This is a genomic window from Thalassococcus lentus (assembly GCF_028023555.1).
GTDB classification, from domain to species: Bacteria; Pseudomonadota; Alphaproteobacteria; order Rhodobacterales; family Rhodobacteraceae; genus Thalassococcus_A; species Thalassococcus_A lentus.
Window position 1 is genome coordinate 113052 of sequence record NZ_JAQIOY010000006.1, and the last position, 56845, is coordinate 169896.

56 protein-coding genes and 1 tRNA gene (2 of these 57 only partly in view) are annotated in these 56845 nt (G+C 57.9%); 47 read left to right on the forward strand and 10 right to left on the reverse strand.

The genetic code is table 11. From position 1 onward, the window contains the following. The 3 genes from PFY00_RS14635 to PFY00_RS14645 all read left to right on the forward strand — a co-directional run. A protein-coding gene (locus tag PFY00_RS14635) for a pyridoxal phosphate-dependent decarboxylase family protein (protein WP_271433325.1) crosses the window boundary here: on the forward strand, window positions 1-1089 show its 3' portion. 246 nt of this gene lie to the left of the window's left edge; only the last 1089 of its 1335 coding nucleotides appear in the window; its start codon lies beyond the left edge, outside the window; it ends in the stop codon at window positions 1087-1089. Window positions 1090-1091: 2 nt separating this feature from the next. Beyond that, window positions 1092-2228, forward strand: a complete 1137-nt coding sequence (gene argE / locus PFY00_RS14640) for an acetylornithine deacetylase (protein WP_271433326.1) — start codon at window positions 1092-1094, stop codon at window positions 2226-2228. 95 nt (window positions 2229-2323) lie between these two features. Beyond that, the gene (locus PFY00_RS14645; protein ID WP_271433327.1) at window positions 2324-2974 is read left to right on the forward strand and encodes a GntR family transcriptional regulator; all 651 of its coding nucleotides are present in this window, start codon (window positions 2324-2326) and stop codon (window positions 2972-2974) included. Here PFY00_RS14645 and PFY00_RS14650 read toward each other — a convergent pair. Beyond that, on the reverse strand, window positions 2967-3668 hold the full coding sequence (locus PFY00_RS14650; protein ID WP_271433328.1) for a type 1 glutamine amidotransferase: 702 nt from the start codon (window positions 3666-3668) through the stop codon (window positions 2967-2969). The two genes, PFY00_RS14645 and PFY00_RS14650, sit on opposite strands and share 8 nt — an antisense overlap. A gap of 84 nt (window positions 3669-3752) precedes the next feature. On the opposite strand from PFY00_RS14650, the gene PFY00_RS14655 reads away from it, so the two are divergent. The 4 genes from PFY00_RS14655 to PFY00_RS14670 all read left to right on the forward strand — a co-directional run bounded on the left by PFY00_RS14655 (window position 3753) and on the right by PFY00_RS14670 (window position 9087). Then, window positions 3753-5006 carry a cytochrome P450 gene (locus PFY00_RS14655; protein WP_271433329.1) on the forward strand — a complete coding sequence of 418 codons (1254 nt, stop codon included), beginning with the start codon at window positions 3753-3755 and terminating at the stop codon, window positions 5004-5006. Window positions 5007-5015: 9 nt separating this feature from the next. Beyond that, a complete protein-coding gene (locus tag PFY00_RS14660; protein ID WP_271433330.1) occupies window positions 5016-6296 on the forward strand; it encodes a type I glutamate--ammonia ligase in 1281 nt (426 codons plus the stop codon). A gap of 228 nt (window positions 6297-6524) precedes the next feature. Beyond that, window positions 6525-7109: an HNH endonuclease gene (locus PFY00_RS14665; RefSeq protein ID WP_271433331.1), complete on the forward strand. Its 585-nt coding sequence runs from the start codon at window positions 6525-6527 to the stop codon at window positions 7107-7109. Between the two features lie 169 nt (window positions 7110-7278). Next, window positions 7279-9087, forward strand: coding sequence for a M10 family metallopeptidase C-terminal domain-containing protein (locus PFY00_RS14670; protein ID WP_271433332.1), 1809 nt, complete (start codon window positions 7279-7281; stop codon window positions 9085-9087). Between the two features lie 60 nt (window positions 9088-9147). On the opposite strand, the gene PFY00_RS14675 is transcribed toward PFY00_RS14670, so the two are convergent. From PFY00_RS14675 to PFY00_RS14690, 4 genes are all read right to left on the reverse strand, one after another. Beyond that, window positions 9148-9639 (reverse strand): bactofilin family protein, encoded by a 492-nt coding sequence (locus PFY00_RS14675; RefSeq protein WP_271433333.1) that lies wholly within the window; start codon window positions 9637-9639, stop codon window positions 9148-9150. Beyond that, window positions 9629-10939, reverse strand: coding sequence for a M23 family metallopeptidase (locus PFY00_RS14680; RefSeq protein ID WP_271433334.1), 1311 nt, complete (start codon window positions 10937-10939; stop codon window positions 9629-9631). Before PFY00_RS14680 ends, PFY00_RS14675 begins: the two co-directional genes overlap by 11 nt. Window positions 10940-11117: 178 nt before the next feature. Next, complete coding sequence (locus PFY00_RS14685; RefSeq protein WP_271433335.1) at window positions 11118-11933, reverse strand: ferritin-like domain-containing protein; 816 nt, start codon at window positions 11931-11933, stop codon at window positions 11118-11120. A 60-nt stretch (window positions 11934-11993) separates the two neighbouring features. After that, window positions 11994-12455 carry a peroxiredoxin gene (locus PFY00_RS14690; protein ID WP_271433336.1) on the reverse strand — a complete coding sequence of 154 codons (462 nt, stop codon included), beginning with the start codon at window positions 12453-12455 and terminating at the stop codon, window positions 11994-11996. An 85-nt stretch (window positions 12456-12540) separates the two neighbouring features. Between PFY00_RS14690 and PFY00_RS14695 the strand changes: the two genes are divergently transcribed. The 5 genes from PFY00_RS14695 to lpdA all read left to right on the forward strand — a co-directional run bounded on the left by PFY00_RS14695 (window position 12541) and on the right by lpdA (window position 20466). Further along, on the forward strand, window positions 12541-15822 hold the full coding sequence (locus PFY00_RS14695) for a YhdP family protein (protein ID WP_271433337.1): 3282 nt from the start codon (window positions 12541-12543) through the stop codon (window positions 15820-15822). 14 nt (window positions 15823-15836) lie between these two features. Beyond that, complete coding sequence (gene queA / locus PFY00_RS14700; protein WP_271433338.1) at window positions 15837-16883, forward strand: tRNA preQ1(34) S-adenosylmethionine ribosyltransferase-isomerase QueA; 1047 nt, start codon at window positions 15837-15839, stop codon at window positions 16881-16883. A gap of 159 nt (window positions 16884-17042) precedes the next feature. Next, the gene (locus PFY00_RS14705; protein WP_271433339.1) at window positions 17043-18296 is read left to right on the forward strand and encodes an MFS transporter; all 1254 of its coding nucleotides are present in this window, start codon (window positions 17043-17045) and stop codon (window positions 18294-18296) included. Window positions 18297-18414: 118 nt separating this feature from the next. Then, window positions 18415-18996, forward strand: coding sequence for a DUF924 family protein (locus PFY00_RS14710; RefSeq protein ID WP_271433340.1), 582 nt, complete (start codon window positions 18415-18417; stop codon window positions 18994-18996). 75 nt (window positions 18997-19071) lie between these two features. Next, window positions 19072-20466, forward strand: a complete 1395-nt coding sequence (lpdA, locus tag PFY00_RS14715) for a dihydrolipoyl dehydrogenase (protein WP_271433341.1) — start codon at window positions 19072-19074, stop codon at window positions 20464-20466. Between the two features lie 14 nt (window positions 20467-20480). Here lpdA and PFY00_RS14720 read toward each other — a convergent pair whose 3' ends face one another. Further along, a complete protein-coding gene (locus PFY00_RS14720) occupies window positions 20481-21092 on the reverse strand; it encodes an HD domain-containing protein (protein ID WP_271433342.1) in 612 nt (203 codons plus the stop codon). A gap of 72 nt (window positions 21093-21164) precedes the next feature. Here PFY00_RS14720 and PFY00_RS14725 point away from each other — a divergent pair, with 72 nt between their 5' ends. Then, on the forward strand, window positions 21165-21590 hold the full coding sequence (locus tag PFY00_RS14725; protein WP_271433343.1) for a DUF1801 domain-containing protein: 426 nt from the start codon (window positions 21165-21167) through the stop codon (window positions 21588-21590). Between the two features lie 70 nt (window positions 21591-21660). Here PFY00_RS14725 and PFY00_RS14730 read toward each other — a convergent pair whose 3' ends face one another. Next, complete coding sequence (locus PFY00_RS14730) at window positions 21661-21945, reverse strand: hypothetical protein (RefSeq protein ID WP_271433344.1); 285 nt, start codon at window positions 21943-21945, stop codon at window positions 21661-21663. A gap of 14 nt (window positions 21946-21959) precedes the next feature. Continuing rightward, entirely contained in the window at window positions 21960-22613 is a 654-nt protein-coding gene (locus PFY00_RS14735) for an alpha/beta hydrolase (protein ID WP_271433345.1), read from the reverse strand. Window positions 22614-22775: 162 nt separating this feature from the next. Here PFY00_RS14735 and iscR point away from each other — a divergent pair, with 162 nt between their 5' ends. The 13 genes from iscR (at window position 22776) to PFY00_RS14800 (ending at window position 32679) form a co-directional block, all read left to right on the forward strand. Then, entirely contained in the window at window positions 22776-23243 is a 468-nt protein-coding gene (gene iscR, locus PFY00_RS14740; protein WP_271433346.1) for a Fe-S cluster assembly transcriptional regulator IscR, read from the forward strand. 84 nt (window positions 23244-23327) lie between these two features. Further along, a complete protein-coding gene (locus PFY00_RS14745; protein WP_271433347.1) occupies window positions 23328-24371 on the forward strand; it encodes a cysteine desulfurase family protein in 1044 nt (347 codons plus the stop codon). Window positions 24372-24386: 15 nt separating this feature from the next. Beyond that, window positions 24387-25907: a Fe-S cluster assembly protein SufB gene (gene sufB / locus PFY00_RS14750; protein ID WP_271433348.1), complete on the forward strand. Its 1521-nt coding sequence runs from the start codon at window positions 24387-24389 to the stop codon at window positions 25905-25907. Window positions 25908-25998: 91 nt separating this feature from the next. Continuing rightward, the gene (locus PFY00_RS14755) at window positions 25999-26172 is read left to right on the forward strand and encodes a hypothetical protein (RefSeq protein WP_271433349.1); all 174 of its coding nucleotides are present in this window, start codon (window positions 25999-26001) and stop codon (window positions 26170-26172) included. Next, window positions 26172-26852 carry an FkbM family methyltransferase gene (locus tag PFY00_RS14760; protein WP_271433350.1) on the forward strand — a complete coding sequence of 227 codons (681 nt, stop codon included), beginning with the start codon at window positions 26172-26174 and terminating at the stop codon, window positions 26850-26852. Before PFY00_RS14755 ends, PFY00_RS14760 begins: the two co-directional genes overlap by 1 nt. Further along, a complete protein-coding gene (locus tag PFY00_RS14765; RefSeq protein WP_271433351.1) occupies window positions 26849-27163 on the forward strand; it encodes a heavy metal-binding domain-containing protein in 315 nt (104 codons plus the stop codon). Before PFY00_RS14760 ends, PFY00_RS14765 begins: the two co-directional genes overlap by 4 nt. A gap of 103 nt (window positions 27164-27266) precedes the next feature. Then, complete coding sequence (locus PFY00_RS14770; RefSeq protein WP_271433352.1) at window positions 27267-27683, forward strand: hypothetical protein; 417 nt, start codon at window positions 27267-27269, stop codon at window positions 27681-27683. 22 nt (window positions 27684-27705) lie between these two features. Continuing rightward, window positions 27706-28302, forward strand: a complete 597-nt coding sequence (locus tag PFY00_RS14775; protein WP_271433353.1) for a hypothetical protein — start codon at window positions 27706-27708, stop codon at window positions 28300-28302. A gap of 40 nt (window positions 28303-28342) precedes the next feature. Next, window positions 28343-29098, forward strand: a complete 756-nt coding sequence (sufC, locus tag PFY00_RS14780; protein WP_271433354.1) for a Fe-S cluster assembly ATPase SufC — start codon at window positions 28343-28345, stop codon at window positions 29096-29098. Further along, a complete protein-coding gene (locus tag PFY00_RS14785; RefSeq protein WP_271433355.1) occupies window positions 29098-30396 on the forward strand; it encodes a SufB/SufD family protein in 1299 nt (432 codons plus the stop codon). Before sufC ends, PFY00_RS14785 begins: the two co-directional genes overlap by 1 nt. Then, a complete protein-coding gene (locus tag PFY00_RS14790; RefSeq protein ID WP_271433356.1) occupies window positions 30397-30885 on the forward strand; it encodes a YIP1 family protein in 489 nt (162 codons plus the stop codon). Further along, window positions 30882-31466: a YIP1 family protein gene (locus PFY00_RS14795; RefSeq protein WP_271433357.1), complete on the forward strand. Its 585-nt coding sequence runs from the start codon at window positions 30882-30884 to the stop codon at window positions 31464-31466. Before PFY00_RS14790 ends, PFY00_RS14795 begins: the two co-directional genes overlap by 4 nt. Beyond that, the gene (locus PFY00_RS14800; RefSeq protein WP_271433358.1) at window positions 31459-32679 is read left to right on the forward strand and encodes a cysteine desulfurase; all 1221 of its coding nucleotides are present in this window, start codon (window positions 31459-31461) and stop codon (window positions 32677-32679) included. The genes PFY00_RS14795 and PFY00_RS14800 overlap by 8 nt, the downstream gene beginning before the upstream one ends. Window positions 32680-32735: 56 nt before the next feature. On the opposite strand, the gene PFY00_RS14805 is transcribed toward PFY00_RS14800, so the two are convergent. Continuing rightward, on the reverse strand, window positions 32736-34241 hold the full coding sequence (locus PFY00_RS14805) for a peroxidase family protein (protein ID WP_271433359.1): 1506 nt from the start codon (window positions 34239-34241) through the stop codon (window positions 32736-32738). A gap of 165 nt (window positions 34242-34406) precedes the next feature. Here PFY00_RS14805 and PFY00_RS14810 point away from each other — a divergent pair. The 10 genes from PFY00_RS14810 (at window position 34407) to PFY00_RS14855 (ending at window position 43728) form a co-directional block, all read left to right on the forward strand. After that, window positions 34407-34483, forward strand: a tRNA-Arg gene (locus tag PFY00_RS14810). 52 nt (window positions 34484-34535) lie between these two features. Further along, window positions 34536-35288, forward strand: coding sequence for a helix-turn-helix domain-containing protein (locus tag PFY00_RS14815; RefSeq protein ID WP_271433360.1), 753 nt, complete (start codon window positions 34536-34538; stop codon window positions 35286-35288). 72 nt (window positions 35289-35360) lie between these two features. After that, window positions 35361-35741: a VOC family protein gene (locus PFY00_RS14820; protein WP_271433361.1), complete on the forward strand. Its 381-nt coding sequence runs from the start codon at window positions 35361-35363 to the stop codon at window positions 35739-35741. Between the two features lie 141 nt (window positions 35742-35882). After that, window positions 35883-36668: a DUF2182 domain-containing protein gene (locus tag PFY00_RS14825; protein ID WP_271433362.1), complete on the forward strand. Its 786-nt coding sequence runs from the start codon at window positions 35883-35885 to the stop codon at window positions 36666-36668. 10 nt (window positions 36669-36678) lie between these two features. After that, a complete protein-coding gene (locus PFY00_RS14830) occupies window positions 36679-37386 on the forward strand; it encodes a DUF1326 domain-containing protein (protein ID WP_271433363.1) in 708 nt (235 codons plus the stop codon). Further along, complete coding sequence (locus PFY00_RS14835) at window positions 37383-37901, forward strand: DinB family protein (RefSeq protein ID WP_271433364.1); 519 nt, start codon at window positions 37383-37385, stop codon at window positions 37899-37901. Before PFY00_RS14830 ends, PFY00_RS14835 begins: the two co-directional genes overlap by 4 nt. A 223-nt stretch (window positions 37902-38124) precedes the next feature. Then, complete coding sequence (locus tag PFY00_RS14840) at window positions 38125-39228, forward strand: dimethylsulfoniopropionate demethylase (RefSeq protein ID WP_271433365.1); 1104 nt, start codon at window positions 38125-38127, stop codon at window positions 39226-39228. A 76-nt stretch (window positions 39229-39304) separates the two neighbouring features. Beyond that, on the forward strand, window positions 39305-40300 hold the full coding sequence (acuI, locus tag PFY00_RS14845) for an acryloyl-CoA reductase (protein WP_271433399.1): 996 nt from the start codon (window positions 39305-39307) through the stop codon (window positions 40298-40300). 196 nt (window positions 40301-40496) lie between these two features. Further along, on the forward strand, window positions 40497-42359 hold the full coding sequence (locus PFY00_RS14850; RefSeq protein WP_271433366.1) for a BCCT family transporter: 1863 nt from the start codon (window positions 40497-40499) through the stop codon (window positions 42357-42359). 169 nt (window positions 42360-42528) lie between these two features. Further along, a complete protein-coding gene (locus PFY00_RS14855; RefSeq protein WP_271433367.1) occupies window positions 42529-43728 on the forward strand; it encodes an aminotransferase class V-fold PLP-dependent enzyme in 1200 nt (399 codons plus the stop codon). Between the two features lie 12 nt (window positions 43729-43740). On the opposite strand, the gene PFY00_RS14860 is transcribed toward PFY00_RS14855, so the two are convergent. Further along, window positions 43741-44244, reverse strand: a complete 504-nt coding sequence (locus tag PFY00_RS14860) for an aggregation factor core (protein ID WP_271433368.1) — start codon at window positions 44242-44244, stop codon at window positions 43741-43743. A 143-nt stretch (window positions 44245-44387) separates the two neighbouring features. Here PFY00_RS14860 and PFY00_RS14865 point away from each other — a divergent pair, with 143 nt between their 5' ends. From PFY00_RS14865 to PFY00_RS14915, 11 genes are all read left to right on the forward strand, one after another. Beyond that, window positions 44388-45809: a cryptochrome/photolyase family protein gene (locus tag PFY00_RS14865; RefSeq protein WP_271433369.1), complete on the forward strand. Its 1422-nt coding sequence runs from the start codon at window positions 44388-44390 to the stop codon at window positions 45807-45809. A gap of 141 nt (window positions 45810-45950) precedes the next feature. Further along, window positions 45951-47159 carry an SAM-dependent methyltransferase gene (locus PFY00_RS14870; RefSeq protein WP_271433370.1) on the forward strand — a complete coding sequence of 403 codons (1209 nt, stop codon included), beginning with the start codon at window positions 45951-45953 and terminating at the stop codon, window positions 47157-47159. A gap of 3 nt (window positions 47160-47162) precedes the next feature. Continuing rightward, window positions 47163-47603: a TrgA family protein gene (locus tag PFY00_RS14875; RefSeq protein ID WP_271433371.1), complete on the forward strand. Its 441-nt coding sequence runs from the start codon at window positions 47163-47165 to the stop codon at window positions 47601-47603. A 12-nt stretch (window positions 47604-47615) separates the two neighbouring features. Then, entirely contained in the window at window positions 47616-48734 is a 1119-nt protein-coding gene (locus tag PFY00_RS14880) for an NUDIX domain-containing protein (protein ID WP_271433400.1), read from the forward strand. A gap of 102 nt (window positions 48735-48836) precedes the next feature. Continuing rightward, window positions 48837-49871 carry a cysteine synthase A gene (locus tag PFY00_RS14885; RefSeq protein WP_271433372.1) on the forward strand — a complete coding sequence of 345 codons (1035 nt, stop codon included), beginning with the start codon at window positions 48837-48839 and terminating at the stop codon, window positions 49869-49871. After that, the gene (locus PFY00_RS14890; protein WP_271433373.1) at window positions 49868-52219 is read left to right on the forward strand and encodes a DUF3772 domain-containing protein; all 2352 of its coding nucleotides are present in this window, start codon (window positions 49868-49870) and stop codon (window positions 52217-52219) included. The genes PFY00_RS14885 and PFY00_RS14890 overlap by 4 nt, the downstream gene beginning before the upstream one ends. Beyond that, on the forward strand, window positions 52216-52944 hold the full coding sequence (locus PFY00_RS14895; RefSeq protein WP_271433374.1) for an alanyl-tRNA editing protein: 729 nt from the start codon (window positions 52216-52218) through the stop codon (window positions 52942-52944). The genes PFY00_RS14890 and PFY00_RS14895 overlap by 4 nt, the downstream gene beginning before the upstream one ends. Before the next feature lie 140 nt (window positions 52945-53084). Next, window positions 53085-54575 carry a glycerol kinase GlpK gene (glpK, locus tag PFY00_RS14900; RefSeq protein WP_271433375.1) on the forward strand — a complete coding sequence of 497 codons (1491 nt, stop codon included), beginning with the start codon at window positions 53085-53087 and terminating at the stop codon, window positions 54573-54575. A 246-nt stretch (window positions 54576-54821) separates the two neighbouring features. Continuing rightward, a complete protein-coding gene (locus PFY00_RS14905; protein ID WP_271433376.1) occupies window positions 54822-55877 on the forward strand; it encodes a TRAP transporter substrate-binding protein in 1056 nt (351 codons plus the stop codon). A 69-nt stretch (window positions 55878-55946) separates the two neighbouring features. Next, window positions 55947-56540 (forward strand): TRAP transporter small permease, encoded by a 594-nt coding sequence (locus tag PFY00_RS14910; RefSeq protein ID WP_271433377.1) that lies wholly within the window; start codon window positions 55947-55949, stop codon window positions 56538-56540. After that, window positions 56537-56845: the start of a TRAP transporter large permease gene (locus PFY00_RS14915; protein WP_271433378.1), read on the forward strand. It continues 1002 nt past the right edge of the window; the window shows 309 of its 1311 coding nt (coding positions 1-309); the start codon lies at window positions 56537-56539; its stop codon lies off the right edge, out of view. Before PFY00_RS14910 ends, PFY00_RS14915 begins: the two co-directional genes overlap by 4 nt.

Genomic DNA, 56845 nt, shown 5'->3' on the forward strand with positions numbered 1-56845 from the left:
GCCCCCAATCCAGCCGCACTCAGTTTTGATGCGGCGCTGGGGGCCACCGGGATTTTCGCGGGCAACTGGGATGGTGGGGCTGGGGCCATCCATGCAGAAAATCAGGCGCTGCGATGGCTGGCCGATCTGGCAGGATGGGGCGATCAGGCTGGCGGCGTCTTTGTCGCCGGCGGAACGCTGGGCAACCTCAGTGCGCTGCATGCCGCGCGCAGCTGGAAGGATCAGCGCGCCCCACGTCAGGGGCGGCCCGCCATCCTATGCTCAAAAGAAGCCCATAGCTCTATTGCTGCGGTTGCTCGGGTGATGGACGTGGATCTGATCGAAGTTCCATCCGATGCCGCAGGCCGGATGAGCGCCGAGGCGGCACGGCAAGCCTATGAGCCGCGTGTCTTTGCCATTGTCGCGAACGCTGGCGCGACCAACTCTGGCGCGGTTGACGATATCGCGGGATTGGCCGATCTGGCTGAGGATCATGCGCTTTGGCTTCATCTGGACGGTGCCTATGGGTTGGCCGCACTGGCCGATCCCGGCACACGTCCTGTTTTCGATGGGATTGACCGGGCGCACAGCTTTATTGTCGATCCCCACAAATGGTTGTTTGCACCCTATGACAGTTGCGCGTTGGTTTACCGTAACGCTGCGGATGGCGCGAATGCGCATGGGCAAAGCGGGCCTTATCTCGACGTGGTGGACAAGACCCATTGGAACCCGTCCGACTATGCGCTGCATCTGACCAGACGGGCGCGGGGGTTGCCGCTTTGGTATGCGCTGGCGACCCATGGCACCCGCGCTTATGGCAAAGCGATTGCCCAGACAGTCGCCACCGCGCGCGCCATTGCGGACGGGCTGGATGCTATGCCCAGGGTCGAGCGAATTCTGGGCCCGCAGCTTTCGGTGATCCTGTTTCGCCCGACCGAACTAAGCGATGCCGAGATGGACGAATGGGCTGAAATCCATCGCCGCTCCGGTGCGTTGCTTTGTCTGCCGACAGTCTGGCGGGGTGAAAAGGTGTTTCGCTTGTGTATTGTGAACGCAGACACCAGCGCAGATGAAGTGTTGTCCGTTCTGCGCAGCCTGAGCAGGGAATAGACATGTCGCGCACTTTGGAACTGCTGGACCGGCTGATTGCCTTTCCAACGGTCAGTCACACCAGCAATCTGGATCTGATCGACTGGGCGCATGGCTTGTTGCGCGACGCCGGATTTGCGGTGACACCTATTCCGTCTGCGGATGGCAGCAAGGCCGGGCTGCATGCCCGCATTGGGCCAGAGGGACCGGGGGGGATTTGCCTGTCGGGACACACGGACGTGGTGCCCACGGACGGGCAACACTGGACCCGCGATCCGTTCACCCTGACAGGCACTGACACACATGTCTTTGGGCGTGGCACCACGGATATGAAAGGGTTTCTCGCCTCGACTCTGGCCTTGGCCGAACGAGCAGGCAACCAGCCCCTCAATGCGCCGCTGAGCCTCGTGCTGTCCTATGATGAAGAGGTGGGCTGCGTTGGCATTCAGCACATGCTGCCCGCATTGGCGCCGCTGCTCGGGCAGCCACGTCTGGTGGTCGTGGGTGAGCCGACTTCCATGCAGGTCGCAACAGGCCACAAGGGCAAGGCGGCCTTCGACGTCACCTGTCACGGACAGGCAGGGCACAGTGCACTTGCACCCGCGTTTGTGAATGCAATCCACGTCGCCGCAGATTTTGTTCAGCGCATCCGCGCACTGCAGGACCGCGTGGCGTGCGCTGCAAAAGATGATGCCTACAGCATTCCGTATTCCACGCTGCACGTCGGGCAGATCCGTGGCGGGCGGGCGTTGAATATCGTGCCGGATCAGGTGACGCTGGCCATGGAAGCCCGTCATCTTGCTGAAACACCGTTGCAGGACATCAAAACCGAAATTCAGGCCATCGCCGATCAGGTCAGTATCGGTTATCCCGATGTTCCGCCGCTGACGGTCGAACAGATCACGGCCTATCCCGGTCTTGAAACGGACGCTGCGGGAGATGCAGTTTGTTTGGCTCAGGCGCTGGCTGGCAGCGCAAAAACCACCAAGGTTCCATTTGGAACTGAGGCAGGTTTTTTCGCCGAACTTGGTCTGGACACCGTGGTTGTCGGGCCGGGGGATATGTCTACGGATGGGCACAAGCCGGACGAAGGTTTGCGCAAGACCGAGCTTTCTGCCTGTGACGCAATGATGGACCGGGTGCTGCAAGCGCTTTGCTAGTTGCAAATGCCGGTTCCATTCCGGCGCTATCCTGCGGTCACCCGGCGGTCTGATTATCGGATGACATGCCCGGACAGCTGTAGCAGACTGCGCGCATGGCCAATCAGACAACCTACGTTATTGAAACGATAATACAGCGGATTGATCAGGGTACCTATCTTCCGGGGCAGGTGCTCGATGAAACGGGTATCGCCGAAGAGCTGGGCGTTTCCCGAACACCGGTGCGCGAAGCGTTTATTCGGCTGGAGTCTGACGGTTTGATCCTGCGTGGCGGGCGCCGGGGCGCCAAGCTGTTCAAACCGGACACCAACGAGTTCCTGCAGATCCTTGAGCTTCACGCCACACTGGAAGCGCAGGCCGCAGAGCTGGCCGCGCGGCGCGCCACCGACGAAACGGCAGCCCGTCTGGATGAAAATATCAAGGCATCGGAACGCCATCTGGCGGCGCATGGGGATGCTGCGCATCGCGAATACTATCAGCTTAACCTGCAATTTCACGAAATCATCATTGATGCGGCGGCCAACCCCTATCTGAGCGAGATGATCAAACTGACGGCCAGAAAACTGATGGCCTATTACCGAAACCGCTATGCATTCAAAGGGGCCACAGCGGCATCGGTCAGCGAACACAAGACGATCAGCGCCTATATCAAATCAAAGGATGCGCTGGCCGCGCGCGGCGCGATGAAGCAGCATTTTGAATATGGCCTCGATACGGTAATGGATTTGTTGGCCGCTGCTAATTGACCGCCTGTTCAAAGAAAGCGGCGATGCTGTGGGAATAGGCCAGATTGTCATCTGTCTGCTTCATTGATGATTTGGCTTTGGCAGCAACCTCAGGCCCCAGCGCGTCCCTGAATTCATCTACCAGAGCTTTGAAGAAATCCGCCGTCATTTCCGGGTGGTTTTGCGAGGTGTAAATGCGGTTGTCTATGGCAAACCCGGCGCAGGGCACGCCATCGGCTTTTGCGATGATCCGGGCCTTTGGGGGCAGGGCGGTGACCTGTTCTTTGTGGGCGGCGAACTGGCGGTACTGTTCGCCCAATTTAGACATCCACGGTTGCGGATCGGTGATCCGGCAGTGTTCCAGCCCAAAGCTCCATCCGTGTGGATTGGCCTCCACTTTGCCGCCCAGAGCCAGCGCAATAGCCTGATGTCCATAGCACGCCCCGTAGATCGGCAGGTCGGTTGTTCTGATCACATCCAGCAGCCGCGCGACCCACGTTTCGGGATCATGGACTGAAGCTGGGCTGCCGGTGATGATGAGGCCGTCAAAACCTTCGAGGGTCGCTGGGAATTCGTTCTGATGCACCAGAAAGACCGAGCATTCCCAATCGGGCCGAACCGTCTGCACCATTTTGGTGAACTTCTCGCCATCCAGCGGATGGCTGCGGGCAAAGTCTGAGAGATCCGTGTTTGTGACCAGTATTGCCAGGTGCATGACAGGTTCCGTTTGACATGTGCATATTTATAGGTTTGCATAATATACATTAAATGCCAGCGGCAAGCAAAGGAATGGCATTCGATGTCGATGTGGGCGCCAGATGATGACGGATATGCTGATATTGTCAGCCACGACACCTATTCGAATGGCGTTCCGCACAATACATTCGCCCGTCTTCGACGCGAAGACCCGGTCCACTGGACCGAGTGGGATGGGGGCGAGCCGTTCTGGTCCATTACCCGCAACGCGGACATTTCCCAGATGAACGGAAACGCCAAGGTTTTTTCGTCTGCTCAAGGCATCCGCATCGAAGATCAAACGCGTGAGGAATACCTCGCCCGGCGCACCTTTCAGGAGACCGATGCACCGGAACACCTGATGACCCGCATGAAGGTCTTCAAGGCTTTTGCCAAAACCTCAGTCGCCAGTTTCTCAAAGGACATTGTCGATCTGTGTGGTCCGATCCTCGACAAGGCACTGGCGCAAGGCACTTTCAATGCAACGCGCGAAATCGCCCGCGAATTGCCCATGCGTATGTTGGGCCGGATCATGGGGCTGCCCGAAAGCGATCTCGATTGGTTGGTCGAAAAGGGCGATGCCCTGATGGCCAATTCGGACCCGGATTTCACCGATCATGTTGTTGATCAGCTAAAGACCGACGAATACCGCCTGATGCCGTTCAATTCGCCCGCCGGGGCCGAACTCTATGGCTATGCAAAAGAACTGATGGAGCAAAAGGCCAAGGCCGGCGATACCAATGGTATCCTGCACATGATCCTGAAGCCGGCCAAAGATGGATCGGTCATCTCCGAAGCCGAGTTTCGCAACTTCTTTTGTCTTCTCGTGGCCGCCGGAAACGACACGACGCGGTATTCGATCGCGGCGGGCATTCATGCGATCAGTCAAAAGCCCGAGCTTTTGCGGCAGATGCAAACCGAAGATGTCTGGGATACGGCTGCCGACGAAATCATCCGCTGGGCCACGCCCGCGACCTATTTCAGGCGCACCTGCACGCAAGATACGGTGGTCCACGACAAGACGATCCGGGCTGGCGACAAGGTTGTGTATTGGTGGTGCTCGGCCAACCGCGATCCTGACGCGATCGAGGATCCGTTTCGGATCAATCTGAAGCGGACAAAGAATAACCATTTGTCTTTCGGGCAGAACGGCCCGCACGTCTGTCTGGGCATGCATCTTGCCCGGCTCGAAATTCGCATCCTGATGCAAGAACTTGCCCGGCGGCTAAAATCCATAGAACCTGCCGGTGACGTGCAGTTCCTGCGCTCCAACTTCGTGGGCGGGATCAAACACCTTCCGGTCACGGTTCAGCTTTAAGGACACACCATGCCAAACAGACTCCGCGCCCTTTTCTGTGATGGCCTCAGCATGATGCGAGGCAAGTACCTGCCGCCCAGCAAATTCGGAGATGCCAGCACACGGTTTGCCGTTGCGACCTTTGCCGTTCACTACGACCGCGATTTGTTGCTGGACGCGCCCGGCGCCAAGGTGCGCGAAGGCTGCCCGGACATGGAGCTGCGTTGGCGCGGGGAAGATGTGCGGGACAGCTGGGAAGACGGCGGCAAGATCGTGCTGGGTGACCTCTATGGCGGCGATGGTGAGCCACTGAGCCTTTGCCCGCGCGGCGCTTTGAAAAGGGCGGTTGCGGATTGGACGAGCATGGGATTCACGCCCAAAGTCGGCATCGAGCTAGAGGCATTCGCCCTGCAGATCGGCGAGGATGGCACGCTTCGCCCCTATGACACCCCGGGCGCTATCGTTTATGGCACGGGCCTCTTTGCAGACCCGCTCGGGTTCAATGATCGCATTTGGGAAATGGCCGACCAGATGGGATTCAACCTCGACCTAATCACCAGTGAATACGACACGCCGCAATTCGAATACACGCTGACCTTTGACGATGCCGTCAAAGCGATTGATGACATCGTTCTGTTCCGCCTCATGGCGCGGGAAATCGCGTTTGAGCACGGCATCTTGCTTAGCTTCCTGCCCAAGCCAATTGCCGATGCAGGTGGGTCGGGTATGCATATCAATTTCTCATTTACCGATGCGGAAGGGCGCAATGCCATTACCAACGCCGCCCAAGATGGCCTGAGCGATTTGGCAAAAGGCTGCGTTGCGGGATTGTTGCGCCACCACAAGGGGTTGGCTGGGCTCATTGCACCAAGCGTCAATTCTTATGAACGTCTGCAACCTGCCTCGTTGGCCGGGTACTGGCAAAACTGGGGTGGCGACCACCGCAACGTGACAATCCGGACCAGCAGTGCGGGCGACAAAGCCCGCCTCGAGCACCGGATGGCGGACGCCAGTGCAAATCCATACACGGCCACCGCGGCGGTTCTGCAGGCAGCAAGGCTGGGCGTGCTGAACGGCCATGATTTGCCGCCGATGGAAACCGGTGACGGTTTTGAGCACACCGACGCAGAGACAGGCGTTGGTGCTGATCTGGCTGAAGCGATAGCAGACCTGAAGGCGGACACAGCATTGACGAGCGCTGTGGGCGACGATCTCGTGGCCAATCACATCTACATGAAAGAAAATGAGGTGGAAAAAACCCGCGGGCTGGAAGGCAGCGCGTTGCGGGATTTCTACATCAACTTCATCTGAGACCGGATCACCGGGAATGCGCCGCCTAGGCGAAAGCGTGGGCTTGGCATAATGCTCTGCCTGCCTGTCTTTTGAGCGCTCGAACACAGCCGGATGCGCACCTGTGAACACATCATCTAGCGGGGGTTGTCAGGTCTGATCCCCGAGATATAGTGGTCGCAAAGCTGGGGCGGGGTTCCCCGCCTTGGTGTCGGTAACTGGCAGACAGGGCGAAGGACGAGTCCCCGCATGGATGGCGATTTCAGAACGAATTTTACCAAGGCCCCCGGAGCGTTGAAGCAGCACCCCGCCTTGGTCTTGAACGCGGACTACAGACCGCTTTCCTACTACCCGCTAAGCCTTTGGCCGTGGCAGGATGCGGTCAAGGCGGCGTTTTTGGACAGGGTCGATATCATAGCCGAATACGACGAGGTGGTGCGCAGCCCATCCATGACGCTGCGAATACCCAGTGTTGTTGTCCTGAAAGACTATGTGAAACCTCAAAAGCGCGTGGCCTTCACGCGCTTTAATTTGTTTTTGAGGGACGAATTTTGTTGTCAGTACTGCGGTGCAAAGGGGGATTTGACCTTTGACCATGTTGTTCCGCGCGCTGCAGGGGGCATCACCAGTTGGGAAAATGTCGTCGCAGCCTGTGCGCCGTGCAACCTGCGCAAAGGATCCAAGAGCCTGCGCCAATCCGGTCTTGCCCTGCGCAAACCGCCCCGCCGCCCCGGGTCACAAGAGCTTCTGAACATCGGCAGAAAGTTCCCGCCGAACCATCTGCATGAAAGCTGGATGGATTTTCTGTATTGGGATGCGGAGTTGGAGGCGTAATACCGCAAGGGTTGCTAAGGGTTTTTTGAATCACCTATAAGAAATAGCTAGCATTAGCGATGTTATCGACTTCTGAAAAATAGGTGTTTTTTTAGTGTTACCCCTTGGTTCTCCGATACTGCTCACTCAACCAGGCGCCAACCCTTCTTTCCAACCTGAAATCGCCCCATTGGGCGATGGAATTGTCGTTGTATGGAACCAGAATTTAGCCCAGCCGGTTTTGGGAGAAGTGAATTTTGGATTTGGCAACGAAGAATCGAATACCTTTTCGGACCCACAGGTCGCCAATGAGACCAGCGAAAACTATCAGACTTTTTCCGATGTCGACTCTGATGATGACAGGTTTGCTATCGTTTGGAGCCAAGGCGGCGGTTTTTTAGACACCAACGATACCTTTGTAAGGGTCTTTGCCGCTGACGGTACGCCCTTAACCTCGGAAATACGTGTAAACCAGAACGACACAGGTGGGCCAAGTCATCCGGAAGTGGCCTTCTTGGCAGATGGAACCTTTGTTGTCGTTTGGGAGAATTCAGGAGTTGATGGATCTGGAGCAGGGGTATCAGGACGACACTTTTCTGCCGATGGCACGCCGTTGGGCGATGAATTTACTATTCCCTCAGATAGCTCGCGGAGTGAGTTTGCTGTTTCAATAACAGCATTGGCTGATGGCGGGTTTGTGGTTGCTTGGTCCGTTTATGACTCTATTGCTGAACAACCTTCGGCAAATTTTCGTATTTTTGATGCCGATGCCGTTCCAATTGGACCAAGCCAAAACATTGATTTTCCAGAGTATTCAGATGACGCATCGACATACAGTGCTTACCGCCCTCGTGTTACCACTCTCAGTTCCGGTGACTTTGTCATAACCGGATTCTTTGATGATCGAACGGATGACTTCGGTCCTGGTTTGTTCCTAAGGCGCTTTTTGCCGGACGGGACGCTGGTTGATTGGGAAGGATCTTTTGTAACAGTAGGCGATACGTCTGGTTTCGTTCGGTTTCCGACAGTGCAGGCAACACCCGATGGTGGTGTGATTGTTGCTTTCAGTTTGCAGTCCGAGACATCTGATATCGCGCAGGTGGTTTTTTTCCGAACAGATGCTGACGGGGAATTGGTCTTTGCTGCGCCTATTAGTACCGGTGAACTCACTGATGCGAATGAGTATTTGTATGTTCGGCCTACTGTTGGTGAAGACGGCAGAGTGGTTTTTGTTTATCAGGGATTTGACAGTGATACGTCGCAAACTGATGTTTTGCTCAGGATATTTGAATCCGTCCTTTATGGAACGGAGAATGGTGGAATACTGCCCAATCTGCCTGGCGCACAGCGTTTCGAGGGGGGTATAGGCGACGATACAGTCGACTATACAGAAGCCTCTGGTCGCGTGCTTGCAGACCTGCAAATTGATCAAAGCGCCGCCGCATTCGCACGTTTCTTTGTGGATGGGGCCGGGGCGGGTGATGAATTTGTCAGCATTGAGCACGTGATTGGTGGGCGATTTGCCGACAATCTGCGCGGCGATGGCGGTGCGAACCTGCTGGCTGGTGGCGGATTTAGCGACAGGCTCTATGGCCGTTCGGGCAATGACACGCTGGACGGAGGCGCCGGGGCTGACGCGCTTTATGGTAATCTAGGCGCGGATGTTCTGACCGGCGGCGATGACAGCGCACGTGACCGGTTCATCTTTTTCAGCCTGTCTGAATCCACCCCGGAAGGGCGCGATACCATCACCGATTTCACCCCCGGAGAGGACCGGATCGAGATCAGTCGGATTGACGCTGATATCACCCAAGGCTTCCGTCAGGATTTTGATTGGATTGGTGATGATGCCTTGAGCGGGACAGCGGGAGAATTGGGCTATCGCACTGAGGGTGGCAATACCATTGTGCAAGCGGACGTCGACGGCGATGCGATCGCAGATTTCGAGATCGAACTGACGGGAACTCTGACACTTAGCGAAAGCGACTTCCTGCTATGAGGCCAGAACAGAAAAAGGCGCCCCGGGGGCGCCTTTTCAATGCGTGCTGTGCAAAGCAGCTTATTCTGCAGCAGGTGCCGCTTGTGGCTTGGCTGCGCCCTTGCCGCCGGTGAGCGGATCATCCTGACGCTGAACCGACCCTTCGAAATGGGCGCCGGATTCAATCGCGATTGTCTTATGGATGATGTCGCCTTCGACGCGCGCTGTCGCTGTCAGGCGGACCTTCAGGCCACGCACCCGGCCAACCACGCGGCCGTTTACAACAACATCGTCAGCGATGACTTCGCCTTTGATGGTCGCGGACTCACCAATTGTCAGCAGGTGGGCACGAATGTCGCCTTCAACGGTGCCTTCGACCTGAATGTCGCCGGTTGTCTTGATGTTGCCCGTGATGTGCAGATCATTGGACAAAACAGACGCCGGCGGCTTGGCCTTGGGCGCGGAGGGTTTGAAATCTGTGTTCGGGCGCGGGGCCTCGGGCGCTGCGGGTTTAGCAGCGGTATCTTCGGGTTTGTTTGCACCCGGTTCATTTATTTTGCTTTTAGAAAACATCGTTCGCAGCCTTGATATAGATCATGGGGTTGACGGGTTTGCCGCCGACACGGACTTCGTAGTGCAGGTGGGTGCCAGTGGACCGTCCTGTGTTCCCCATATCACCTACGCGCTGTCCGCGCGATACCCTTTGTCCAACCTTAACGCGAATTTTGGACATGTGGGCGTAACGGGTCTCGATTCCGAACTCATGCTGGATTTTGACCAGACGGCCATAACCGGACGACCAACCGGCATGAATGACGACGCCATCGGCGGTGGAATAGATAGGTGTGCCGTGTGGCGCGGCGAAATCCGTACCAGCGTGCAAGCGGCCCCAGCGATAGCCGAAACCGGAAGTGAACCGGAAAGGATCGCGCAGTGGGCTCGCAAATGGCGCCTTCTGAGCCGCGATTCGATACAGGTTCAGCCGGTCCATCTGGCTCAGGATATTGTTCGCGCGGCGGGTATCTTCCGAAATTTCTTCGCCGCGGGTCGAGAAGGACAGGGGCGTCAGCGGTCCGCCTTGGCCCGAATAGCCTTTGCGGACCTGCCCAAGAATGCGGTCGGGATCCATTCCGGCCTTTTCGAACATTTTGTCGAGCGGCTTGACCGAAACGGTCATTGCTTCTTCGAGTTGGCGGAAGATCTTGTCGTTCTTGTCTTCCATCAGCTCGATTTCGGCCTGCATTTCTGCGGCCCGAACCAGCGCGGCCTGCGCGTCGGCCACGACCTTGTCGCGCTCTTCGGCGGTTCGCGCCAAAGCGGTCGACAGCATGTCGAGCGTGCCGTCCGCCTCGCCACCAGAGGCCAGTGCGGTACCACCGTCTTCGATCTGGGTTTCCAGAGCGGCCAGACGATCGGTGATCGCCTCGCGTTCTTTCATGGTGTCACGCAGGGTCACCTGGATCACGTCGATCCCTGTTTCCAGCTCGCGGCGGCGGGTCTCCGATTCCAGCAATTCGGACTGCATCAACGAGATCTGGCCCAGAGCGGCGTTAAAGCGTTCTTGCGCGGCCAGTGCTTCGGCTGTGCGGCGGTCGCGTTCGCCGGATAGCTCGTTCAGGCGTTGCTGATAGGTGATTTGTTCGCGTTTCGCCTGTTCGCGGTAGCTGCCCGCACCAATGCTGTCCATCAACAGGATCGCTGTCGCGATGATCGTCCAGCCCACAACCAGCGTACCGCCCGCAAAGGCAAGCGCTTGGGTTTCCGGCTTTAGACGAATGAAACGTGTGTCGTTGTCCGAACGCAGGAAAAGACGGCGCTCTGGAAAAAAGCGCTCGATGAGCGCATGTGTTTTTATTGCAAGACGTGTTCTCACGCGACCGTCCTTTTGACCCATCCCAAACGAGACCTCAGTTCCCCAACTGATGCCCGAACACCGGATTAGCCACCCATTCACGATTTCGCAAGTTTTTTGACCGCATGATTCGCCTTCCGCGGTGCAGCGTTGCCGAAATGGCAAAATTTCGCCTATTCAACAGGTTGGAATCTGCCGTTCATCCAGCAGCGGTCTCGGTCAATGGCCAATAGAAATCAGGCGGCAAACCCGCTTCGGCGCGCTTTTCTTCGTTGAACGGGGGCTTCAATGCACCGTGAAAATAGGTGCGCACGAGCGTGTGAAAGGCCTCTTTGGGGTCTTGCTCATGGCGCCCGCACAGAAAATGGAACCACTTGGATCCATAGGCCACATGACCGACTTCCTCTGCGTAGATGGTTTCAAGCGCTTCGACTGCGCTGGTGGCCTTGGCATTCTTGAAAATCTTTATCATTCCGGGGGTTACGTCGAGACCCCGGGCTTCCAGAACCATGGGCACCACAGCCAGGCGGCCCATGAAATCTTCGATCGTATCCTCGGCGGCACGCCACATTCCGGCATGGGCTGGCAGCGCACCATAATGGCTGCCCAGTTCTTCAAGACAATCGCACATCAGGTTGAAATGCTTGGATTCTTCATCGGCGGCCTTGACCCAGTCGTCGTAAAAACCCATCGGCATTTTGACATGCGCAAAGCGTGGAATGATGTCCCAGTGCAGATCAACCGCGTTGAGTTCGATATGCGCAACAGCGTGCAGCAGCGCGATCCGCCCCTGTTCACTGCCGGGTTTGCGTTTTGGCACGTCTCGCGGATCCAGAAGTTCCGGTCGCACGGGCCGGCTTGGCCTGAGCGGCGCGTCGGCAAGGCCGATCTGCAATGGTGTGTCAGCCTTGCGGGCTTCGAACCATTGTTTCGCATAGCGACGTGATTTCGCAGTTTTTTCCCGGCCATCAGCGGTGGTCAGGACATCGACAGCCATTTCGCACAAAGTCATCATGGCCGAACCTTTAGCGGTTGCACCGAAGTCTTTCAAAGCCTTCGGTGCGTTTGTTGGAACTTAAAGAGCGCGCACGGCGTCCAGTACAGCCTCGGCGTGGCCCGGTACTTTGACTTTGCGCCATTCCTGAACGATCCGTCCCTCTTCGTCGATCAAGAAGGTCGAGCGTTCAATGCCCATGAACTTCTTGCCGTACATGGATTTTTCTTTCCAAACACCGAAGTTTTCGCACAGATCGCTGCCTTCGTCGGAAATGAGCGGGACGCTCAAGGCTTTTTTGGCCATGAATTTTTCGTGAGAGGCAATGCTATCTTTCGAGACACCGAATAGCTTGCAGTTTGAGGCGGCAAATTCGGCTTGAAGCGCGGTGAAGGCTTCGTTTTCCTTGGTGCATCCGGACGTGTCGTCGCGCGGGTAGAAGAAAAGAACGAATTTTGATCCTTTCAAATCGGCAAGTGAGACATCACCTGACGTAGACGGCAGGGTGAAATCGGGGGCCATAACCAGTGCGGCATCAGACATGCGTGTTTCCTTGTGGCAGATCGTCTATGTTTGCGCTCAGGTGCGGCGCATGGACCAACAATAATCCGGAAAGGCTGAGCTTCCAGTGAGCGAGGGCGACAAGATCGAAAAATCGCAGCCCGAACGCCGAAAACGGCGTGGCGGTCTCGTCGTGCTTGCGGTTTTTGCCGCGCTTTGTCTGGCCATCGCCGGGGGCGCTTTTGCAATTATGGGCCGGACGCTCGATGCGCCGGTCTGGCTGCGTGAACGGATCGAGGCACGTCTGGCACAGGATTTGCCGGGCATGCGCGTCGCCTTCGGACGCATGAGTGTGCAGGTCGACAGTCTGGCGCTGTCGCGCATTATCCTTTGGGATGTGCGTCTTGATACCCAAGAGGGTCTGCCGGTGGCCGCGCTTTCGGATTTTGAGGCTGGCTTTAACACGCTGTCGCTGCTGCGCCGCTCTCCTGAATTGAAGACGGCTCAAATCTCCGGGGCTTTCGTTACGGTCACGCGCGACGCAGGTGGCAAACTGGGTTTGGCATTGGGCGATGCTTTTGCGGTCGGCTCCAATTCACCGGGCATTCCGGACATGATTTCCATCGTCGATCAGGCTTTTGCGGACCCGCGTCTTGCCGGGTTGAAAAGTGTTGATGCCGATGCTTTGACCATCCGTTTCGAAGATCAGCGCGCGCGGCGTGGCTGGACCGTTGATGGTGGGCGCCTGAAGATTACAAGAAGCGGCAACACGCTGGATTTGTTCGGAGACTTCGCTCTGTTGAGCGGGGGAGCTGGTGTCGCTTCGATCGAGTTGAACGCCAGCAGCCCGATTGGTGGCACCTCGGTGGATTTTGGCGTGTCGTTGCGGGATCTGGCCGCCAAAGACATTGCCAGCCAGTCACCGGCGCTTGCGTGGCTCGAGGCAATTGATGCGCCGATCTCGGGCGCTTTGCGGTCGCGGCTGGACGACGATGGCCGTTTGGGTCCTTTGAATGCGACCCTACAGATCGCTGGCGGGGTTTTGCAGCCCAACGCGCAGACAAAGCCTGTGCCGTTTGACAGCGCACGCGCGTATTTCACCTATGTTCCAGACCTCGGCCAACTGCGATTTGATGAAATTTCGGTTACATCGCCGCTGGGCCGAGTGTCAGCGGATGGCACGGCCAAGCTGGAAGGTCTGGATCAAGGATGGCCGACCGCGCTGCTGGGGCAGGTGCGGCTGTCGCAGATTGCCTTGTCCAAAGGCACGTTGCTTGATCGGGATTTCGCGCTCAAGGGCGCGGACATGGATTTCAAGCTGTTGTTGCGGCCGTTCGAAGTGAAGCTGGGGCAGCTTAGCCTGTCAGATCCTGATTTGCCTTTGCGTGCATCGGGCCGATTGGTGGCCCGGCCGGATGGATGGCAGTTGGCGCTGGATGCCACCGCGCGCGAAACCAACCCGGAACAGGTGATGTCGTTCTGGCCAGAAGACCTGAAGCCAAAGCCACGTAAATGGGTGTCGGAACATGTTCTGGGCGGAACGCTGAGCGATGTCATCTTTTCGCTGCGGGCAGAACCCGGTGAAAAGCCAGTAACCTATCTGGATTTTGCCTTTGATGACGGTCACGTTCTTTACAACAAGAAGTTGCCACCGGTCCGCAACGGCAAGGGACGCCTCAGCATCTTTGACAACCGTCTTGGGCTCAGGCTGGAAAAAGGCACGATAACCCCGGCCACTGGCGGAACGATCGACGTGGCTGGCAGCGAATTTGTCATGACCGAGATCAACAAACCGGGCGGACCGGGTGAAGTGAAGCTCAAGGCACGCGGGCCGGTCAAAGCTGCACTGTCATATATCGACAACGACGCCTGGCGCGTTTTGGCCAAGGTTAAACGCACGCCGGATATCGCTAACGGTGTGGCAGAGGTTACGGGGCGCATCGCGCTGCCATTGCGCCGCGGCGTGAAACTGTCGGAAATAGCGCTCGACCTGAAGGGCACTGCCCGTGATGTGACCAGCGCAGTTGTTCCGGGTCGCGATCTGACATCTCAAGAACTGGCCTTTGCCGTGACCAACAGCCAATTGGTCATAGACGGTCCGGTGACCTTGTCGGGCGTCCGGGCCAAAGGGCAATGGGTGCAGCCGTTCAATGGCAAGGCAGGTCAAATCACTGCCGATCTGCAAATCGACCAAAAGGGGCTGGCTGCCTTTGGTGTGGATTTGCCTGATGGGTTCCTAACCGGCTCAGGCAGCGGCCGGTTGACCGTGGATTTGGTGAAAAACAGCGCCCCGCAATTTGCCGTTCAAAGCGGGCTGGCCGGGATTGGCCTTGCCATCCCACAATTAGGCTGGCGGTTGTCCAAAGCAGCCAAAGGCAGTTTCCGCGTGGCTGGCAGCTTATCGGAGCCTGCTCAAATTGACGCGCTGTCTCTGTCGGCGGGCGGTCTGGATGCCAAAGGCAAGTTGTCACTGGCCGCGAACGGCGGCTTTGAAGAGTTGCGGCTCGATACGGTCAAGCTGGGCGGTTGGCTGGATGTCACAGGCCGCCTGCGGGGGCGCGGCAAAGGGCAGGCCCCTGCAGTAGAAGTGTCGGGCGGATCGGTGGATTTGCGGCGGGCAGCCTTTGGCGGCGGTTCCGGCTCAGGCGACGGCTCGGCATCCGGGGCGGGTGTGCCATTGAACATATCTCTCGACAGGTTGCGGGTCACTGACAGCATAGACCTGCAGCGCTTTGCCGGAGAATTCGTCGCGGGCGCAGGTATGGAAGGGCGTTTTTCTGCCCTGCTTGGCGATGCACCGATTACGGGCCGGGTCTTGCCACAAAACGGGCGCAGCGCGTTCCGGGTGCGCGGCGAGGACGCGGGCGACATCCTGAAGGCGGCGGGCCTGATCAAAACGGTCCAGAACGGGACATTCAAACTGGATCTGGCGCCTGTACGCGGCACCACTGGCAGCTATGACGGCGATCTGACGATCGAAGGCGCGCGCCTGCGCAACGCACCGGCGATCGGTGCGCTTTTGGATGCAATCAGCATTGTCGGCCTGATCGATCAGTTGAATGGGCCTGGCATCTTTTTTGCCGAGGTTGACGCGCGGTTTCGTCTGACCCCAAACCGGGTGGTTCTGACCCGATCCAGCGCGGTTGGGCCTTCAATGGGGATTTCAATGGATGGCTACTACGATATGGCTTCGGGCCAGATGGACATGCAGGGTGTCCTGTCCCCGATCTATATCCTCAACGGCATTGGCCGCCTGATTTCGCGCAAAGGCGAAGGGCTGATCGGGTTCAATTTCAACCTGCGCGGCCCGATTGCGCAGCCGCAGGTCACGGTCAATCCGCTTTCTGTCTTCACCCCGGGCATGTTCCGTGACATTTTCCGCAGACCTCCGCCGCAGGTCTCACAATAACCCCGGACAGACTTATGAAATTGAGCGATTTCGACTTTGACCTTCCCGAAGGTCTCATTGCGACGCGCCCGGCATCGCCACGATCCTCGGCACGGCTGCTGGTTGCCGAGGGCGACCGGATCACGGATGCGCGTGTGACCCAACTGACCGATTGGCTGCGCCCCGGTGATCGGTTGATCCTCAATGACACTAAGGTGATCCCGGCGCGGTTATCGGGTCTGCGCAAACGGCTGGGCGACAGCGGGCTGACCGAAGCCCGGATCGAGGCAACCTTGCTTGAGCCGCAGTCAGACGGCAGCTGGGCCGCACTGGTCAAACCTTTGAAAAAGGTAAGAGACGGTGAAGTCATCACGTTTTCGGCAGACCTGAGCGCGACTCTGGAAGGGCGCTCGGACGGGCAGGCGACATTGAAGTTCAACCTTGAAGGCGATGATTTCGATGCGGCCTTGTCAGCCGCAGGGGCCATGCCTTTGCCGCCCTACATCGCCGCCAAACGCCCGGCAGATCAGCGCGACCATGAGGATTATCAAACCGTATGGGCGCGCAACAAAGGGGCGGTAGCGGCGCCGACGGCGTCGCTGCACTTTGATGCGCCGTTGCTCAAGGCGCTCTCCGAGCATGGCGTGCAGTTCACGCATGTCACTCTGCACGTGGGCGCAGGCACCTTTTTGCCGGTCAAAGTGGATGATGTGACCACCCACAAGATGCACGGGGAATGGGGGCAGGTCAGCGAACAGGCGGCCGCTCAAATCGCTGAGACACGATCCAGCGGTGGTCGGATTATTCCGGTCGGGACAACCGCGCTGCGGCTTATTGAAACCGCGTCGCGTGACGGGGCCATTGCGCCCTATGAAGGCGTGACGGATATTTTCATCTACCCGGGATTCAAATTCAATGTGACCGACGCGTTGATGACGAATTTCCATCTGCCCAAAAGCACGTTGATGATGTTGGTCTCGGCTTTGATGGGCCCGGAACGCATCAAGTCCATCTATGCCCATGCGATTAAAGAACAATACCGGTTCTTTTCCTACGGTGACGCGTCTTTGCTGATGCCCTAGCAGCCGGTCTGCTCAATGCGCATTTCTTGTGCATAGGCGTGATCCAAGCGCTGTAATCCATGCCCCATATGCGACACGCCGCTGATTTGGGGGTCGCATCCAACCAAGTGCTTGCAGCGCGATTCCGATAGTGCGAGGGGCAGGGCAACGGAGGCCGCCATGTTTGATGTTTTGAAAAATTCCTGGGCATTGATGCTGGGCATGTTGTTGCTGATGGTTGGCAATGGCCTGCAAGGTACGTTGCTGGGTGTCCGGGGGCCCGCCGAAGGGTTTTCCTCGCTCGAAATGTCTGTGGTGATGTCGGCCTATTTCGCTGGCTTTTTGTTTGCGTCACGCATGACGCCCGACATGATCCGCCGTGTGGGTCACGTCCGCGTTTTTGCGGCCTTGGGATCGTTGGTTTCGGCCGTTTTGCTGTTGTTTCCGGCGCTCAAGGACCCCATTGCATGGAGCCTGGGGCGGGCTGTGATCGGCTTTTGCTTTTGCGGTGTGTACGTCACTGCTGAAAGCTGGCTGAACAATTCGGCGACCAATGAAACTCGGGGCAAGGCCCTGTCGCTCTACATGATCATGCAAATGTCCGGGATCATCATTGCGCAAGGCCTGCTGGTGGTGCCGGATTCAAGCGGCTTTTTGTTGTTTGTGATCCCCTCGATCCTCGTTTCGATCGCCTTTGCCCCGATTTTGCTTTCGGTCTCGCCAACCCCGGCCTTTGACACCACCAAACCTATGAACCTGCGTGAACTCTATCGGGTGTCGCCATTGGGCTGCGTCGGGCTGTTTCTACTGGGCGGAGTCTTTTCGGCCCAGTTCGGTATGGCGGCGGTTTATGCGACCGAAGTTGGTCTGAGCCTTGGCCAGATTTCGATCTTTGTTGCGGCCTTTTACGTAGGGGCTTTGGTGATGCAATACCCGCTGGGCTGGATGTCTGACCGCATGGATCGTCGTTGGTTGATTATGATGGCAGCTGTTTTAGGAGGCGCCGCGGCGGTGGTATCGTTGCTTTTTGGTGCCTATTTCCCCGTGTTGACGGCCGCCGCGTTTCTCATCGGTGGGACGTCAAATCCGCTTTATTCGCTGCTCATCGCCTATACCAACGACTTTTTGGAAGTCGATGATATGGCCAGCGCATCCGCAGGCTTGTTGTTCATCAACGGTATGGGCGCGATCTCGGGTCCGCTTCTGATCGGTTGGTTGATGCAAACCTTTGGTCCACCAGGATTTTTCGGCCTGATCGCGGCCTCGCTTCTGACGATGGCACTCTATGCGGCCTACCGGATGACACAGCGCTCTGCGCCTTCGATCGAGGACACAGGCGCCTACGCACCGATCCTGCCATCGTCCACTCCGGTGGTCATGGAAGTGGCGCAGGAATACGCCATCGAAACGGCAGAAGAGGAAGAAGCCGCATAATTCCCCTTACGGTTTGTCAGGAAATGACAAAATTCGTGATTGTGGAAAACTGCATTCGCGTGTCAGAACTTATCCACAGGCAATGACCGCGAGGTCTGACAAACGCAAGGAGAGGGGCATGTCAACGCCCGAAGATATCCTGGCCTTTTGGCTGGACGAGGTTGGCCCAGAGGGCTGGTACAAGCAGGACGATGCGCTGGACGCAAAAATCCGCGAACGGTTTTTACCTACGCTGGAAGGCGCGCTGGATGGCCGCTTTGCGCTATGGCTGACCTATCCCAGCGGCACGCTGGCCTACCTGATCCTGCTTGATCAGTTTTCGCGAAACATCTTCCGCGATCAGGCCCGCGCCTTTGCTGCGGATCGGATTGCCTTGGCTGCGGCCAAACAGGCGCTGCATCGCGGCTGGGATCTGAAGATTGACGGTGAGGCGCGGCAGTTCTTCTACATGCCGCTCATGCATTCAGAGAACCTGTGTGATCAGGATCGTTGCGTGCGTCTGATGAAAGAGCGCCTCTCGGACAGCCCGTCGAACCTGTTGCATGCGCGTGCGCACCGCGAAGTGATCCGCCGCTTTGGCCGTTTCCCCACCCGCAACGAAGCGCTGTCGCGTATTCACCGAGACGATGAACGTCAGTTTTTCGAGATGGGTGGTTACGGCGAAGTGCTGCGCGGATTGGAACAGACCGAAGCGGCCTGACACTGCGGCAAAGCCGCGTTGCCCCCCGCTTGGGGATAGGCTAGCGTTCTCCTGTTGAGGAAATGGGGGGACGTTATGGGCGCGAAAAGCTTTGATATGATCGTGATCGGCGCAGGGCCGGGTGGCTATGTTGCAGCCATTCGAGGCGCGCAACTGGGTCTCAAGGTTGCCATTGTCGAACGTGAGCACATGGGCGGTATCTGTCTGAACTGGGGCTGCATTCCGACCAAGGCCATGCTGCGTTCGTCTGAGATCTTCCATTTCATGCACCGTGCATCGGAGTATGGCCTCAAGGCCGAAGGCATCGGATTTGACCTGGACGCTGTCGTGAAAAGATCCCGCGGCGTAGCAAAACAATTGAATTCCGGGGTCACTCATCTGCTGAAAAAGAACAAGGTCACCGCCTTTATGGGGGAGGCCACAGTGACGGCAAAGGGCAAGGTTTCCGTCAAGACCGACAAGGGCACAGAAGCGCTGGAGTCCGCCAACATTGTGTTGGCAACTGGCGCGCGGGCCCGCGAGCTGCCGGGGCTCGAGGCAGACGGCGATCTGGTTTGGACCTACAAACATGCACTTGTGCCAAAGCGTATGCCTAACAAGCTTCTGGTGATCGGCTCAGGGGCTATCGGTATTGAGTTTGCCAGCTTTTACAACACGTTGGGCGCTGAGGTCACGGTTGTTGAAGTTATGGATCGTATTCTTCCGGTTGAAGACGCCGAGATCAGCAGCTTTGCAAAGAAGGCTTTCGAAAAGCAGGGTATGACCATTCGCGAAAAGGCGATGGTGAAACAGCTGGACCGCGGCAAAGGAAAAGTCACCGCACATATCGAACAGGGCGGGAAGGTCGAAACGTCGGAATACGACACGGTCATTTCTGCCGTGGGGATTGTGGGCAATACCGAAGGGCTCGGCCTTGAAGCATTGGGCGTCAAAGTGGACCGGACCCATGTGGTCACCGATCCCTTCTGCCGGACTGGCGTCGAGGGGGTCTACGCGATTGGTGATCTAGCCGGTGCGCCTTGGCTTGCACACAAGGCAAGCCACGAAGGTGTCATGGTGGCAGAATTGATTGCTGGGGGGCATCCGCATGCCGTCGATCCTGACAGCATCGCCGGGTGCACCTATTGTCATCCGCAAGTCGCCAGCGTGGGCCTGACTGAGGCGCAGGCCAAGGAACAGGGCTATGAAATCAAGGTTGGACGGTTCCCATTTATCGGCAACGGCAAAGCCATTGCCTTGGGCGAGCCTGAGGGCCTAGTAAAAACCGTTTTCGATGCCAAAACAGGTGCGCTTTTGGGCGCGCACATGATTGGGGCCGAAGTTACCGAGCTGATCCAAGGCTATGTGGTGGGCAGGCAGTTGGAAACCACCGAAGAGGACCTGATGCAGACTGTCTTCCCGCATCCAACGCTGTCAGAAATGATGCATGAATCCGTCTTGGATGCCTGGGGACGTGCGATCCATTTCTGAACGCATCCTCAGGATCAGATGGTTGGATTGTCGCCGGCCAATCGGGACAGCAATGCACGCGCCTTTGGTTTAAGCCATTCCCACAACGCGGGCGCGCCGCTTGCGATTTTTGGTGCAACACGGGTTTCGAAGGTCTCAATCGTCACGCCATAGTCTGTCCAGCTTCCGCCGCCAGCGGCCAGGTTCAGGTTGGGTGGCGCGAATCTGTCCAGCGACTTGGCGAAACGGGCCTCTGGCGTTTCATTGGCCTCGAATTCATCCCAAAGCTGCCTGAAAGCCTTGGCCTGATCTTCAGGCAAGAGACCGAATATGCGCGTTGCTGCGGCTTGTTCGGCCTGTTCAATGGCGGCGACATCATGGTCTCCGAAAACAGGCGCATCCCCTGCATCGATTTCGACCAGATCATGCAGCAGTAGCATCTTGATAACTGTCCCGATCTCAACCGGTTCTGGCGCGTGTTCGGCCAGTGTTAGCGCATACAGCGCAATGTGCCAGCTGTGCTCGGCTGAGTTTTCGAACCGATCGCCCGTGCTGATGCGCGTTGCGCGTGAAACGGATTTGAGTTTGCAGGCCTCATAGAGAAAAGCCATTTGCGCATCGAGGCGGGGGGTGATCGGACTGGTCATGCGGCGCTGATGGCACGGGCGCGGCTGCGCAATCAAGCGAGATATGCTACATTGGCCATAGTGGAGGCGCGTATGAGTGGTAACAAGACCGTACCAACAGACCAATCCGTCGATGATTTTCTGAATGCCGTAGAGCCGGCCGGACGCGCGGCCGATGCACTTGTGCTGGATACACTGTTTCGCTCGGTTACCGGCTGGGAGCCGAAAATGTGGGGCGGCTCGATCGTGGGGTACGGGCAATATGCCTATCGCTACGACAGTGGCCGCGAGGGCGAGTTTCTTGCCACTGGGTTTGCGCCGCGCAAGGCCAAAATGGTCGTCTATATCATGCCGGGCTATGCAGATTTCAGCGAGATTCTGTCCCGGCTCGGACCTCATAAGCTGGGAAAGTCCTGCCTATATCTTGGGGCACTGTCGAAGGTGGATCTGGATGTTCTGGCCGAACTGATCCGCGCGGGTCTGAAGGATCTGGGTGCGCGCTATTCGTTGCAGCCCTGAGGCTGAAACGAACCTGCTTGGGCATTTCAAGGCTTTGAAAAAAATCGGTATTTCTATTGTCTGTCTGCGCTTAGAGGTTCTCGTTGTCTGATGAAGGCGCAACCGCATCCGGAATATCGCGGCCTTCTTTCTTGGCCTGCAAAGCGGCTTTGACATGGTCATTAAGAAAGACCCGGGCACGCCTTTCGGCAAGCCGGATCCGGATCGAGGTCAGATAGGCCTCTTCGGATGTTTGCGAGGAGGCGCCCAACACCTTGGCCACCTGCTCGTAGAGACGATCATCGCCGAGAGCGTCCATCGCCTTGATCGTATCAGCGGCCAGTTTGTCAGCCAGATCTTCGAGAACCTTGGACATGATGGCGATCCTTTTTAGCGGGTGGTCTCCGTAAGGCGGCGTTTCACGTAGCCGGTTACATTGCCAATCATTTCGTCCATGTAGGGCTCTTCAAAGAAGTGTCCCGAGCCATCAATCTCGTCATGGGTGATTGTGATGCCCTTTTGATCGTGCAGCTTGTTCACCAGCGAACGGGTATCCGCCGGCGGCGCAACACGGTCATTTGTGCCGTTGATGATCAAACCCGAGCTGGGGCAGGGGGCCAGGAACGAAAAGTCATACATGTTCGCGGGTGGGCTGACTGATACGAAACCGGTGATTTCCGGGCGGCGCATCAGCAACTGCATCCCGATCCAAGCGCCAAAGCTGAAGCCGGCAACCCAGCAGTGCTTGGAGTTCTGGTTCATGGACTGAAGGTAGTCGAGGGCCGATGCGGCATCGGAAAGCTCACCCACGCCCTGATCGTATTCGCCCTGACTGCGGCCAACGCCGCGGAAATTGAAGCGCAGGACGGTAAAGCCCATGTTGTAGAAGGCGTAATGCAGGTTGTAGACGACCTTGTTGTTCATCGTTCCGCCAAATTGCGGATGGGGATGAAGCACGATTGCGATCGGTGCATCACGGTCTTTTTGCGGATGATAGCGGCCTTCCAGGCGGCCTTCGGGTCCGGGAAATATTACCTCGGGCATGGGGCGTTCAGGGCTCCTCTGGGGTGCGTGGCTATTCTTGACGAATTTGCTCTGACACCTTAGAATGGTTCTAATCGCGGGGAGTCCCGCTGAATTCGGCTTTGATGCAGATAGGCAATTGGTCGGGCGAGGTCAATTGCCTAGCTTTTGGGGGGTGTCGCGGTGAAACTGAGTACAAAGGGTCGTTACGCCATGGTTGCGTTGACCGATATCGCGCTGCAACCCCAAGACGGACTGGTCACTCTGGGCGATATTTCCAGACGTCAGGACGTCTCGCTGCCCTATCTTGAACAGCTATTCGTAAAGCTGCGGAGGGCCGGTCTGGTGGAATCGGTGCGCGGCCCGGGCGGGGGATACCGTTTGGCCAAAAGCGCCGCCGACATTCGCGTCGTCGATGTTCTGGCCGCGGTCGACGAAACGGTTGATGCGATGCACAAGGGCGCTGGCGCATCCGGTGCCGCCTCGGGCAGCCGTGCACAGTCCTTGACCAACCGCTTGTGGCAAAGCCTGTCCGCGCAGGTCTATGTTTTCCTGCATCAGGCGCGGCTGTCGGATGTCGTGGCCAACACGCTCGCGCCATGCCCGGCAGTGCCTGAGTTATTTGCGGTGGTCGATGATGCCGACGAGTAACCTTGGCGCTGTTCCCAACACCTTGGGGGACGCTGTCCCCCAAACCCCCTGGGATATTTGCGGCACAAAGAAACAGGGCCTTTCATGAGCAGGGTTTACCTTGACTGGAATGCCACTGCGCCTTTGCGCCCTGAGGCGCGCAGCGCGATGATTGCGGCGATGGACGTGGTCGGGAACCCGTCTTCGGTGCATGCCGAGGGGCGGGCCGCGAAGGCATTGGTTGAAACAGCCCGGGCGCAGGTGGCTGCCGCCTTTGGCGCCGATGGGGCAGATGTGGTGTTTGTTTCGGGTGCAACCGAAGCGGCCGCGCTGGCCTGTGCTGGTCGCGATTTGGTGGGCGCTGACATCGAGCATGATGCTGTCGCGTCTTGGATCGAGCCGAGCCTGTCTTTGACGGAGAGTGGCCAGGTCGAAGTGACGGAGCCCGGCAGGTCTGTTGTGCAACTGGCCAATTCCGAAACCGGCGTCATTCAGGACTTACCCAAGGGGATAGCCGTTGTGGACGCCACGCAGGCGTTTGGAAAGCTGCCCGTCGCCTTTAACTGGATGGATGCTGAGATGGCGCTGATTTCAGCGCACAAGCTGGGCGGGCCCAAGGGAATTGGCGCGTTGGTTCTGAAGCGCGGCACTGACATTGCCGCGCAAATCAAGGGCGGCGGGCAGGAGATGGGGCGGCGTTCAGGCACTGAGAACGTGATTGGCATCGCTGGATTCGGTGCAGCCGCCGAGGCCGCTGCCCGTGATCTCGAGGCCGGTGTTTGGTCCGAAGTGGAAAAACTTAGAAATATTCTAGAAAAAACCATTGAGGCTGCCGCCGATACGACTATTTTTGTCGGGAAAGGTGCGGCGCGTCTTCCGAATACCAGTTGTTTTGCCACTCCGGGGTGGAAGGGTGAGACGCAGGTGATGCAGATGGATCTGTCCGGTTATGCCGTGAGCGCCGGTTCAGCCTGCAGCTCGGGCAAGGTGCGCGCCAGCCGCGTGTTGCGCGCCATGGGTTATGACGATGCGGTGGCCAGCAGCGCCATCAGGGTGAGCCTGGGACCGCAGACAACAGAAGATGATGTGTTGGGTTTCGCGAAAACCTGGCTTGGGAAATACGAACGGCACCGCGCGCGGGCCGCTTAACGGAAGGATAGGCAGATGGCAGCTTTGGACGAAGTCACGGTCAAGGAAGGCGTCGATGCGGAAACCGTAGAAGCGGTCAAATCCGTTGGCACCTACAAGCACGGCTGGGAAACCGAGATTGAAATGGAATACGCCCCAAAGGGGCTGACCCCGGATATCGTGCGCCTGATCTCAGAAAAGAACGGTGAGCCACAGTGGATGCTGGACTGGCGTCTGGCGGCCTACGAGCGCTGGCTTCAAAAAGAAGAGCCGCAGTGGGCCATGGTCGACTATCCTGAAATCGATTTTCAGGACCAGTATTACTATGCGCGCCCCAAGAGCATGATGGAAAAGCCGAAGTCCTTGGATGAGGTCGATCCCAAGCTGCTGGAAACCTATGAAAAGCTGGGTATCCCGCTAAAGGAACAGATGATTCTTGCCGGTGTTGAAGGTGCCGAAGACATGCCCGCCGAGGGGCGCAAGGTTGCCGTGGATGCTGTCTTTGATTCCGTATCTGTCGGCACCACGTTTCAGGCGGAACTGAAAAAGGCGGGTGTGATCTTCTGCTCGATCTCTGAAGCCATCAAGGAGCACCCCGAACTTGTCCGGAAGTATCTGGGATCGGTCGTGCCGGTTTCGGACAACTACTATGCCACGCTGAACAGCGCTGTGTTTTCGGACGGCTCATTTGTCTATGTGCCGCCGGGCGTGCGGTGCCCGATGGAGCTTTCGACGTACTTCCGTATCAACGCGGAAAACACCGGCCAGTTCGAGCGCACGCTGATCATCGCGGACAAGGGTTCGTACGTCAGCTATCTGGAAGGCTGCACCGCCCCGCAGCGCGACACGTCGCAGCTGCATGCGGCGGTCGTCGAGATCATCATCGAGGAAGATGCAGAGGTGAAGTATTCTACCGTGCAGAACTGGTTCCCGGGCGATGAAGACGGCAAGGGCGGCATCTACAACTTTGTCACCAAGCGCGCGGATTGCCGTGGCGATCGGGCCAAGGTGATGTGGACGCAGGTTGAAACCGGATCGGCGGTGACCTGGAAATACCCATCCTGCATTCTGCGCGGCAACGAAAGCCAGGGCGAATTCTATTCCATCGCCATCGCCAACAACTACCAGCAGGCGGATACCGGCACCAAAATGGTTCACCTTGGCAAGAACACCAAGTCGCGGATCGTGTCCAAGGGCATCAGCGCGGGCAAGGCGCAGAATACCTACCGTGGCCTTGTTTCCATGCACCCCAAGGCAAAGGACAGCCGCAACTACACCCAATGCGACAGCCTGTTGATCGGTGACAAATGCGGGGCCCACACGGTTCCCTACATCGAAGTCAAAAACAACAGCAGCCGCGTGGAGCACGAGGCGACTACGTCCAAGGTGGATGATGATCAGCTGTTCTATTGCCGTCAGCGCGGCATGGACGAGGAAGAAGCCGTGGCCCTTGTGGTCAATGGATTCTGCCGTGACGTTCTGCAGGCGCTGCCGATGGAGTTTGCCATGGAAGCGCAGCAGCTGGTGGCAATTTCACTGGAAGGCTCTGTGGGCTAACGGCCTGATCGGGGCTGTTCTGCAGCCTTTGAACGGGGCCGTTGCGCAGGCGAATGTGCGACAGGCGGTATTGAGGGGGCTCGAAACTTAAATGGGTTTGCGGCTTGCAACATCGGTTTTGACGGGCGTCTTCTGCGCCGGTTTTGCCTTGGTCATCGATCTGGTGACCGATGCCTTGCCGATGTTGCTGGTTATCGTCATGGCCTTTGCGTCAGGCTTTCTCGGCAGTCTTTTTGCACAGCTTGTGCTGGGGCGCGACAAGTGATGGAGCAGGTTCGCGCACATATCGACGGGCATGATCTGGTGTTCCATCTCAATGCCGACCGTTGTCCGATCCAGGGGCGTCATCGAGTGGGCAAGTTCTATGAACGGGCTGATCTGGATCGCCTGTCCGAGACTGTGAAACCCGGTGCGCATGTTTTGGATGTGGGTGCGAATGTTGGAAATCACGCGATCTATTTCGCGACCTTGATGGGGGCAGCGCGCGTGACCTGCATTGAGCCGAACCCAGTCGCAATCGAAGCTTTGCGCGCCAATGTGCAGGCCAATGGTCTGGATGACATCATCGTGCTGGATGCGCTGGGCATTGGGCTGTCCGATGCCTCGGATGACGGTTACAAAATCAAACGTCATGCAACCAATCTGGGCGCTGCCCGGCTGAAGAAAGGTGGCGACATCGAGGTTCATCCCGGTGATGCTCTCTTTGCGGATGAGACGGTTGATCTGATCAAGGTCGACGTGGAAGGCATGGAAATGCAGGTTCTGCACGGTTTCCAACAAGTGGTCAGCCAACAGAAACCTGCCTTGTTTGTCGAAGTCGATGAAGCCAACGATGCAGTCTTTCATGACTGGTTGGAGGCGCAGGGCTATCGCGTGCTCTGGCATTCCAAGCATCAGCAGGCCAATTGCAATTATTTCGCGCAACCCATTGAGGTGAATTCATGATTTTGACAACGACACCCAGTATCGAAGGCCGCAAGATTATTGACTATCGCGGTATTGTGGTTGGTGAAGCCATCATGGGCGCCAACGTCGTACGCGATTTCTTTGCTGGGATTACCGACATTGTGGGGGGGCGCTCTCAGGCCTACGAAAGCAAACTGCAGGACGCTCGTGACACCGCAATGCGTGAGCTGGAACAGCGGGCCGCGGCTTTGGGCGGCGATGCCGTCGTTGGTGTTGATCTTGATTACGAAGTGGTTGGCGACTCGATGCTGATGGTTTCAGCCTCAGGCACGGCGGTGGTTCTGGAATAGATGACGCATCGCCCCGAAATAAATCGGCTTTGGCCAAATTTCTGGCGCTCTTTGGCGTCAGAATCTGCTTTGGACATTAGACGTTCAAAAGCAGGAGCGATTCATGAGTGCTGCGCAACGCAATACATTTCAGGAACGGGCCGCGCGGCTGAGGTTGGCAGACCAGCAGGCGCGCGCAACGTCGACACCCATCGAAGAGCCGGACCCGCGCGCCAACGCCAAAGAACTCGCGATGGATATCGCGCAGGCGCTGGGCGTGGTGCTGTTGTTCATGCTGGGGCACGCCGTGCTCTGGCTGTTTCTGGACGGAATATTCCCGCCGGGATTCATGAGCTCGGGTTTTGCGGCCATGGCATCCCTGCTGCTCTTTACGCTGAAGGCCGACAGTTCAAAGGCCATGTGGGGCGGCGGGCTGGCCGGGATATGGATTGCCGTTTTGGCCGGGCCCTATCTGTCTGGGTTTGCGCCGACATGGGCGGTCTGGCTGATTTCTCCCGGGGCGAACGCACCGTTGCCCTGACGCAGGGCACAGGGGGGCGTGGATGACACAGACCCTTTCGCGCCCCGAACTGACATTGCCAGACGCCGAGGCTGCGCTTTTGCAGCGCGCTTATGAGAGCGCTGATGTGATCCTTGAATATGGGTCTGGCGGCAGCACTGTTCTGGCGTCTGAAATGCCCGGAAAAACTGTCTTTAGCGTTGAGTCTGATCAGGCTTGGGCGCAAATGATGCGCGATTGGTTTGCGTCGCATCCCGCTGCGGCGGGCACGACTGTCGATATGATTTGGTCCGACATTGGCGCGACCAAGGAATGGGGTCATCCAGTAGACGCCAGCGAATGGCGGCGGTTTGCGCGCTATCCACTCGAGGTTTGGGGCTTGAAAGAGTTTCGCCAGCCAGACGTCGTTCTGGTGGATGGACGCTTTCGCCAAGGCTGCGCATTGGCCACGGCCTTCATGACCAAAAAACCTGTCGAAGTGCTGTTCGACGACTATGTCCAGCGCAAACATTACCACAAGGTCGAGGACTTTCTCGGCTCCCCGGAAATCACCGGGCGTATGGCGCGATTTCGTGTCGTGCCCCAGCCCATCCCGCCTGAAAAGCTTCTTCAGGTGATCCGATTCATGCAGAACCCCTGATCGGGCTGCACACAAAGAGATAAGAACGAGGAAGAAAACCATGTTGGAAATCAAGAACCTGCACGTCAAGCTGGAAGAAGAGGACAAGGTCATCCTCAAGGGTGTCGATCTGACGGTCGAGAGTGGCAAGGTCCACGCGATCATGGGCCCCAACGGTTCGGGCAAGTCCACTTTGTCCTATGTTCTGTCCGGCAAGGACGGATACGAAGTCACCGATGGTGAGGCCTCGCTGCTGGGCGAAGACATTCTGGAAATGGAGCCGGAAGAGCGCGCTGCTGCGGGTCTCTTTTTGGCATTCCAGTACCCGGTGGAAATCCCCGGTGTGGGCAACATGACCTTCCTGCGCACCGCCGTAAACGCGCAGCGCAAGGCTCGCGGTCAGGAAGAAATGAACGCGACCGAGTTTCTCAAGGAAGTGCGCGCAAGAGCCAAGGATCTGAAGATCGACGCCGATATGCTGAAGCGCCCGGTGAATGTCGGTTTTTCTGGCGGTGAGAAAAAGCGCAACGAAATCCTGCAGATGGCCATGCTTGAGCCCAAGATGTGCATCCTCGATGAAACAGATTCCGGTCTGGATGTGGATGCGATGAAGCTGGTTGCAGAAGGCGTGAATGCCCTGCGGGATGAAGGCCGTGGCTTTTTGGTGATCACGCATTACCAGCGCCTTCTGGATCACATCAAACCGGACGTGGTTCACATCATGGCAAATGGCCGCATTGTGAAAACCGGCGGTCCTGAGCTGGCTCTGGAAGTTGAAAACAACGGCTACGCCGACATCCTCGCGGAGGTGGCATAATGGCTCTGGCCCCTGTCACAGCAATTTTGACACCGCGCAAGCAAGAGGCCACCGAGGCCCGACTTGCCGCGATGACAATGCCCGCGGGTGGATGGTCGGACGCGGCCAGACAAGATGCGGTCGCACGCGTTCGTGCAATGGGTTTGCCCGGTGCGCGCGACGAATACTGGAAATACACCAAGCCCGAAGGCTTTGTGGATGTGCAGGCACAGGCGGCCGCCGTTTTCCAAAGCGACGAAGCCCCGATGTTCGACGAATTGGATCGGTTGAAAATCGTCTTTGTGGACGGTGTGTTCGATGCGGATGCGTCGGATGATCTTGCGCTTGAGGGGGTCTCGATTGACCGTCTCGCCGAAGCAGCAGACATCCACTGGGCCAAGGATCTCTACGGCGTTCTGGAAGAACGTGGGCAGGATCCCGTTCAGCGGCCATTGGCCTCTTTGAACACGGCATACGCAACCGATGGCATTTTGATCCATGTCACCGGCAAACCGTCTAAGCCGATCAACCTGATCTACCGGCATGCATCCGAGCAATCGGATGCGATTCTGCACCATGTGATCAAGGTGGACGCCGGAGCCGAGGCAACGATCCTTGAAAACGGCCCAGCGGCGTCGCGTTTCAACAAATGCATGGAAGTCGACGTCGCCGACACGGGGCGTTTGCATCATGTCCGTGCGCAGGGCCGCGACCATGAACGCCGGGCCATCACGCACATCTTTGCGCGTCTTGGAACGGAATCCACCTTCAAGAGCTTTACGCTCACGGTGAATGGCGTGATGACCCGCAACGAATGTGTGCTGGAGCTGACGGGCGACGATGCCGAAGCCCATGTCGCGGGTGCCTGCATGGGCGATGGCAATTTCCACCACGATGACACCGTGTTTGTCACTCATGACGCAGTAAATTGCGAAAGCCGTCAGGTTTTCAAAAAGGTGCTGCGCAATGGGGCAACGGGCGTGTTCCAAGGCAAGATTCTGGTGAAGGAAGGTGCTCAGAAAACGGACGGCTATCAGATCAGCCAGTCGCTTCTTTTGGATGACGATAGCCAGTTCCTCGCCAAGCCGGAGCTTGAAATCTATGCTGACGATGTGGCCTGTTCGCATGGTTCCACGTCGGGTGCGATTGACGAAGATGGCCTGTTCTACCTGCGTGCCCGGGGTGTTCCGCGCGGCATGGCCGAAGACCTCATGACGATCGCCTTTATCGCAGAAGCGGTTCAGGAAATCGAAAACGAGGATATTCAGGAGCAGATCAACAATCGCGTCGCTGGATGGCTGGAAAGGCGCCGTGGCTAAGTGCCTGTAACCACGGACATTGTGGCCACCTACAAGGGGCCCGGTGCTGTTGTTCAGCGCCATCTTGCACGCGGCGAGTCTGAGCCGCGTGCTCTGGTCTTCTTGATGTCGGCCTGTGCGGTGACGTTTATCGCGCAGTGGCCCAAACTGGCGCGGCAGGCGCATCTGGAACAGGTTGAGCTTAACCCGCTTTTGGGTGCGTCCTTGATGGCATGGCTCTTTCTTGCGCCGCTGTTCCTTTACGCGATTGCCTTTGTGGCCCATCTGATCGCCCGGGCCTTAGGCGGACAGGGAACCAGCTTTGGATCACGTCTGGCGCTGTTCTGGGCCTTTTTGGCTGCATCGCCACTGATGCTGCTCGAAGGCTTGGTCGGCGGGTTCATCGGTCCCGGCCCGTCCATGCAACTGGTTGGATTGCTGTGGTTGATTGCCTTTGGTCTGTTTTGGTTGCTGGGTATGCGCGCGGCCCACAGGAAATCTGCCACATGACCTTTGCCGGGTTTCTGGGTCTCGCGTTGCAGACCATCAAAGCGCCGCGAGACGTGGCGCGATTGTTGCTCTCGGCGCGTCTCAGCAGCGAGGCATTGTGGACCGCTTTTGCGCTGGTCGTGGTTCTGAACACGCTGGTGTTCTCAGCGACGATTGCTTTGATGCCGCAAGATGGGTTCGGGCTCTTGGGGAATCCGGTTGCGTTTATGGTAGTGCAGGCCGCCGCGCTTGCCGGTGCCGTCATCGCCATCGCGAGCATCGGGCGCGCCATGGGCGGCAAGGCCGATCTGGCGCAGGTGGCTGTGCTGTTGATCTGGCTGCAATCGCTTCGGGTTCTTGCGCAGGCCGCCTTGATGATCATCGGGATCGCCTCGCAGCCACTGGCGGCGGGTCTGGCGCTGGGAGTCAGCGTCCTTGGCATCTGGCTGTCCATGAACTTTATCGACGAAGCCCATGAATTGGGTAGTCTTTTCAAATCAGCCGGGGTGCTGATACTGGCTTTGATGGCATTGGCTGTGGGGCTTTCCCTACTGTTGTCTTTGCTCGGGGTCGTGCCGCAGGGGATGAACGGATATGTATGACGTAGAAACGATCCGAAAGGACTTTCCGATCCTTTCGCGCGAAGTGAACGGCAAGCCGCTTGTGTATTTGGACAATGGTGCTTCGGCCCAGAAACCGCAGATTGTGATCGACGCTGTTACGCGGGGCTATGCCGAAGAATATGCGAACGTACATCGCGGTCTGCATTATTTGTCCAATCTCGCCACGGACAAATACGAAGGTGTGCGTGATGTGATTGCACGGTTTCTGGGGGCCAAGGATTCCGAAGAGATCGTCTACACGACCGGCACGACAATGGGCATCAACCTTGTCGCCTATGGCTGGGCTATGGAGCAGCTGAGCGCTGGGGATGAGATCATCCTGTCGGTCATGGAGCACCATGCCAACATCGTGCCTTGGCACTTCTTGCGGGAACGCATGGGCGTAAAACTGGTTTGGGTCGATGTGGACAGCACGGGGCATCTGGATCCGCAAAAGGTGCTGGACGCAATCACGCCGCGGACCAAACTGATCGCTGTCACGCAGGTGTCGAATGTCTTGGGCACGGTTGTTGATGTGAAAACCATTTGTGCCGGCGCGCAGGCGCAGGGCGTCCCGGTGTTGGTCGATGGCAGCCAGGCCGCTGTACACATGCCGGTCAATGTCGAAGAGATCGGCTGCGATTTCTATGCCATCACTGGACACAAGCTGTATGGCCCCTCGGCATCCGGAGCGATCTGGATTCGGCGGGCCCGTATGGATGAGATGCGGCCGTTCATGGGCGGCGGTGACATGATCCGCGAAGTCCACAAGGATGAAATCACGTGGAACGACCCGCCAATGAAGTTCGAGGCGGGCACGCCCGGCATCGTGCAACAGATCGGTTTGGGTGTTGCGCTGGAATACATGATGGGCGTCGGCATGGAGAATATTGCCGCGCATGAAGCTAAACTGCGCAACTACACCCGTTCAAAACTCGACGGGCTGAACTGGTTGCAAGTGCAGGGCACGACAGCGAACAAGGCCGCGATCTTCTCGTTCACGCTCGATGGGGCAGGGCACGCGCACGACATCTCGACCATTCTGGACAAAAAGGGCGTGGCAGTCCGCGCGGGCCAGCACTGCGTCGGGCCGTTGATGGATCATTTGGGTCTGAACGCCACCTGCCGCGCATCCTTTGGGATGTACAATACCGAAGCCGAGGTGGACACGCTGGTCGAAGCGCTGGAACTGGCGCATGAATTGCTGGGCTAAAGGCGCGGCAGATTTGTGAGGTTGGGCGGCAAACATGGCTGCCGCCCACTCTTGTTTTATCCTGCCTGAAGACGATCGGCGTATTTGATTTTGTCGCGGTGCTTTTCCACGAACGCCATCAATGATCCAAAGGTCATATCCTTGCCACCAAACCCGTGCCACGGCTCGAAACCGGGCTGGTGCAAGACGCTGGTTTTGTCCAGCCGCAACAGTCTGAGCAGGACCCAAGCCACGATGGTGCCCCCGACGCCATCCAGCTTTTGCTGGCCGCTCGCATCAGCCTCTTCCAGTGTGTAGAACCACAGTGGTGTTTTCTCGATGTTGTGCTTGGCCAAGACTTCAGGCACCGGCAGAGGATTCAAGCCCAGGTGTTGGGCAACCTGCTGGCCCGAAGCGAGTTCCAGTGCGAGTCGATCGCGCAGCACATTGCGAAGCGGCAGACGGCGCGCCAGTTGGTTTTCCAATGTCACGCCCGGGAATTCAATCGGACCGCTGATGAACGGCAGCTCGAACAACGGTGACGCAACTTTTGTGCCGACTGGGCGCGCTCTGGGCGCGGTCTCGCCTCCAATGTCAAACATCATGTTCATGTCGAGGTTCGCCTCAACCGGACGGCGCTTGAAACCGTGATGTGTGAAGAAACCGATGGGTTCCGCTCCGTGCTTCAGGGCGTATTTGATCTGCGCTGTGGCATGACCGAACCGGTATGCAGCGCCTGCAAATTCGACCGGCATGATGGCTGCGTCTGACGGAAAGGCATCAGGATGCTGGGCCTTGATGATGGCGGATTCCGTCACAAAGGCGGGCAGGAACCGCTTCATGATCAGCCACTGATAGTGCCAGCGAATAAACTGACGAACTGCATTAAAGTCTTTCAGTTTTGGGACGACTTTGTCCGTCCAGTTCGAGGATCCCATGCCGGCATCGACAAAGTCATCCATCTCTTCGTCCAGGTGCGGGTCATCCTGTTTGTAGGACATCAGGATGTTGTGCAGACAGACAAAGGCCCCCTGAATTTGGCTGACAAAGATGTTTTCGTCATTCCGTGGATCGCCGATCAGCGCTGTGCCTTGGTCATTGCGCGCCAAATCCAGCGGATTGTCTTTGCGTCCGAACAGCATAAAACCTTCGGCCTCTTCCAGATCCGGGTTCTGGTTCACGTTGACATAGAGATGCGGGCTCGCTTCCGGGCCGTCCCCATAGACACAGTCCAGATCAAGCGCAGGCGTGCGGACGTTCCGAATAAAACTCGGGTCGATTTGGGTTCCGATGGTTGAGGTCGCATCCAGCGTCACGTCATGATCGATGAACTGGCCGATGAAGGTCATCCCGGCCTCGGCCGGACCATCGTCATTGTCGACTGCGCGCATGGGATCGATCATGTGATTAAAGATTTCCGCAAGATCCTGAAGCTCGCCGCTCCATTGCAGGGGGTTTGAAACTTTGGGCAAAAGCCGGCCAAAGGTTTGCGGCAGTTTGCGCGGGTCCATCCTCATCGTACCTTTGGCACAATGCTCCATCAATTTGTCGAACCGTGAAAGTCCGTGTTGAACGTTGGTCATGAATCTCTCCTTTAAAATTGACCGAAGTGGCCGAACCGATGACCACATGGACGCAGTTTTCCGGATGTGCGTGAGGGTTACGTGATCGGTTCGTAAAAAGGTCAGACCATCGCGCGTGTTTTGGGGATTGCGAGGCAGTGGCACTGTGATAATACAGGGCGGAATGCACCCGTAGCTCAGCTGGATAGAGCGCTGCCCTCCGAAGGCAGAGGCCAGAGGTTCGAATCCTCTCGGGTGCGCCATCTTCCCTAATGGTCTAAGCTGCAATCAGGTTGGCTGTCGGAGTGTGTGGTGGTGCCAGATGCGATTTATGATCCCAAAGGCAACGGCAAGGACAAGTCGGTAGACACTGTTACCTTTGTCGAGGCTGAACCGCCCGAAGCGCTTCGTGGGATCGTGCACAGGTATCTTTGGCTGAAAACAGATGCCCCATTGGCTCAGGACTATCGGTTTCATGCGCTGCCGGATGCCTGCACCTATGTGGTCTTTGATCAGAGGGTTCGAACGGTTGCCGGGGTGACCAAGCTGCGCGCGCAGTCCGAAGAGTTCAACCTTGGCCGCGTGTTCCATTTTGTGAACATTCGTTTTCTGCCCGGGGTCTGGCAGGAGGCGCGTCACCCGGCCGTGCACGGGCTGGTGGAAACGCCCTATGCCGGACTCTTGCCGCTGCAAGAGGTCAACGCGCAGCTTGACCAACCCGGGCTGGATGCCTGCGTTCCCGTCTTGTCGGATTTCGTCACCGGTTTGGTCCGGGACGGGATCGTTGCGCGCAATCCGATAACCGAGGCGATCTTTGCGCATCTGGATGATGTGAAATCCGTGGCCGACATGGCGCGGGCGACAGGGTTGTCTGCCCGGCAACTGCAAAGAAGGCTCAAGCAAAGCACCGGGTTTTCACCGCATGACTTTCTCAAAGTGCTCAGACTGCAGCAATCATTGAATGGCGAGGACACGTGGTCTTATGCGGATCAGTCTCATTTCATCCATTCGTTCCGAAATGCCACGGGCTACACGCCCGGCCGCTACGCAAAAAAGTTTGATGTCTGAAATCTACAATACGGCATTGGGGTGTGCCGTTTAGATACCTGTCAGGACAACACTTGATGACAGGAGACGACAATGACCAAGATGAACGCAGTGGGATGGTTTGACATCTTTGTGGACGATATGGACCGCGCCGCCGGTTTTTACGCCGAGGTGTTCGGCGCACCTCTGGAACCGATGGGTGATCCGACCGGCGAGTCGCAGATGATGGCCTTTAGCGCCGATATGGATTGCTATGGCGCAGGTGGGGCCCTGTCCAAAACAGAACACGGGCGTCCGGGACCGGGTGGCACCGTGGTCTATTTCATGGTGCAAGACTGCGCCGTACAGCAAGACAGGGTTGCGCAGGCCGGGGGTACGGTGATCCGGCCCAAGTTCTCGATTGGTGAATTTGGCTTTGTCACTCTGTGTCAGGATACCGAAGGCAATATCTTTGGTTTGAATTCAATGAAGTAAAACGACATTGATATAAGAAAAACGACAGGCGATCGCTGTTTCAGCGGTCGCTTTACGCAACGTCAATATAAATTGAGTTGCCGTGCAAAAAGCACTTTGCGACGGTCGCGAAAATCGAATCAGACGGCGGGGAGGGCCACGATGATACGACCGTTGCGTGACCTTCTCTGGCTGGGGTTCTTTGCGCTCATTCTTGCCGCCTGGGTTTGGCTCTACATGATGGCCATGGGCATGGGGCTGGACTGGCTGGGTCGTCCCGTCACCGCCATGGCAGAAAAGATGCGCATGATGGACCCGCGCATGGACATGTACATGCCCATGGCGGAATTCGGCCCGGTCTTTGCCATGTGGGCGATCATGATGGCTGCAATGATGCTGCCGACAATGGTGCCCACCCTGCGTGCCTATGAAGACCTGATCCGCAGCGCAGATGGATCGCGCCGCGGCTGGCTGGGCCTGCTGGGCGGATACATGATTGCGTGGATCGGCTTTGCGGCACTGATCGCAGCGGTGCAGCTGGCACTGTTGTTCGGCGGCGTTGTGGACATGCTGGGCATTTTCACGTCGACCCTGTTGCAAGGTGGCCTGTTGATCGTCGTTGGCGCATTCCAGTTCACCCGCGCCAAAGAAGTCTGCCACGGTGTCTGCCATGCACCCATGCATTATTTCCTTGGAAACTGGCGCAGCGGAACCCTCGGCGGATTGCGTATGGGGCTGGGGCTTGGCGCGTTCTGTGTTGGCTGCTGCTGGGGCTTTATGGCGCTGGGCTTTGTCGGCGGCGTCATGAGCCTTTTGTGGATGGGATTGGCGACATTTTTCATGGTGCTGGAAAAACTTCCGCAAATCGGTCACCGTATCATCAAACCTCTGGGCGTCGCCCTGATCCTCGGAGGTGTGGTGGTCATCGCCACGCCGCTGTTCATGTAAGGAGAAAGACATGGCACTTACGCGCAAACCGGAGGCAGATCGCCTTCCTATTTCGCAGCGCATCGATCAGCGCATGGCCAACCCCAAGCGGCGCCAGATGCGCCCGACCGAGTGGGCCATCAAGGGCGAGCTTTTTCTGAATTGTTCCTGCACGGTTTTCTGTCCATGCGTGGTCAGCCTCGGCGCCCACCCTCCCACCGAGGGGGATTGCCGCGCCTGGATGGCGATTGCCATCGATGAGGGACACTACGAAGGCGAAGACCTCTCCGGTTTGAACGTCGGGCTGATGGTCGAAATTCCCGGCCGTATGGCCGAGGGCAACTGGAAGGTCGCGGCCTACGTGGATGAACGCGCCTCGGGCAAGGCTTACAATGGCATCTTGCAGATCTTTTCCGGCGCAGCTGGTGGAACCACCGGTCTGTTCACAATGCTGGTGTCGGAAATCATCAGTGCGGAACGCGAGAAGGTCGAGATCATGCGCGAGGGCAAGAAGCGCGGGCTCTACATTGGCCGCAAGATTCAGGGCGAGATCGAAATGATCGATGGCGCCAGCCCGGATCACCCAGTCATGATCTCGAATTCAAAGTATTGGATGGGCCCCGACATCATCGCGGCCCGCGGTCTGAAATCCAAGGTGCGCGACTTTGGCCGCGTCTGGGATTTTGGTGGCAAATCTGCAGAGATCTGCCCAATCGACTGGAAAGGCCCCAAGCCGTGATCCTGACGCCCGAATATGTTTTGGGCATGGCACGATACAATGGCTGGCAAAACAGCCAGCTAAAGGCATGCATGGCCGAATTGGACGACAAGGCGCTGCGCAAAAACCGCAAAGCCTTTTTCGGCTCGATTCTGGGAACGGCTAATCATTTGCTGCTGGGCGATCAATTGTGGCTTAGCCGTCTGGCCGATTTCGCGGCGCCCCAAGTGGGGGCAGATGCGGGCGTTTCGCTTTGCGAGGATGCCGCCGCGTGGGAAATCGAACGGTTTCGCACAGACAGCGCCCTGCTGGCTTGGGCAGAAAAGATTGGTGCCATTGATCTGGCGGGCCAAACGTCATGGCATTCGGCGATTGTGGGGCAGGATTTCACCCGGCCGACAGCGCAATGCGTGATGCATATGTTCAATCACCAGACCCATCATCGCGGCCAGATTCACGCAATGCTGACAGCAGCAGGGGTCAAGGCGCCGGTCTCGGATTACATTTTCATGCCGCAAGAAGGGCCATGGCTGTGATGCGGGCCTGTCTTTATGCACGGCGCGGCAGCGGTGTTTATGGACCGGCACTGGTGCCGTTCAGACCTTTTGTGTTGCCGCGCGACTGGCGGGGCCTTGGAGCCTTTGCGCAAAGGTCAGGGACGGGATAACGGCCGGCGCTCGGCCCGGGCTGTGCCCGGTCCGTCGCCCCGCCCACCATCCCATCTAGAATAGCTCCTGAATCCTGTGAGGAGATCTGACCATGACTCTTATTTCGCCGTCCCGTCGCCTGCGCCGCACACCATTTTCCGAAGGTGTCGAAGCCGCCGGTGTCAAAGCCTATACGGTTTACAATCACATGCTGTTGCCAACGGTGTTCCGTTCGGTTGAAGAAGACTACCACCACCTGAAAAACGCGGTTCAGGTCTGGGATGTGTCTGTTGAACGGCAGGTGGAATTGCGCGGACCCGATGCCGCGCGCTTGATGCAGATGCTGACCCCGCGCGATTTGCGGGGCATGCTGCCGGGGCAGTGTTTTTATGTGCCGATCGTTGATGAGACGGGCGGAATGCTAAATGACCCCGTGGCTGTGAAGCTGGCAGAAGATCGCTGGTGGATCTCGATTGCGGACAGTGATTTGCTGTTCTGGGTCAAGGGGATTGCCTATGGCTACCGGCTAGATGTGCTGGTGGATGAGCCGGATGTGTCCCCGCTGGCGGTTCAGGGGCCTTTGGCGGACGAACTGATGGCGCGGGTTTTTGGCGACTCGGTGCGCGACATCCGCTTTTTCCGGTTTGGCTGGTTTGATTTCGAAGGGCGTAGCCATGTGATTGCACGTTCGGGCTATTCAAAGCAGGGCGGGTTCGAGATCTATGTGGCCGGCTCGGATGCGGGCATGCCGATCTGGAATGCGCTTATGGAAGCTGGTCGCGATCTCGATGTTCACGCAGGTTGTCCGAATTTGATCGAGCGGATCGAGGGCGGGCTGCTGAGCTACGGCAATGACATGGACCGCACGAACACGCCGCATGAGTGCGGTCTGGGCAAGTTCTGCAACACCGCCACAGCCATTGGCTGTGTTGGCCGTGATGCCTTGTTGCGCGTTGCGCAGGAAGGTCCTGTGCGGCAGGTGCGGGCGATCTCGATCAAGGGTGATCCTGTGCCGGGCTGTGATCAGCACTGGCCTGTCGTGGCAAAGGGCAAACAGATCGGACGGGTATCCAGCGCCGCATGGAGCCCGGACTACAACACCAATGTGGCCGTTGGCATGGTGCGGATGACGCATTGGGATGATGGCACCGACGTTCAGGTGCAGGCACCGGATGGGCTTCGCGATGCCGTGGTGCACGAAAGCTTTTGGCACTAGGGTCATGAACAAGACGTCCGGTGAGACCGGGCGTGGCACGATTGCGTATTTGGAAAAAGAAGAAGGGAGCAAGGCAATGGCCTTCAATGCACTGGTGGTCCGCAAGGACGAGGAAAGTGGAAAGACATCGGCCTCGGTCGAAGCGTTGACAGAAGATCAGTTGCCGGCAGGCGACGTGACGGTTGCGGTCGAATATTCGACGGTCAACTACAAGGACGGTCTTTGCATCGGCCCCGGCGGCGGTCTTGTGCGGAATTACCCGCATGTTCCCGGGATCGATTTTGCCGGTACAGTAGAAGCCTCTGGCGATGACCGTTACAAACCGGGCGACAAGGTCGTTCTGACCGGTTGGCGTGTGGGTGAGGCGCATTGGGGTGGTTATGGCCAGAAGGCGCGGGTGAAGGCCGACTGGCTGGTTCCACTGCCTGACGGACTGGACACACGGGCGGCTATGGCCGTGGGCACTGCAGGCTTCACTGCGATGCTGGCTGTCATGGCGCTGGAAGATCACGGTTTGAAGCCGGATCAGGGCGAGGTTCTGGTGACCGGTGCAGCTGGTGGCGTGGGATCCGTCGCGACGGCGATCCTTGGAAATCTGGGGTATGAAGTGGCCGGTGTCACGGGCCGTCCCGAGCAGGAAGACTATCTGAAGGGTTTGGGCGCGTCGCGCATTGTTGCGCGTGACGAGATCAACGAGACGGTCAAGCGTCCGCTGGAATCCGAGACATGGGCAGGCTGTGTTGATGCCGTGGGCGGCGCGATGCTGGCGCGCGTGCTGGGACAGATGAAATACGGCGGGTCTGTATCGGCTGTCGGTCTTGCCGGCGGTGCCGGTTTGCCTGCAACCGTGATCCCGTTTCTGCTGCGCGGTGTGAACCTGCTGGGCATCGACAGCGTTATGCAGCCCTTCGACAACCGCGTGCGTGCATGGAAGCGGATCGCGTCGGATCTGCCCATGGATAAACTTGATGCGATGGTTCACCCGGCAACGCTGGCCGATCTGCCGCAGCTGGGAGCAGACATCCTGAAAGGGCAGGTGCGTGGACGCGTGGTCGTTGACGTGAACGCCTGATAGATCCGGACGTTTCGGACTGAATTAACGGCAGGGCCGGCGCCAGAAATGGGGCCGGCCTTTTCGTATCCGCGACGGCTTGATCTATTTTGTGCCTATTTTTGTCGCAAAAAATCGATCGAACGACGCGAATTTCCCGAAAACCATAAGCTTTGTGTTACCTTGGGCGCACAACAATAACGGGAGGGAACCAGTTATGTCTATTAAACCGCCGCTCATGGATCTGCCGATTGCCGTGGCAGACAGCGGCTTTTACAAGGGATTCACGAAGAACGTTACGGTTACGGGAAAGCTATTGGTTGGGGGATTGATCCTTTGGGCCGTTGCCTTTCCTGAGCAAGCCGGCGGCGTTCTGTCGAGCATCAACAGCCTTATTCTGGCGACCTTCAACTATTGGTACGTCTACGTCATGGCGTTTTTCGTGGCGGTTTGCCTGATCCTTGCTGTCATGCCGGCGTCTGGCCGGCTCAAGCTGGGACATGAGGACGACAAGCCCGAGTTTTCCAATTTCAGCTGGTTCTCGATGATGTTCGGGGCCGGGATTGGCATCGGGATGTTGACCTTTGCAACAGCCGAGCCGCTTTATCACTTTGGTTCGAACCCCGATACGATCCGCGGGATCACCGAAGGCAGTACCGCCGGCAATGTCAGGGCGGCCTATGTCTGGTCCTTTACACACTGGGGACTGGCAGCCTGGGCGGCTTACGCGATTGTTGGCCTTTCACTCGCCTATTTTTCCTATCGCCGCGATCTGCCGCTGACCATCCGGTCCGCGCTGGCACCGCTGTTTGGCCATAAACTGTCCGGCTTTACGGGCCACCTTGTCGACGTTGTTGCGGTTGTCGCGACTGTTTTGGGTGTTTCGCAAACGTTGGGCTTTGGCGTTGAGCAGTTTGTCTCGGGTCTGTCCCGGATCGGATTTGGCGATTGGCTCTATACTGGCACGGGTGACGACAAGACCATGTCAACCGCTGCCATCGTGACTGCCTTGCTGGTGATCATGGGGGCCTCGACGCTTTCGGCGCTGTCGGGTGTTGGCAAAGGCATCAAGTGGCTGTCCAACATCAACATGGGGCTGAGCTTCTTCATCCTCGCCTTCTTCTTGATTTTCGGCTCGACCTTCTTTGGTCTACAGGCGTTGTTTGTCGGTATCTGGGATTACCTGATCTCGATCCCGGGCAATATCCTGACCGTTTGGACGGCGACCCCGATGGACAGCTTTGCTGCTTCGGTGCCTGCAGCGGTACAAGCACTTCCGGCGGAAGACCTTGAGGCGATTTTCAAATCGGCCTCCAGTCCTTGGGGCTCTTTGAGCGCGTTCACTGAGGGCCTGCCTGCTTCCGCAGCCGGACTGTCCTCCGAAGATGTGGCAGCCACCTATTCTGCCGCCACAGACGGACGCCTGTCCGGATGGCAGGGTGCGTGGTCCATCTTCTACTGGGCTTGGTGGATCGCCTTTGCGCCGTTCGTGGGCGTGTTCCTCGCACGGATTTCCAAGGGACGTACCGTGCGTGAATACGTTTTGGGTGCGATCGTTATCCCGGCAATCATGTGCTTTGTCTGGTTTGCCATCGTCGGCGGCACAGCGATTGATCTGGAACTGCAGGGCGTGGCCGAAGGCCAGATCGTCGGCGCAGGCCAGTCTGACCAGTTGTTCGCGATGCTGGCGGTGATGCTGTCGGATACTATGGCCTGGGCGATGTCCGTGGTCGTCGTGATCTTGCTGCTGACCTACCTTGTCACCTCGGCTGACTCGGCGGTTTTGATCATCAACACGATCAACGCAGCCGGCGACGAAGGTCCCAAGGCGCGTCCACACATCCTGTTCTGGGGTGCTGCCCTGGCGCTGGTGGTTGGTGGCCTGATCATCGCGGGCGGTCTGAGCGCAATTCAGACAGCCATGGTGATCGGTGCGCTGCCGTTCAGCGCGGTTATGGCGCTGATGGGCATCTCGGTGCTCAAGGCGATCTGGCGTGACAGCAAGCGTCAAAAAGCAGGTGTTCCTGCGACCAAGGCAGAAGCTGTCGAAGCCGGTGTGGTTGACTCGCCCGCTGAGTAAACACGGCTCATTTGGAAAATCTGGCCCCCGGCGCGTAGCTGTGCCGGGGGCTTTTCTTTATGCCCCATGCGCCGGATCAATCGGATGCAGCGCGGCGGGCAGCCTTTTGTGTGGCTTGACCTTGAACGATCCGCACGATTTGTTTCTTTGTAAAACGGGAGGCGATCTAATGCTGGATATCGATTTCGTACGGGCGCAGTTCCCGGCCTTTTCCGAACCGTCCCTTGAGGGGCAGGCCTTTTTCGAGAATGCGGGCGGATCCTATACCTGCGGTGCGGTTATTGATCGGCTGACGCGGTTCTACACCCAGCGCAAGGTTCAGCCCTACGCGCCCTATGAGGCCTCTTGCCTTGGCGGCGCAGAAATGGACGAGGCCCGACGCCGTTTGGCCGCAGTGCTGGGCGTTGACGATGACGAACTGAGTTTTGGCCCTTCCACAACGCAGAATACCTATGTGCTGGCGCAGGCATTTCGGCAATTTCTTCAAGCGGGCGAGGCGATCATCGTGACCAATCAGGATCACGAAGCGAATACCGGGCCGTGGCGCAGGCTTGCAGACGAAGGCATCGACGTGCGCGAGTGGCGCATTGATCCCTCCACCGGGCATCTTGATACCGACGATCTGGAAGCGCTGCTGGACGAAAAGGTGCGGTTGGTGTGTTTCCCGCATTGTTCCAACGTGGTGGGTGAAATCAATCCTGTTGTCGAAATCACGGCGCTTGCCCATGCGGCGGGGGCTTTTGTCTGTGTCGATGGCGTAAGCTATGCACCGCATGGATTGCCCGATGTCGGATCTCTGGGCGCGGATATCTATCTGTTTTCCAGCTACAAAACCTACGGTCCGCATCAGGGCATCATGACCATTCGGCGTCCCTTGGCCGAGGTTTTGCCGAACCAGGGCCATGTGTTCAACGCGGGCAGCCTGTACAAGAGGTTTACCCCGGCAGGCCCGGATCACGCACAGGTCGCGGCTTGCGCCGGGATGGTGGACTATATCGACGCGCTTGCCGCCCATCATGGAACGGATTCAGCAGGCGTTCATGATTTGCAGCGCGACCACGAGGTGCGCATCCTGCAACCCCTGCTGGATGCCGTGAAGGGTCGTAATGCTGTGCGATTGCTAGGCCCTGAGGATGCGGCGGGCCGGGCGCCAACCGTTGCGCTCGCTTTGAACCGGTCTGGCGAAGAGGTGGCCGCAGAACTTGCGACACTGGGCATCATGGCCGGGGGCGGCGATTTTTATGCGGGCCGGGCCTTGGCGGGTATGGGCGTAAAAGAAGAAACAGGCGTGTTGCGCCTGTCCTTCGTTCACTACACCAGCGAACAAGAGGTCACCAAACTGATCGAAGCTCTGGACCGGGTCTTGTGATGTTGGTTCAGGTCAGCTGAGACAGGCCGGCAGCGTCAGCGTAGCGACCCCGCGCTCGTCAAAGCGGCCGTCCGATGTTTCCGCGCCTGTCAAGGACACCCGCGCGCCCAGAATTTCGCTGCCCGATACAGTGATTTCGCGGCCACCCAGCGTGTCGTCGACGTCGATGGTAAAGGCGACGCTCTGGCCCGGGTTCAGCCCGCGCAATTCCAGCAGGGCAGTGTTGTCGCCGTCTTTCAGGACAGGCACAACATTCAGAAGTTCAGCGCCTGCCACGATTTCCAGCGGTTGGAAGACTTCGACGCCAGCGCCTGCCGCTGTCGTGTCAAAGATCAGCCCGGCGCTGCTTTCGCCCAGATTAAGTTTGATCTGCGATGCACCCAGCGTGCAATCACCAGTGTTTGTGAATTCAAATCTGTCTTTTGGCGCACCTTCGATAAAGCGGGCCTGGATATCTGCTGTTGCGGTTGTCGCCATCGCCACGACGACGGCCAATGCGGGAACTATGATTTTCATAAGAGAACTCCTTTGAACGTTAACTGGTTCGAGGGTCGCGCGGGTCAACGAAAAAGATTGCAGCACCATTGAAGCACAATTGCCCTTGCCTGCGACCGATCCGTTCTAGATTGCTGAAAAACCAAGAAGCCGGAGCACCGCCAGTGAACGACCAATCCCCGATCTTGCTGTGGTATCGCCGTGATCTGCGTCTGTCAGATCATCCCGCCTTGCAGGCCGCTCTTGCAACCGGCAGGCCAATCATCCCTATTTTCGTTCGCGACGCGCTGGTTGATGCCTTGGGTGCTGCGCCCAAGTGGCGGCTGGGGCTGGGGCTGGGACATCTGTCGCAAAGCCTTGGGTCCAAGGGCAGTGCTTTGGTGCTTCGGTCCGGTGACGCTCTAGAAGCGATCAAGACCCTGATCTCACAAACCGGGGCAGGGGCGGTCTACTGGATGCGCGCCTATGATCCGCCCAGTGTTGAGCGCGACAAGGCAGTCAAAGCCGCGTTGAAAAGTGCGGGCGTCGAGGCACAGTCATTCGCCGGGCACCTGATGTTCGAGCCGTGGGATGTACAGACCAAGACCGGCGGTTATTACAAGGTCTACACGCCCTTCTGGAAGATGGTTCGCTCAAATCCGGTGCGCGACCCGCTGCCAACCCCGGGGCAGGTGCCGGGGCCTGCTGACTGGCCGAGCAGCGAACAGCTTGATGACTGGAAACTTGGCCAGGCGATGCAACGCGGCGCGCAGGTTGTGCGGCCCTACGTTCAACTGGGCGAACAGGCCGCCCAAGCCCGACTGGCCGAATTCATCGAGAATAAGGTCGCCCGGTACAACGACGGTCGCGATCAACCCTGGACGGACGGCACGTCCAACCTGTCGGAAAACCTCGCTTTGGGCGAAATAACGCCGGCCCAGTGTTGGCATGCGGGGCGCCGCGCCATGGAAGAAGGTAAAGCCGGTGCCGAGACCTTTCTCAAGGAGTTGGTCTGGCGCGAGTTCGCCTATCACCTGATGTGGCATACGCCCCGTATCCTGACGGGAAACTGGCGTGAGGATTGGGATGCGTTCCCGTGGAATGCCGACGAAACCAACGCCGAAGTTCAGGCATGGAAACAGGGCCGGACCGGCATCCGCTTTGTCGATGCCGGGATGCGCGAGATGTATGTCACAGGCCGCATGCACAACCGTTCGCGGATGATCGTGGCCAGCTATCTGACAAAGCATCTGCTGAGCCATTGGAAGATTGGCCTGAAATGGTTCGAGGATTGCCTGATCGACTGGGACCCGGCAGCAAATGCCATGGGGTGGCAGTGGTCAGCGGGCTCAGGCCCGGACGCAACGCCGTATTTTCGGGTGTTCAATCCCGTGACGCAGTTGGACAAGTTCGACAAGGACAGAGCCTATGTGTCGCGTTGGATTGCTGAAGGGCGCGCAAAGCCGTCGGCCGAAGCCCTGTCATATTTCAGTGCGATTCCAAAAAGTTGGGGTCTGGCACCGGACGCGGCCTACCCTGATCCAATCGTTGCTGCGGATGTGGGCCGGAAAAGAGCCCTGGCGGCCTATGAAAACCGCGGTTTTTAGAGTTGCCCGTGAATAATTGGTGGTGCCTGGGCCCAAAACATCCATCCATCCTGCGTTTTTGAACGTACTGATCAAAGGTTAACGCTTGTTTGCCCCCCGATGAGGGCTAAAGTGTCTCGCAAATCTGACAACGGGTAGAAAATGATCCTGACAACCACCGAAAACCAGACCGATCTTCCACGCTATTTTGCACGGGTGTTCAAAATGGCCAGTGAAATGAATAACGGTCGTTTGGATTTCGTTTTGCCTGACGGGCGGCGCTTTCGGGCAGAGGGTAAAAACCCCGGTCCGGTCGCTGAACTGGACATTCACAACGCGGATATTTTTGCGCGTCTGATCCGCGAAGGCGATCTGGGGTTTTGCGAGGCCTATATGGATGGATGGTGGTCAACACCCGACCTGATGGCCTTCATGGATCTGGTCCACGCCGACAACGACGATCTCTATGACGGCTTCCCGGGCATGGGGCTGGTGCGTGCCTATGAACAACTGCGGTTTTGGTTGCAGTCCAACTCCAAGCGGCAGGCCAAGAAAAATATCTCGTATCACTACGATCTGGGCAATGACTTCTACGGTCTCTGGCTGGATGACACGATGACCTATTCCTCGGCGCTCTACGAGGACACGCAACAGAGCCTCGAAGACGCACAGATCGCCAAATACAAGTCCATGGTTGATCAGATGGGGGCCCAGCCCGGCGACCACGTATTGGAGATCGGCTGCGGCTGGGGCGGCTTTGCGGAATACGCCGCAAAGGAACGTGGATTGCGAGTCACGGGCCTGACGATTTCTGAAGAACAGTTCAAATATGCGCAGGACCGGATCGCCAAAGCAGGCCTTTCCGACCTCGTGACCTTCAAACTTCAGGACTACCGCGACGAAAAAGGCACATACGATGGCATCGCCAGTATCGAGATGTTCGAGGCCGTCGGTGAAAAATACTGGCCGGTCTATTTCGAGGCGGTTCGGGACCGCCTGAAACCGGGCGCGCAGGCAACGCTTCAGATTATCACGGTGCAGCATCGCCGGTGGGAAGTCTACAAGCGAGGCGTTGATTTCATTCAGAAATACATCTTTCCGGGGGGTATGCTGCCCAGCCCTGTGGTGCTGCGTCAAGAAGTGGAAAAAGCCGGTCTGGAGGTCTCCAAATCCATTGAATTCGGGGAAAGCTACTCCATCACTTTGCGCCAATGGTTCGACACCTTTAACGAGAAGTGGGAAGACGTCGCAAAACTTGGGTTTGACGAACGGTTCAAACGGATGTGGAATTTTTATCTGACGTCTTGCGCGGCCACCTTCCACAGCGGTAATTGTGACGTGACCCAGATAACGATTACAAAACCGAGTTGACCCATGCCCACAGCTGCAAAAATGGTCGCTGCGCTTTGCCTGGCGGCGCTAGGCTATGCAGCATCCGAGATGATCAAGACGTTGCTGCCTGCCAGCACTGACTTTGGAATTTTCAGTCTTGTCAACGCAGTCTTGGGTTTCTTGTGCGGCTGGATCATCGTTGGCACGCGGGCGGGACGCGGATTTTCTGCCGCCATTTCCAACGGGTTTACTGGAATGGTTGCTCTTGTTTTCTGGGGACTGTTCATTCAGGCCGCGAACGAAATGACCCGCCTTGCCATGCGGCATCGTTATGATGGCCCGGTCGAGGCCTTGGCTGCCGTGTTCGAAATCATGGTGGACTTCGGCAAGGATATGTTGAATCCCGGTTTGCTGCTGCTCTTGCTGGTTGGCAGCATAATTGTAGGGCTGATCAGCGAATTGGCCGGAAAACACTGGAGATAGCAGCTGTCTGACCTGTTCTTTTACGGAACGCTTCGGCACGATCCTCTGCTGAAGCGGGTCATGGGGTGTTCCGCGCCCGACATTGTGCCCGCAGTCCTGCCTGATCACGCCGTGAATTGGGTCGCGGGCGAAGCCTTTCCCATGATCCAAAAGAGCCCGGGTTCCGAGGCACTGGGCGTGGTGCTGCGAAATCCAACGCCAGAACAGATCGCGCGTCTGGATTTTTATGAAGGTGGGTTTGCCTACGACTTGGAAACTGTCCAAGTGCAGACGGAGGCCGGAACCCAGTCTGCCCAAGTGTTTTTTCCGCAACCGGGCCTTTGGTCGCCGGGCGATCCGTGGTCCTTACAGGACTGGATTGATGAATGGTCCGGTGTCAGCATGGACGCCGCACGATCCATCATGGCACAATACGGCAAGATCAGCCGAGCCGAGGCGCAGAATTTGCTGCCCTATCTCAGATCACGGGCTTGGGCACAGAAACTTGCCGAGGACACCGCGCCATGTACGGTGCGATACAACCCCGCGCCAGAGGATGTAACGTTGTTGCCCGAAACCCGGGGCGGGTATGACGGCTTTTTCCGGCTGCGGCCGCTGACGCTGCAACACCGCCAGTTCGCAGGCGGGCAGGGGCCTGTTATCAAGCGTGAGGCTTTTGTCGCCTACGACGCGGCTTTGGTTCTGCCATATGATCCGGTCTTGGACAGCGTTTTGCTGATCGAACAGTTGCGCTATGGGCCGATTTGCCGAAACGATAGCGCGCCATGGGTTTTGGAGCCCGTTGCCGGTCTGGTGGATGCAGGCGAAGACCCGGAACAAACCGCCCGCCGCGAGGCCGAAGAAGAGGCCGGCTTGACCATGGGTGCGCTGCTCAAGATCAACAAAGTCTATCCGTCGCCGGGCTATTCGTCCGAATTCTTCCACTGTTATCTTGGTCTGTGCGATCTGTCCGGGCGCGAGGCGCAACTGGGCGGTTTGGACAGCGAAGCCGAAGATATCCGCAGCCACGTGGTTTCCTTTGATGAGGCGATGGCGCTTGTCGAAACAGGCGAGATCAACGCGGCACCGCTTGCGATGATGCTTTACTGGCTCGCGGCACGGCGCGAAGACCTGCGGGCCAACCAAAGCTGACAGAGCCGTGATCAGTTTCGTCGATTTGGCGTCGCTGCCCTGCTTGAGTTCCCAATAACCGCGTCCTACACCTGTTGTAACTCTGCAAAAGGATATGCGCCGATGCACTTCGCCAAGGATCTCGCCCAAGCTGTTGGCAACACGCCGCTGATCAAGCTTCGCAAGGCGTCTGAACTGACTGGCTGTACCATTCTGGGCAAGGCTGAATTCATGAATCCGGGCCAGTCGGTCAAGGACCGTGCTGCCTTGTTCATCATTCGCGATGCGGTCGAAAAAGGTCTGCTGCGCCCCGGCGGAACGATCGTTGAGGGTACGGCGGGCAACACCGGGATCGGTCTGGCGCTTGTGGGCGCATCCATGGGGTTCAAGACCGTGATCGTGATTCCTGAAACGCAAAGTCAGGAAAAAAAGGACATGCTGCGTCTGGCAGGGGCGGAACTGGTGCAGGTTCCTGCTGCACCTTATCGCAATCCGAACAACTATGTCCGCTATTCCGGGCGGCTTGCCGAACAGATGGCCCGCGAAAGCAACGAAGGTGTGATCTGGGCCAACCAGTTCGACAACGTCGCCAACAGGCAGGCTCATATCGAAACCACCGGGCCGGAGATCTGGGAACAGACGGGCGGCGGCGTGGATGGCTTTGTCTGTGCGGTCGGCTCGGGCGGTACACTGGCGGGTGTGGGAATGGCGCTGCAGCCCAAGGGCGTAAAGATCGGCCTTGCTGATCCGGATGGAGCAACGCTTTATAATTTCTACAAAAATGGTGAACACAAGGCCGAGGGCGGCTCGATCACCGAGGGGATCGGGCAGGGGCGCATTACGGCGAACCTTGAAGGCTTTACGCCGGATATGGCCTACAACATCCCTGATGCCGAAGCGCTGCCGATCGTCTTTGATCTGATGGCCGAAGAAGGCCTTTGTCTGGGTGGCTCTTCGGGCATCAACATTGCCGGAGCCATGCGTATGGCCCGCGAATTGGGACCGGGCCACACCATCGTGACGATCCTGTGTGACTACGGAACCCGTTACCAATCGAAATTGTTCAATCCAGAATTTCTCAAGGAAAAGGGACTGCCGGTTCCGGCCTGGCTTGATCGCGCGCCAGCCTCGATACCGGGCGTTTTCGAAGACGTATGACAAATATGCTCCGCGCGCTGTGCGCGCTTTGCCTGACGACACTCCTTCTGCTTGGCCCGGCCTCGGCGCAAAACGCGGCCGCGCCGGACTATCAGGCTTGGACCTCTCTGGCCGATCGCGCCGAAGAGGCCATTGATGCTGGGCGGGCATCGGATCAGGCCTTTGAAGAATTGCGTCTGTCCGTTGCTGAATGGCGCGACCGCCTGTTGGAGGCACAAGACGAAAACAGCGCGCGCATAACGACGCTCGAATCCCAGCTTGCGGCCTTGGGGCCCGCGCCCGAGGGCGAAACCGAAAGCGATGAGCTCGTGCAGCGTCGCGCGGAACTTGCAGAGCAGTTGACCGTTTTGCGCGCCCCGGTTCGCCGTGCAGAAGAGGCCTATACCCGCGCGGACGGCATTATCGACGAGATCGACGCAATCATCCGCGCGCGTCAAACGGACAAGCTTCTGGAGCTTCGACCGTCACCGTTGAACCCTGCAAACTGGGGAACCGCGGCTGCGGATCTGATGCAGTCGGTGCGCCGATCCTGGCAGGAATTGCAACGCAATGCGGCTTCGGAAGCACTGCGGGCAGAGGCCCGCAACCAGTTGCCGCTGATCTTTATGCTGCTGGCCGTGGCCGTTGTTTTGATCACCCGCGGTCAAAGTTGGGCGCGTCAGGTCGTTGACCGGCTCAGATCACGCACACGGCGTGGAACTGGTGTTTGGAGCTTCCTGCTGTCTTTGGGTCAGATCATTCTGCCGTTGATCGGGATCTTGGCCTTTACCGAAGCGGTTATCGCCAGCCAGATCATCGGCCCGCGTGTAGGCTTGCTGCTGGAACGGGTTCCGCTCTGGGCCGCGGTTCTGCTCGGTATCCGTTGGCTGGCGGACCAATCCTTTCATCATGATGACGACATCGCCACCATGCCGCTCGAAGCATCCGAACGGCGGCGCGCACGGTACTATGCGAACATGCTGTCGGTGTTGTTTGTCGGCAAAAGCGTGCTGGACACCCTGACCGAGACAGACAACTACCCCGTCACGACAGAGGCCATTCTTGATTTCCCGCTCATTGTGCTGTCGGGATATGCCTTGTTCCGGCTGGGACGGATCCGAAACGACGCGGCAGTGGCCGGGTCTTACGCTGCGCGTTCAGCACCGGATGCCAGCCTGTTCCGGATGCGTCTTGCCCGACTGATCGGTCGCGCCGCGATGATCATAGGTGTGGTTGGACCGGTCATGGCGGCCATCGGCTATGCCCGTGCAGGCGAAGCGTTGGTCTATCCAGCCATTGAAACACTGGCCTTGATCGGTGTGGTTCTGGTACTGCAGCGCGCGGTCAATGACCTGTTTCACCTGATCACCGGACGCGAGGCAGGTGAGGCCGAAAGCCTTTGGCCGGTTCTGGCCGGCTTTGCTCTCGTGATCCTTGCCATGCCGATGATGGCTCTGATCTGGGGCGCCCGTACGGCTGATCTGACTGAGGTCTGGACCACGTTCCGCGAAGGGTTCCAGATTGGTGAGACCCGCATTTCACCGACAGATTTCCTTGTGGTGATCGTCGTTTTCATCATCGGCTACATGCTGACCCGCCTTTTGCAGGGTGGCCTCAGAACATCCGTGTTGCCCAAAACCAGACTGGATCAGGGCGCGCAGAATGCCGTGGTGTCCGGCCTTGGCTACATCGGGATTTTTCTGGCTGCCATCGTGGCGATTACCGCGGGCGGGCTGGATTTGTCTTCGCTTGCTATTGTCGCCGGTGCGCTCTCTGTCGGGATCGGCTTTGGTTTGCAGAACATCGTCAGCAACTTTGTGTCAGGCATCATCCTGCTGATCGAACGCCCGATTTCCGAAGGTGACTGGATTGAAGTCGGTGGTCAGCACGGAATCGTCAAGGATATCTCGGTGCGCTCGACGCGCATTGAGACCTTTGACCGGTTCGACGTTATCGTGCCAAACGCGGATTTGGTTTCCGGCGTTGTGACAAACTACACGCGTGGCAATGTCGTGGGACGGATCAAGGTGCCCGTCGGTGTGGCCTATGGGGCCGATACCCGCAAAGTTGAAAAGATCTTGCTCGATATTGCCCGGCACCATGAAATGGTTCTGATGAACCCCGCGCCTTATATCGTTTTCAAAGGGTTCGGGGCAGACTCGATGGATTTCGAAATCCGTGCAATTCTACGCGATGTGAACCAGGGTCTTGGTGTGAAAACCGAAATGAACCACCAGATTGTCGAGCGCTTTGCCGAAGAAGGGATCGAAATACCCTTTGCCCAGCGGGATATTTGGCTTCGCAATCCCGAGGCTTTGGCGCCGGGCCATGGTTCCGGTGGTGATAGTGACGACGAGAGTAACAAATGACAGTGAACGACCAGCCGCTTTATCGTCAGGATGCCTACACACGGGAAGCGCCGGGTGTTGTTCTGGGGCATACCGAAGAAGGTGGTGTGATCGTCGACCCGCCATTGTTCTATCCGACAGGCGGAGGCCAGCCCGGAGACAGCGGGTGGCTGGAATGGGATGGTCGCAAGCTTCCGATCGCGACGGCGCTAAAAGGCGAGGACGGCGCGTCGGTGCTGGTGCCTGCCGAACCTTCGGCTTTGCCGCCCAAAGGAGCCCATGTGGTTCAGGTTCTGGACTGGGACCGGCGCCACAAGCACATGCGCGTGCACACAGCGCTGCATCTTTTGTCTGTCGTGGTTCCATTGCCCGTGACGGGCGGCCAGATTGGCGCGGGAACCGGCCGGTTGGATTTCCTTATGCCGCAGCCCCCCGAAGACAGGGAGGCACTGGAGCGTGCGTTGAATGATTTGGTGGACGAAGACTTGCCGGTCTCTGAAACCTGGGTCAGCGACGAAGTGCTGGCGGCCAGCCCCGAGTTGGTGAAAACCATGTCGGTCCAGCCCCCGCGCGGTGCAGGTCAGGTGCGGTTGGTCCGCATCGGGGCGGACGGAAATCAAGTTGATCTGCAGCCATGCGGCGGCACACATGTGGCGCGGACCTCGGAAATTGGCAGTCTTCGCATCGAGGGTGTGAAAAACAAGGGTAAGCAGAACCGCCGCATTACAATCGCGCTGGATTTGTAGGGTCGGCCGCTGGCTGGATATGGCCGCACTACAGGAGCAATTAACTGGCGTTGTTTTGCGTTGCGGTCTTGCAGCACAGGGACCAGTGAGTAGTCTGCGCGCGAAAGTAGCCTAATCAGTCGCAGCAGAAAGGCCGTGCCATGACCCATATTCTTGCAATCGATCAGGGGACGACTTCGACACGCGCGATCGTTTTTGACGCCGACATGCGTATCAAGACCAGCGCCCAAGAAGAGTTTCCCCAGCACTTTCCCGACAGCGGTTGGGTTGAACATGATCCAGCGGATTTGTGGTCAACCACAGTCTCAACCTGCAAAGCGGCGATTGAAAAGGCGGGTCTGACCGCGGCCGACATCGCGGCGATCGGGATTACCAATCAGCGTGAAACCACGGTGGTCTGGGACAAAACCACGGGCGAGCCGATCTACAATGCCATCGTTTGGCAGGATCGCCGAACCTCCGAGTTTTGCGCTGAGCTGCGGGCTGCAGGCCATGACAAAACCATCACTGCCAAGAGTGGCCTGCTGGCGGATCCCTATTTCTCGGGGACCAAGCTGAAGTGGCTGCTGGATAATGTAGACGGCGCGCGGGCGCGTGCTCAGGCGGGTGAGCTGCTGTTCGGGACGATCGACTGCTATTTGATCTGGAAGATGACCGGCGGCGAACGGCACGTTACCGATGCGACCAATGCTGCGCGCACGATGCTTTATGACATCCACAATGGCCGGTGGTCGCAAACCATTTGTGATCTGTTCGACATTCCGGTTCAGATGTTGCCCGAAGTGCTGGATTGTGCTGCGGATTTTGGCACGGCCCAAGCGGACCTGTTGGGACATGCTATCCCGATCCTCGGCGTTGCCGGGGATCAGCAAGCCGCCACCGTCGGACAGGCCTGTTTCCAGCCCGGTATGCTCAAGAGCACCTACGGGACCGGCTGTTTTGCCCTGCTGAACACTGGCGAGACAGCGGTCACATCGCACAACCGTCTGCTGACAACGATCGCTTATCAGCTCGATGGCAAGGTGACCTATGCGCTGGAAGGCTCCATATTCATTGCGGGTGCTGTCGTTCAATGGCTGCGGGACGGTCTCAAGATCATTGATGGCGCTCCTGAAACGCAGCCATTGGCGGAACAGGCCGATGACAATCAAAACGTCATTCTTGTTCCGGCCTTTGTCGGACTAGGGGCGCCGTATTGGAATGCTGAATGCCGTGGGGCGGTGTTTGGGCTGACGCGTGGCACGGGACCCGAGGAAATGGCCCGTGCGGCGCTGCAATCGGTGGGCTATCAAACCCGTGACTTGCTCGAAGCGATGCGAGCGGATTGGCAGGACGGCGGCGCGTCTGCAACGCTGCGTGTTGATGGTGGTATGACCGCCAGTGACTGGACAATGCAATTCCTGTCCGACATTCTCGGTGCGCCCGTGGATCGTCCGGAAGTTCTGGAAACCACCGCGCTTGGCGCCGCCTGGCTGGCTGGAAGCCGGGCTGGGATCTACCCGGATCAGGCCGAGTTTGCCAAGACATGGGCGCTGGAACGCACCTTTGAGCCTGCAATGCCAGATGACGAACGCGATGTCCGGTACAGCGCGTGGAAGCGCGCGGTGCAGGCGACAATTGCGGCAGGGTGATTGTTCGTTGCAGAAGAAAACTGTAACATAGGTGAACAAAATTGCACCAAGGCGGATTCTCTTGTTGCCCCGACGCTAACCACGGGCATTATGGAGCCATCGCCAGACTTGGGCCATGAATGCATGGCCGGTAGCGGGCAGCACCCGATGCCTTGGCAAAAGATCGCGGAGGGCCGGCAAACGGCCCACGCAACAAGCCTTGCTCTGGTTTTGTCCGGGTGGGGCGGTCAAATCAGGGAGGTTATAATGACCACACGTAGAACATTCATGAGCGTCGCCGGCGCCGCGCTGGGGCTGATGATGTCCACCGCACCCGCCATGGCACAAGAAGAGGTGCTCACGCTGCACCAGTTCTTGCCAGCGCAGGCCAATGTGCCAAAGCAAATTCTGGACGTTTGGGCCGATCGCGTCGAAGCGGAATCCGATGGCCGCATCAAGGTGGAACGGTATCCTTCCATGCAACTTGGTGGCGCTCCACCAGAACTGATGGACCAAGCGATCGACGGCATCGCCGACATCGTCTGGACCGTGGTCGGCTACACGCCGGGCCGTTTCCCAAGCACCGAAGTGTTCGAATTGCCGTTCATGGTGGATGATGCGCGCGCCGCGTCCTACGCCTATGCCAAAATGTTCGAATCTCGGATGAAGGACACCGAATTCAAGGACGTGCACATCATCGGTACTTGGGTGCATGGCCCGGGCATGTTCCACACCAAGGATCCAGTGACCGTTCCTGCCGACCTGCAGGGCATGAAGATCCGGGGTGGCTCGCGTCTTGTGAACGATTTGCTGACGCGCGTGGGCGCCGAACCGATCGGTATGCCGGTGCCAGCGGTTTCCGAAGCGCTGTCCAAAGGCGTTCTGGACGGCACCACCATCCCTTGGGAGGTGACAGCAGCCCTGAAAGTGCCTGAGCTGGTGGGCAACCACACTGAATTCGACGGCACTGCGCTTTACACGCTGACCTTTGTTCTGGCTATGAACAAGGACCGCTACGACGCGATGTCTGATGAAAACAAGGCCGTGATCGACGCCAACTCTGGTGTTGCATTCTCGATCTTTGCCGGTGGCACTCAGGCTGACGCCGACCTTCCTGCCCGTCAGCTAGCGGTAGACCGCGGCAACAACATCATCACGGTGTCCGAAGAGGACGCAGCCAAGTGGGGCGAGATCGTGCAGCCGATCTATGCCGACTGGATTGCCGACCTTGAAGGCAAGGGGATCGACGGTCAGGCTCTGATCGACGAGGCCAAGGCCCTGATGGGTGAATACACGGCTGAAATGGACAACTGGGCGAAATAAGCCTGTATGTCTGGGCAGGGCCGCGCTGAGAACAGCGCGGCCCTGCCAATCTCTCCGGGGACGTTTTCCATGCAATCTGTACACCGCTTTGTGCTTGGGCTGGCGCGCCTCATGGCAATCCTTGGCGGCATCGTATTGAGCCTTCTGATCCTGATTATCTGTATTTCGATTCTGGGCAGAGCGCTGAATACGCTGTTTCATAGCGACTTGATCATGGGGATCATGCCTGGTTTGGCGACTGGTTTGATCGACGCCGGGATCGGCGCAATCCCTGGTGACTTTGAACTGGTCGAGGCCGGCATGGCCTTTTGCATTTTTGCATTTCTTCCGTTCTGCCAGATCACCAATGGCCACGCGGCGGTGGATATTTTCACCAAGGCATTGCCGCGCTGGGCGAACCGTCTGCTGGAGGTCCTGATCGCGATCCTCTTTGCGGTGGTTCTGGTCACGATCACGGTTCAACTCGAACAGGGCATGGCGCGCAAAATGTCGTCAGGCCAGACCACGCTGTTGCTGCAGTTCCCGGTCTGGTGGTCCTATGCACTCAGTCTGATGGGTGCCGTGATGGCCGCTGCTGCCGCTGTCTACATGGCGCTGATCCGGGCGCTGGAATTCTTGAGCGGTCGCACCATCGTGCCCGCGGCCGTGGGGGCAGACCATTGAGCAACCTTGAGATTGGTATCTATTCCTTTCCGGTGCTTCTGGGACTGATCTTCATGCGCGTGCCGATCGGGCTGGCCATGTTCAGCGTCGGCTTCGGCGGGCTTTGGGTGGTCATGGGCAAACCAAACCTGCCGCTCGCGCAACTCAAGGATGTGGCATACACCACCTTTTCGAACTACTCGCTGTCGATTGTTCCGATGTTCCTTCTGATGGGTTATTTCGCGACCCTTGGCGGGATGAGCCAAGCGTTGTTTAAAGCCGCCGAAGGGTTTTTGGGTCATCGCCGGGGTGGCGTCGCCATGGCT

Excerpts from the sequence above, each read along its gene's own strand:
- acuI (WP_271433399.1), top strand. The coding sequence starts at position 39,305 with ATGGCCTTCAATGCACTGGTGGTCCGCAAGGACGAGGAAAGTGGAAAG.
- PFY00_RS14665 (WP_271433331.1), top strand. The coding sequence starts at position 6,525 with ATGGATGGCGATTTCAGAACGAATTTTACCAAGGCCCCCGGAGCGTTG.
- sufB (WP_271433348.1), top strand. The coding sequence starts at position 24,387 with ATGGCAGCTTTGGACGAAGTCACGGTCAAGGAAGGCGTCGATGCGGAA.
- queA (WP_271433338.1), top strand. The coding sequence starts at position 15,837 with ATGAAATTGAGCGATTTCGACTTTGACCTTCCCGAAGGTCTCATTGCG.
- PFY00_RS14855 (WP_271433367.1), top strand. The coding sequence starts at position 42,529 with ATGCTGGATATCGATTTCGTACGGGCGCAGTTCCCGGCCTTTTCCGAA.
- PFY00_RS14850 (WP_271433366.1), top strand. The coding sequence starts at position 40,497 with ATGTCTATTAAACCGCCGCTCATGGATCTGCCGATTGCCGTGGCAGAC.
- PFY00_RS14800 (WP_271433358.1), top strand. The coding sequence starts at position 31,459 with ATGTATGACGTAGAAACGATCCGAAAGGACTTTCCGATCCTTTCGCGC.
- PFY00_RS14685 (WP_271433335.1), bottom strand. The coding sequence starts at position 11,933 with ATGATGACTTTGTGCGAAATGGCTGTCGATGTCCTGACCACCGCTGAT.
- PFY00_RS14645 (WP_271433327.1), top strand. The coding sequence starts at position 2,324 with ATGGCCAATCAGACAACCTACGTTATTGAAACGATAATACAGCGGATT.
- PFY00_RS14760 (WP_271433350.1), top strand. The coding sequence starts at position 26,172 with ATGGAGCAGGTTCGCGCACATATCGACGGGCATGATCTGGTGTTCCAT.
- PFY00_RS14870 (WP_271433370.1), top strand. The coding sequence starts at position 45,951 with ATGATCCTGACAACCACCGAAAACCAGACCGATCTTCCACGCTATTTT.
- PFY00_RS14675 (WP_271433333.1), bottom strand. The coding sequence starts at position 9,639 with ATGTTTTCTAAAAGCAAAATAAATGAACCGGGTGCAAACAAACCCGAA.
- PFY00_RS14690 (WP_271433336.1), bottom strand. The coding sequence starts at position 12,455 with ATGTCTGATGCCGCACTGGTTATGGCCCCCGATTTCACCCTGCCGTCT.
- PFY00_RS14860 (WP_271433368.1), bottom strand. The coding sequence starts at position 44,244 with ATGAAAATCATAGTTCCCGCATTGGCCGTCGTCGTGGCGATGGCGACA.
- PFY00_RS14890 (WP_271433373.1), top strand. The coding sequence starts at position 49,868 with ATGACAAATATGCTCCGCGCGCTGTGCGCGCTTTGCCTGACGACACTC.
- PFY00_RS14720 (WP_271433342.1), bottom strand. The coding sequence starts at position 21,092 with ATGACCAGTCCGATCACCCCCCGCCTCGATGCGCAAATGGCTTTTCTC.
- PFY00_RS14910 (WP_271433377.1), top strand. The coding sequence starts at position 55,947 with ATGCAATCTGTACACCGCTTTGTGCTTGGGCTGGCGCGCCTCATGGCA.
- PFY00_RS14820 (WP_271433361.1), top strand. The coding sequence starts at position 35,361 with ATGACCAAGATGAACGCAGTGGGATGGTTTGACATCTTTGTGGACGAT.
- PFY00_RS14725 (WP_271433343.1), top strand. The coding sequence starts at position 21,165 with ATGAGTGGTAACAAGACCGTACCAACAGACCAATCCGTCGATGATTTT.
- PFY00_RS14840 (WP_271433365.1), top strand. The coding sequence starts at position 38,125 with ATGACTCTTATTTCGCCGTCCCGTCGCCTGCGCCGCACACCATTTTCC.
- PFY00_RS14730 (WP_271433344.1), bottom strand. The coding sequence starts at position 21,945 with ATGTCCAAGGTTCTCGAAGATCTGGCTGACAAACTGGCCGCTGATACG.
- argE (WP_271433326.1), top strand. The coding sequence starts at position 1,092 with ATGTCGCGCACTTTGGAACTGCTGGACCGGCTGATTGCCTTTCCAACG.
- PFY00_RS14795 (WP_271433357.1), top strand. The coding sequence starts at position 30,882 with ATGACCTTTGCCGGGTTTCTGGGTCTCGCGTTGCAGACCATCAAAGCG.
- PFY00_RS14710 (WP_271433340.1), top strand. The coding sequence starts at position 18,415 with ATGTCAACGCCCGAAGATATCCTGGCCTTTTGGCTGGACGAGGTTGGC.
- PFY00_RS14785 (WP_271433355.1), top strand. The coding sequence starts at position 29,098 with ATGGCTCTGGCCCCTGTCACAGCAATTTTGACACCGCGCAAGCAAGAG.
- lpdA (WP_271433341.1), top strand. The coding sequence starts at position 19,072 with ATGGGCGCGAAAAGCTTTGATATGATCGTGATCGGCGCAGGGCCGGGT.
- PFY00_RS14885 (WP_271433372.1), top strand. The coding sequence starts at position 48,837 with ATGCACTTCGCCAAGGATCTCGCCCAAGCTGTTGGCAACACGCCGCTG.
- PFY00_RS14830 (WP_271433363.1), top strand. The coding sequence starts at position 36,679 with ATGGCACTTACGCGCAAACCGGAGGCAGATCGCCTTCCTATTTCGCAG.
- glpK (WP_271433375.1), top strand. The coding sequence starts at position 53,085 with ATGACCCATATTCTTGCAATCGATCAGGGGACGACTTCGACACGCGCG.
- PFY00_RS14825 (WP_271433362.1), top strand. The coding sequence starts at position 35,883 with ATGATACGACCGTTGCGTGACCTTCTCTGGCTGGGGTTCTTTGCGCTC.
- PFY00_RS14775 (WP_271433353.1), top strand. The coding sequence starts at position 27,706 with ATGACACAGACCCTTTCGCGCCCCGAACTGACATTGCCAGACGCCGAG.
- PFY00_RS14875 (WP_271433371.1), top strand. The coding sequence starts at position 47,163 with ATGCCCACAGCTGCAAAAATGGTCGCTGCGCTTTGCCTGGCGGCGCTA.
- PFY00_RS14905 (WP_271433376.1), top strand. The coding sequence starts at position 54,822 with ATGACCACACGTAGAACATTCATGAGCGTCGCCGGCGCCGCGCTGGGG.
- PFY00_RS14755 (WP_271433349.1), top strand. The coding sequence starts at position 25,999 with ATGGGTTTGCGGCTTGCAACATCGGTTTTGACGGGCGTCTTCTGCGCC.
- PFY00_RS14805 (WP_271433359.1), bottom strand. The coding sequence starts at position 34,241 with ATGACCAACGTTCAACACGGACTTTCACGGTTCGACAAATTGATGGAG.
- PFY00_RS14735 (WP_271433345.1), bottom strand. The coding sequence starts at position 22,613 with ATGCCCGAGGTAATATTTCCCGGACCCGAAGGCCGCCTGGAAGGCCGC.
- PFY00_RS14895 (WP_271433374.1), top strand. The coding sequence starts at position 52,216 with ATGACAGTGAACGACCAGCCGCTTTATCGTCAGGATGCCTACACACGG.
- PFY00_RS14745 (WP_271433347.1), top strand. The coding sequence starts at position 23,328 with ATGAGCAGGGTTTACCTTGACTGGAATGCCACTGCGCCTTTGCGCCCT.
- PFY00_RS14650 (WP_271433328.1), bottom strand. The coding sequence starts at position 3,668 with ATGCACCTGGCAATACTGGTCACAAACACGGATCTCTCAGACTTTGCC.
- PFY00_RS14705 (WP_271433339.1), top strand. The coding sequence starts at position 17,043 with ATGTTTGATGTTTTGAAAAATTCCTGGGCATTGATGCTGGGCATGTTG.
- PFY00_RS14655 (WP_271433329.1), top strand. The coding sequence starts at position 3,753 with ATGTCGATGTGGGCGCCAGATGATGACGGATATGCTGATATTGTCAGC.
- PFY00_RS14770 (WP_271433352.1), top strand. The coding sequence starts at position 27,267 with ATGAGTGCTGCGCAACGCAATACATTTCAGGAACGGGCCGCGCGGCTG.
- PFY00_RS14765 (WP_271433351.1), top strand. The coding sequence starts at position 26,849 with ATGATTTTGACAACGACACCCAGTATCGAAGGCCGCAAGATTATTGAC.
- sufC (WP_271433354.1), top strand. The coding sequence starts at position 28,343 with ATGTTGGAAATCAAGAACCTGCACGTCAAGCTGGAAGAAGAGGACAAG.
- PFY00_RS14660 (WP_271433330.1), top strand. The coding sequence starts at position 5,016 with ATGCCAAACAGACTCCGCGCCCTTTTCTGTGATGGCCTCAGCATGATG.